Source organism: Streptomyces sp. NPDC059373, from assembly GCF_042751495.1.
GTDB lineage: Bacteria > Actinomycetota > Actinomycetes > Streptomycetales > Streptomycetaceae > Actinacidiphila.
The window spans coordinates 1-55580 of sequence record NZ_JBHYXC010000039.1; the positions used below are offsets into that span (position 1 = coordinate 1).

General features: G+C 68.8%; 54 protein-coding genes and 4 pseudogenes. 36 read left to right on the plus strand and 22 right to left on the minus strand.

All coding sequences use genetic code 11. The features are described 5' to 3' along the window. The coding region (locus tag ACFXJ5_RS33475) for a carboxymuconolactone decarboxylase family protein (RefSeq protein ID WP_384639630.1) at nucleotides 1-275 on the minus strand (275 nt) is incomplete at its 3' end. 115 nt (nucleotides 276-390) lie between these two features. Further along, nucleotides 391-1014, minus strand: a complete 624-nt coding sequence (locus tag ACFXJ5_RS33480; protein WP_384639633.1) for a GDSL-type esterase/lipase family protein — start codon at nucleotides 1012-1014, stop codon at nucleotides 391-393. Between the two features lie 368 nt (nucleotides 1015-1382). Between ACFXJ5_RS33480 and ACFXJ5_RS33485 the strand changes: the two genes are divergently transcribed. Next, nucleotides 1383-1706 (plus strand): hypothetical protein, encoded by a 324-nt coding sequence (locus tag ACFXJ5_RS33485; protein ID WP_384639636.1) that lies wholly within the window; start codon nucleotides 1383-1385, stop codon nucleotides 1704-1706. A gap of 109 nt (nucleotides 1707-1815) precedes the next feature. Here the strand turns inward: ACFXJ5_RS33485 and ACFXJ5_RS33490 are convergent, their stop codons facing one another. From ACFXJ5_RS33490 to ACFXJ5_RS33500, 3 genes are all read right to left on the minus strand, one after another. Next, nucleotides 1816-2556, minus strand: a complete 741-nt coding sequence (locus tag ACFXJ5_RS33490; RefSeq protein ID WP_384639639.1) for a spermidine synthase — start codon at nucleotides 2554-2556, stop codon at nucleotides 1816-1818. 269 nt (nucleotides 2557-2825) lie between these two features. Further along, nucleotides 2826-4277: a purine-cytosine permease family protein gene (locus ACFXJ5_RS33495; protein ID WP_384639642.1), complete on the minus strand. Its 1452-nt coding sequence runs from the start codon at nucleotides 4275-4277 to the stop codon at nucleotides 2826-2828. Between the two features lie 377 nt (nucleotides 4278-4654). Beyond that, nucleotides 4655-4825: an SDR family NAD(P)-dependent oxidoreductase gene (locus ACFXJ5_RS33500; protein WP_384639645.1), complete on the minus strand. Its 171-nt coding sequence runs from the start codon at nucleotides 4823-4825 to the stop codon at nucleotides 4655-4657. 394 nt (nucleotides 4826-5219) lie between these two features. Between ACFXJ5_RS33500 and ACFXJ5_RS33505 the strand changes: the two genes are divergently transcribed. After that, entirely contained in the window at nucleotides 5220-6545 is a 1326-nt protein-coding gene (locus ACFXJ5_RS33505) for an MFS transporter (protein WP_384639648.1), read from the plus strand. 202 nt (nucleotides 6546-6747) lie between these two features. Here ACFXJ5_RS33505 and ACFXJ5_RS33510 read toward each other — a convergent pair whose 3' ends face one another. Then, nucleotides 6748-7560: an SAM-dependent methyltransferase gene (locus ACFXJ5_RS33510; RefSeq protein ID WP_384639651.1), complete on the minus strand. Its 813-nt coding sequence runs from the start codon at nucleotides 7558-7560 to the stop codon at nucleotides 6748-6750. A gap of 211 nt (nucleotides 7561-7771) precedes the next feature. Between ACFXJ5_RS33510 and ACFXJ5_RS33515 the strand changes: the two genes are divergently transcribed. The 3 genes from ACFXJ5_RS33515 to ACFXJ5_RS33525 are packed head-to-tail and all read left to right on the plus strand — an operon-like array spanning nucleotide 7772 to nucleotide 9175. Continuing rightward, nucleotides 7772-7951 carry a CopG family transcriptional regulator gene (locus ACFXJ5_RS33515; protein WP_384639654.1) on the plus strand — a complete coding sequence of 60 codons (180 nt, stop codon included), beginning with the start codon at nucleotides 7772-7774 and terminating at the stop codon, nucleotides 7949-7951. 1 nt (nucleotide 7952) lies between these two features. Further along, nucleotides 7953-8303, plus strand: a complete 351-nt coding sequence (locus tag ACFXJ5_RS33520) for a VOC family protein (RefSeq protein WP_384639657.1) — start codon at nucleotides 7953-7955, stop codon at nucleotides 8301-8303. Between the two features lie 14 nt (nucleotides 8304-8317). Further along, complete coding sequence (locus ACFXJ5_RS33525; RefSeq protein ID WP_384639660.1) at nucleotides 8318-9175, plus strand: class I SAM-dependent methyltransferase; 858 nt, start codon at nucleotides 8318-8320, stop codon at nucleotides 9173-9175. Nucleotides 9176-9201: 26 nt separating this feature from the next. Here the strand turns inward: ACFXJ5_RS33525 and ACFXJ5_RS33530 are convergent. After that, nucleotides 9202-9361: pseudogene (locus ACFXJ5_RS33530) on the minus strand (IS5/IS1182 family transposase); the annotation flags it as partial. 100 nt (nucleotides 9362-9461) lie between these two features. On the opposite strand from ACFXJ5_RS33530, the gene ACFXJ5_RS33535 reads away from it, so the two are divergent. Beyond that, nucleotides 9462-10463 (plus strand): zinc-binding dehydrogenase, encoded by a 1002-nt coding sequence (locus ACFXJ5_RS33535; RefSeq protein WP_384639663.1) that lies wholly within the window; start codon nucleotides 9462-9464, stop codon nucleotides 10461-10463. A 230-nt stretch (nucleotides 10464-10693) separates the two neighbouring features. Here ACFXJ5_RS33535 and ACFXJ5_RS33540 read toward each other — a convergent pair whose 3' ends face one another. Then, nucleotides 10694-11104: a Fur family transcriptional regulator gene (locus ACFXJ5_RS33540; RefSeq protein WP_384639665.1), complete on the minus strand. Its 411-nt coding sequence runs from the start codon at nucleotides 11102-11104 to the stop codon at nucleotides 10694-10696. A gap of 159 nt (nucleotides 11105-11263) precedes the next feature. On the opposite strand from ACFXJ5_RS33540, the pseudogene ACFXJ5_RS33545 reads away from it, so the two are divergent. The 8 genes and pseudogenes from ACFXJ5_RS33545 to ACFXJ5_RS33580 all read left to right on the plus strand — a co-directional run. Next, a pseudogene (locus ACFXJ5_RS33545) lies at nucleotides 11264-11521 on the plus strand (transcriptional repressor); the annotation flags it as partial. A 66-nt stretch (nucleotides 11522-11587) separates the two neighbouring features. Beyond that, the gene (gene katG, locus ACFXJ5_RS33550; RefSeq protein ID WP_384639668.1) at nucleotides 11588-13819 is read left to right on the plus strand and encodes a catalase/peroxidase HPI; all 2232 of its coding nucleotides are present in this window, start codon (nucleotides 11588-11590) and stop codon (nucleotides 13817-13819) included. 234 nt (nucleotides 13820-14053) lie between these two features. Next, the gene (locus ACFXJ5_RS33555; protein ID WP_384639670.1) at nucleotides 14054-14527 is read left to right on the plus strand and encodes a hypothetical protein; all 474 of its coding nucleotides are present in this window, start codon (nucleotides 14054-14056) and stop codon (nucleotides 14525-14527) included. A gap of 103 nt (nucleotides 14528-14630) precedes the next feature. Continuing rightward, nucleotides 14631-14909 (plus strand): hypothetical protein, encoded by a 279-nt coding sequence (locus ACFXJ5_RS33560; RefSeq protein ID WP_384639673.1) that lies wholly within the window; start codon nucleotides 14631-14633, stop codon nucleotides 14907-14909. Between the two features lie 152 nt (nucleotides 14910-15061). Further along, nucleotides 15062-15337 carry a GlsB/YeaQ/YmgE family stress response membrane protein gene (locus ACFXJ5_RS33565; protein WP_384639675.1) on the plus strand — a complete coding sequence of 92 codons (276 nt, stop codon included), beginning with the start codon at nucleotides 15062-15064 and terminating at the stop codon, nucleotides 15335-15337. Between the two features lie 385 nt (nucleotides 15338-15722). After that, entirely contained in the window at nucleotides 15723-16532 is an 810-nt protein-coding gene (locus ACFXJ5_RS33570) for a trypsin-like serine peptidase (RefSeq protein WP_384639678.1), read from the plus strand. Between the two features lie 62 nt (nucleotides 16533-16594). Then, complete coding sequence (locus ACFXJ5_RS33575; protein ID WP_384639680.1) at nucleotides 16595-17095, plus strand: MarR family winged helix-turn-helix transcriptional regulator; 501 nt, start codon at nucleotides 16595-16597, stop codon at nucleotides 17093-17095. Beyond that, the gene (locus tag ACFXJ5_RS33580) at nucleotides 17086-18381 is read left to right on the plus strand and encodes an MFS transporter (protein ID WP_384639683.1); all 1296 of its coding nucleotides are present in this window, start codon (nucleotides 17086-17088) and stop codon (nucleotides 18379-18381) included. The genes ACFXJ5_RS33575 and ACFXJ5_RS33580 overlap by 10 nt, the downstream gene beginning before the upstream one ends. Nucleotides 18382-18477: 96 nt before the next feature. Here the strand turns inward: ACFXJ5_RS33580 and ACFXJ5_RS33585 are convergent, their stop codons facing one another. Together ACFXJ5_RS33585 and ACFXJ5_RS33590 are read right to left on the minus strand one after the other, a co-directional pair. Then, entirely contained in the window at nucleotides 18478-19194 is a 717-nt protein-coding gene (locus ACFXJ5_RS33585; RefSeq protein ID WP_384639686.1) for a hypothetical protein, read from the minus strand. Beyond that, nucleotides 19187-19699: a SigE family RNA polymerase sigma factor gene (locus ACFXJ5_RS33590; protein ID WP_384639689.1), complete on the minus strand. Its 513-nt coding sequence runs from the start codon at nucleotides 19697-19699 to the stop codon at nucleotides 19187-19189. Before ACFXJ5_RS33590 ends, ACFXJ5_RS33585 begins: the two co-directional genes overlap by 8 nt. A gap of 351 nt (nucleotides 19700-20050) precedes the next feature. On the opposite strand from ACFXJ5_RS33590, the gene ACFXJ5_RS33595 reads away from it, so the two are divergent. Both ACFXJ5_RS33595 and ACFXJ5_RS33600 read left to right on the plus strand, forming a co-directional pair. Further along, nucleotides 20051-20695 carry a GAP family protein gene (locus ACFXJ5_RS33595; RefSeq protein WP_384639692.1) on the plus strand — a complete coding sequence of 215 codons (645 nt, stop codon included), beginning with the start codon at nucleotides 20051-20053 and terminating at the stop codon, nucleotides 20693-20695. A gap of 94 nt (nucleotides 20696-20789) precedes the next feature. Further along, nucleotides 20790-21140, plus strand: coding sequence for a cupin domain-containing protein (locus ACFXJ5_RS33600; RefSeq protein ID WP_384639695.1), 351 nt, complete (start codon nucleotides 20790-20792; stop codon nucleotides 21138-21140). A gap of 46 nt (nucleotides 21141-21186) precedes the next feature. On the opposite strand, the gene ACFXJ5_RS33605 is transcribed toward ACFXJ5_RS33600, so the two are convergent. Further along, on the minus strand, nucleotides 21187-22707 hold the full coding sequence (locus tag ACFXJ5_RS33605) for a hypothetical protein (RefSeq protein ID WP_384639698.1): 1521 nt from the start codon (nucleotides 22705-22707) through the stop codon (nucleotides 21187-21189). Between the two features lie 292 nt (nucleotides 22708-22999). Here ACFXJ5_RS33605 and ACFXJ5_RS33610 point away from each other — a divergent pair, with 292 nt between their 5' ends. After that, nucleotides 23000-23719 (plus strand): class I SAM-dependent methyltransferase, encoded by a 720-nt coding sequence (locus tag ACFXJ5_RS33610; RefSeq protein WP_384639701.1) that lies wholly within the window; start codon nucleotides 23000-23002, stop codon nucleotides 23717-23719. Nucleotides 23720-23792: 73 nt separating this feature from the next. Here ACFXJ5_RS33610 and ACFXJ5_RS33615 read toward each other — a convergent pair whose 3' ends face one another. The 3 genes from ACFXJ5_RS33615 to ACFXJ5_RS33625 all read right to left on the minus strand — a co-directional run bounded on the left by ACFXJ5_RS33615 (nucleotide 23793) and on the right by ACFXJ5_RS33625 (nucleotide 26065). Further along, complete coding sequence (locus tag ACFXJ5_RS33615) at nucleotides 23793-24143, minus strand: hypothetical protein (protein ID WP_384639704.1); 351 nt, start codon at nucleotides 24141-24143, stop codon at nucleotides 23793-23795. Nucleotides 24144-24531: 388 nt separating this feature from the next. Then, nucleotides 24532-25461, minus strand: coding sequence for a phosphotransferase family protein (locus tag ACFXJ5_RS33620; RefSeq protein ID WP_384639706.1), 930 nt, complete (start codon nucleotides 25459-25461; stop codon nucleotides 24532-24534). A gap of 196 nt (nucleotides 25462-25657) precedes the next feature. Continuing rightward, nucleotides 25658-26065, minus strand: coding sequence for an NUDIX hydrolase (locus ACFXJ5_RS33625; RefSeq protein ID WP_384639709.1), 408 nt, complete (start codon nucleotides 26063-26065; stop codon nucleotides 25658-25660). Between the two features lie 282 nt (nucleotides 26066-26347). Here ACFXJ5_RS33625 and ACFXJ5_RS33630 point away from each other — a divergent pair, with 282 nt between their 5' ends. The 4 genes and pseudogenes from ACFXJ5_RS33630 to ACFXJ5_RS33645 all read left to right on the plus strand — a co-directional run bounded on the left by ACFXJ5_RS33630 (nucleotide 26348) and on the right by ACFXJ5_RS33645 (nucleotide 28704). Then, a complete protein-coding gene (locus ACFXJ5_RS33630) occupies nucleotides 26348-26704 on the plus strand; it encodes a hypothetical protein (protein ID WP_384639712.1) in 357 nt (118 codons plus the stop codon). A 269-nt stretch (nucleotides 26705-26973) separates the two neighbouring features. Further along, a complete protein-coding gene (locus tag ACFXJ5_RS33635; protein ID WP_384639715.1) occupies nucleotides 26974-27846 on the plus strand; it encodes an alpha/beta fold hydrolase in 873 nt (290 codons plus the stop codon). Nucleotides 27847-28264: 418 nt separating this feature from the next. Then, nucleotides 28265-28444 (plus strand): annotated as a pseudogene (locus ACFXJ5_RS33640) (NADPH:quinone reductase); the annotation flags it as partial. A gap of 59 nt (nucleotides 28445-28503) precedes the next feature. Continuing rightward, complete coding sequence (locus tag ACFXJ5_RS33645; RefSeq protein ID WP_384639718.1) at nucleotides 28504-28704, plus strand: zinc-binding dehydrogenase; 201 nt, start codon at nucleotides 28504-28506, stop codon at nucleotides 28702-28704. A 218-nt stretch (nucleotides 28705-28922) separates the two neighbouring features. Here the strand turns inward: ACFXJ5_RS33645 and ACFXJ5_RS33650 are convergent, their stop codons facing one another. Continuing rightward, nucleotides 28923-29417: a MarR family winged helix-turn-helix transcriptional regulator gene (locus tag ACFXJ5_RS33650; protein WP_384639721.1), complete on the minus strand. Its 495-nt coding sequence runs from the start codon at nucleotides 29415-29417 to the stop codon at nucleotides 28923-28925. Between the two features lie 99 nt (nucleotides 29418-29516). On the opposite strand from ACFXJ5_RS33650, the gene ACFXJ5_RS33655 reads away from it, so the two are divergent. Next, on the plus strand, nucleotides 29517-30482 hold the full coding sequence (locus ACFXJ5_RS33655) for a zinc-binding dehydrogenase (protein ID WP_384639724.1): 966 nt from the start codon (nucleotides 29517-29519) through the stop codon (nucleotides 30480-30482). A 438-nt stretch (nucleotides 30483-30920) separates the two neighbouring features. Here the strand turns inward: ACFXJ5_RS33655 and ACFXJ5_RS33660 are convergent, their stop codons facing one another. Next, nucleotides 30921-31493 (minus strand): TetR family transcriptional regulator, encoded by a 573-nt coding sequence (locus tag ACFXJ5_RS33660; RefSeq protein WP_384639727.1) that lies wholly within the window; start codon nucleotides 31491-31493, stop codon nucleotides 30921-30923. Nucleotides 31494-31614: 121 nt separating this feature from the next. Between ACFXJ5_RS33660 and ACFXJ5_RS33665 the strand changes: the two genes are divergently transcribed. Continuing rightward, nucleotides 31615-32520: an SDR family oxidoreductase gene (locus ACFXJ5_RS33665; protein ID WP_384639730.1), complete on the plus strand. Its 906-nt coding sequence runs from the start codon at nucleotides 31615-31617 to the stop codon at nucleotides 32518-32520. Between the two features lie 68 nt (nucleotides 32521-32588). Next, nucleotides 32589-32954 (plus strand): YceI family protein, encoded by a 366-nt coding sequence (locus tag ACFXJ5_RS33670; protein WP_384639733.1) that lies wholly within the window; start codon nucleotides 32589-32591, stop codon nucleotides 32952-32954. Here ACFXJ5_RS33670 and ACFXJ5_RS33675 read toward each other — a convergent pair. Both ACFXJ5_RS33675 and ACFXJ5_RS33680 read right to left on the minus strand, forming a co-directional pair. Further along, nucleotides 32893-33741: an SAM-dependent methyltransferase gene (locus tag ACFXJ5_RS33675; RefSeq protein WP_384639806.1), complete on the minus strand. Its 849-nt coding sequence runs from the start codon at nucleotides 33739-33741 to the stop codon at nucleotides 32893-32895. The genes ACFXJ5_RS33670 and ACFXJ5_RS33675 overlap by 62 nt on opposite strands. Before the next feature lie 336 nt (nucleotides 33742-34077). Next, entirely contained in the window at nucleotides 34078-34284 is a 207-nt protein-coding gene (locus tag ACFXJ5_RS33680; RefSeq protein ID WP_127357323.1) for a cold-shock protein, read from the minus strand. A gap of 673 nt (nucleotides 34285-34957) precedes the next feature. On the opposite strand from ACFXJ5_RS33680, the gene ACFXJ5_RS33685 reads away from it, so the two are divergent. The 3 genes from ACFXJ5_RS33685 (at nucleotide 34958) to ACFXJ5_RS33695 (ending at nucleotide 38946) form a co-directional block, all read left to right on the plus strand. After that, nucleotides 34958-36001, plus strand: a complete 1044-nt coding sequence (locus ACFXJ5_RS33685; protein WP_384639737.1) for a cellulase family glycosylhydrolase — start codon at nucleotides 34958-34960, stop codon at nucleotides 35999-36001. A 474-nt stretch (nucleotides 36002-36475) separates the two neighbouring features. After that, on the plus strand, nucleotides 36476-36889 hold the full coding sequence (locus tag ACFXJ5_RS33690; RefSeq protein ID WP_384639740.1) for a hypothetical protein: 414 nt from the start codon (nucleotides 36476-36478) through the stop codon (nucleotides 36887-36889). Next, nucleotides 36886-38946 (plus strand): hypothetical protein, encoded by a 2061-nt coding sequence (locus ACFXJ5_RS33695; RefSeq protein ID WP_384639742.1) that lies wholly within the window; start codon nucleotides 36886-36888, stop codon nucleotides 38944-38946. Before ACFXJ5_RS33690 ends, ACFXJ5_RS33695 begins: the two co-directional genes overlap by 4 nt. 445 nt (nucleotides 38947-39391) lie before the next feature. Here ACFXJ5_RS33695 and ACFXJ5_RS33700 read toward each other — a convergent pair. Beyond that, a pseudogene (locus ACFXJ5_RS33700) lies at nucleotides 39392-39475 on the minus strand (mycothiol transferase); the annotation flags it as partial. 309 nt (nucleotides 39476-39784) lie between these two features. Beyond that, complete coding sequence (locus ACFXJ5_RS33705) at nucleotides 39785-41503, minus strand: ricin-type beta-trefoil lectin domain protein (protein ID WP_384639808.1); 1719 nt, start codon at nucleotides 41501-41503, stop codon at nucleotides 39785-39787. A 1031-nt stretch (nucleotides 41504-42534) separates the two neighbouring features. On the opposite strand from ACFXJ5_RS33705, the gene ACFXJ5_RS33710 reads away from it, so the two are divergent. After that, nucleotides 42535-43722: a sulfotransferase family protein gene (locus ACFXJ5_RS33710; protein ID WP_384639744.1), complete on the plus strand. Its 1188-nt coding sequence runs from the start codon at nucleotides 42535-42537 to the stop codon at nucleotides 43720-43722. 590 nt (nucleotides 43723-44312) lie between these two features. On the opposite strand, the gene ACFXJ5_RS33715 is transcribed toward ACFXJ5_RS33710, so the two are convergent. Further along, on the minus strand, nucleotides 44313-44423 hold the full coding sequence (locus tag ACFXJ5_RS33715; protein WP_384639811.1) for an RICIN domain-containing protein: 111 nt from the start codon (nucleotides 44421-44423) through the stop codon (nucleotides 44313-44315). Between ACFXJ5_RS33715 and ACFXJ5_RS33720 the strand changes: the two genes are divergently transcribed. The 8 genes from ACFXJ5_RS33720 to ACFXJ5_RS33755 all read left to right on the plus strand — a co-directional run bounded on the left by ACFXJ5_RS33720 (nucleotide 44383) and on the right by ACFXJ5_RS33755 (nucleotide 53503). Beyond that, nucleotides 44383-44541 (plus strand): hypothetical protein, encoded by a 159-nt coding sequence (locus tag ACFXJ5_RS33720; protein WP_384639814.1) that lies wholly within the window; start codon nucleotides 44383-44385, stop codon nucleotides 44539-44541. The genes ACFXJ5_RS33715 and ACFXJ5_RS33720 overlap by 41 nt on opposite strands. A gap of 387 nt (nucleotides 44542-44928) precedes the next feature. Then, nucleotides 44929-45330: a hypothetical protein gene (locus ACFXJ5_RS33725; RefSeq protein WP_384639746.1), complete on the plus strand. Its 402-nt coding sequence runs from the start codon at nucleotides 44929-44931 to the stop codon at nucleotides 45328-45330. A 519-nt stretch (nucleotides 45331-45849) separates the two neighbouring features. Beyond that, nucleotides 45850-46833 (plus strand): alpha/beta fold hydrolase, encoded by a 984-nt coding sequence (locus ACFXJ5_RS33730; protein WP_384639748.1) that lies wholly within the window; start codon nucleotides 45850-45852, stop codon nucleotides 46831-46833. 490 nt (nucleotides 46834-47323) lie between these two features. Next, complete coding sequence (locus tag ACFXJ5_RS33735; protein WP_384639750.1) at nucleotides 47324-49003, plus strand: xylosidase; 1680 nt, start codon at nucleotides 47324-47326, stop codon at nucleotides 49001-49003. Nucleotides 49004-49142: 139 nt separating this feature from the next. Continuing rightward, nucleotides 49143-49886: a class I SAM-dependent methyltransferase gene (locus ACFXJ5_RS33740; protein WP_384639752.1), complete on the plus strand. Its 744-nt coding sequence runs from the start codon at nucleotides 49143-49145 to the stop codon at nucleotides 49884-49886. Between the two features lie 136 nt (nucleotides 49887-50022). Next, complete coding sequence (locus ACFXJ5_RS33745) at nucleotides 50023-50160, plus strand: hypothetical protein (RefSeq protein WP_384639755.1); 138 nt, start codon at nucleotides 50023-50025, stop codon at nucleotides 50158-50160. A gap of 4 nt (nucleotides 50161-50164) precedes the next feature. Beyond that, nucleotides 50165-52327, plus strand: coding sequence for an RNA polymerase recycling motor ATPase HelR (gene helR / locus ACFXJ5_RS33750; RefSeq protein WP_384639758.1), 2163 nt, complete (start codon nucleotides 50165-50167; stop codon nucleotides 52325-52327). A gap of 444 nt (nucleotides 52328-52771) precedes the next feature. Continuing rightward, nucleotides 52772-53503 (plus strand): DUF4184 family protein, encoded by a 732-nt coding sequence (locus tag ACFXJ5_RS33755; protein ID WP_384639761.1) that lies wholly within the window; start codon nucleotides 52772-52774, stop codon nucleotides 53501-53503. Here ACFXJ5_RS33755 and ACFXJ5_RS33760 read toward each other — a convergent pair. Then, complete coding sequence (locus ACFXJ5_RS33760; RefSeq protein WP_384639764.1) at nucleotides 53488-55254, minus strand: hypothetical protein; 1767 nt, start codon at nucleotides 55252-55254, stop codon at nucleotides 53488-53490. The genes ACFXJ5_RS33755 and ACFXJ5_RS33760 overlap by 16 nt on opposite strands. Nucleotides 55255-55580: the final 326 nt, after the last annotated feature.

The following is a 55580-nucleotide window of genomic DNA, read 5'->3' on the forward strand; positions in this document are numbered from 1 at the left end:
TCCAGGGCAGCGCGCTCGGCATCGGTGAACACCGTGGCCTCCCGCCAGGCCGCGACCAGGTTGAGGCGGGTGGAGGTCTCCCCGGCGTGCGCGGCGTCCTTGGTGTGCATGTCGGTGCAGAAGCCGCAGCCGTTGATCTGGCTGGCGCGGAGCTTCACCAGTTCCTGCGTCGCGGCCGGCAGTGTCGAGTCCGAGACCACCTTGCCCGCCGAGTTGACGTATTTCAGGACGTTGGCTGCGACCGGGTTGCCGAAGAGGTTCAAGCGAGCATCCATGGTGGACTCCTATGTCGTTGCCGGTGGTTACACCTCCCTGACGGAACAACTCGGCAAGATGTGACACGAACGGCCCGACTCAACGCGCGGGACGCCGTTCGCCTGGGCGGGGAGGCTAATTCACCGAGCTGGTGGCCGGGGAGAACAGGTTCAGGTTCACCGCATTGGCGATCGCCTGCAGGCCCGCTTCGTTCGGGTGCAGATGGTCGCCGCTGTCGTATGCGGACAGGTAACGGGTCGGGGCGGCCGGGTCGTGCGTGGCCGCGTCCTGATCGACGACTGCGTCACAGCCACTGCCCGAGCCGCGCACGAAGGAGTTGAACGCCTCACGGGCCGTCTCGCCGTCCTGGGTCCAGTAGGACGCACCCTGATAGGGCGTCAGCGTGGAGCAGAGGAATTTCAGGCCGTTCTGATGGGCGCTCGAGATGAGCTGCTGCACGCCCGCGATGAGCTGGCTTGAGCTCGGCGGCGGATTGGTCGAGCCCAGGTCGTTGATCGGATCGTCGGAGAAGATGACCCATGTGGCTCCCGGCTGACCGGTCACGTCCCGTGCGAAACGGTGTATCGCGCTTTGTCCCGCACCGTCGACCAGCAGCCGGTTGCCGCTGATTCCCTGGTTGAGTACGCCGATGGTGCGGCCGGAGTTCGCCAGTCGAACGGCGAGGTCGTTGGGCCAGCGCCGGTTGGAGTCCGTCGAGGAGGCGACGCCGTCGGTGATGGAAGCCCCGAGCGCCACCACGGCCCCTTGGGGCCGGAGCTGACGGCAAGGGCTCCTCCGCTCCGTGGCGTTGCGGAGAACCAGTCGGGTGCGTTGAGCGTGTAGCTCTGCGTGCTCCCGTCGGTGTAGGTGATGGTTCCGCTTCCGGAGGCGGGGCCGTAACTGGCAGAGAGCAGGAACCCGAGGGTGCTTCCGGGCCTTTTCACAGGTGAGCCTTGAAGTAGGCGTTGATTCATAGGATCTCTGTTCGCGCCAACGTGGAGACGACCATCCTGCGCATTGGTCGTGAACCCGGCCGGACAAGCACAGCGGCTGCCTGGAACGGTCTGCCCCGAAGAGGCCTGCGGTGGCGAGGACTGGTTTCTGACGTCGGTGGTTAGCCTCTGGTCATGACTGCGGACGCCGCGCTACAGACGCTGTTCGATAATGTGCGCCGCACGCTTACGGATGCGGGGTTCGACGTCGCAGTCGCTGACTCGGAGGAACAGACCGGTCTGCTGGTCCGTATCGAAGCCGAAGCGGTGGTGATCAGCTGGACGGCGGACGAGGCACCGGGCGCGCACACGCGCGGGCACGAGAGCCACGCCGACCTGTTCACCGAATACCACGGCATCCGCAAGGCGCTCCGTGAGGCATTGCTCGCCGTCCTCCTTCAGGCCGGACACGCGGCATTCAGCGACCGGGACAGCGAGGTACGCGTGGCACGTGCCTGACCCAGTGCGCCCGCGTCAGCCGGAGCAGAGCGCTCCGGCGTTGCCAGACGCTGGGGATGGCGGAACACGAACTCGGCCAACGGGCAGCAATCCCGCGCGCTGCGCAGCGTCACAAGTGCCGGAGGTCAGTGGTCGCTCCCTTCCTCGCCACGTAGACGGTGTTGGCCGCAGTCCCCCCCTGCAGCGGATTGTCGAAGTCGACGACGTGGGCTTCCGACTCCACGAAGACCTCCGCGAGCACGGAGTTGAACTGATCGTCCGGTGGATCGTTCGACCACAGAGCGAAGACACCGTCAGGATGGAGACGTTGGGCAAGAACGCGCAGCCCCGCAGGCTGGTAGAAGGCCGTGTGACGGGGGTCCAGCACATGGCGCGGCGAGTGGTCGACATCCAGCAGGATGGCGTGGAAACGACGGTCCGGTGTCCGGGGATCCAGACCACAGGAATCGCCGACCATCGCGAAGAAGTCGCCTCGGACCAGTCGGCAGCGAGCGTCCGACGCCATCCGAGCACCCAGCGGTACCAACCCACGCTCATGCCACTCGATGACTTCGCCGAGCGCCTCGACCACGATCAGCGAGCGCACCCGCGGGTCGTCCAGCGCCGCCTGAGCGGTGTAACCGAGGCCGAGGCCGCCCACGGCGACGTCCAGTTCGGCGTTCGGAAGTTTCGCCAGGCCGAGATGGGTGAGCGCGATCTCTCCCGCCGTGAAGAGGCTGGACATCAAGAACTCGTCACCGAGCTTCACCTCGTACACATCGTCGCCCGACGCCGGGTTCCGTCGACGCCGCAGACTGATGTCGCCCATCGATGTCGGGCGCCAGTCGATCTCCTCGAAACGCGCGCTCATCTGTTCACCCTTCTGGGTCACCGGTGCCGGCGAGCAGTGCGTCTGTGCGCTCCCCGGTCGAGGTGATGGTCCTCGTGTCGCCACCTTCGACCGGCACTTCATCCAGCCGGGCATGCTGAAGCGTATGCCGCTCCGCGAAACCGCGCTCGTGATCGTCGCCGTCGCCTGTGTGGTGGCTGCATTGGCGTCGTAGTGATCCTCGCCAGGCGTACTCCATACGTCGCCAACGTCTGGAGGGCGGCCTACCGCGCGGACCCGGGGGGACCGTGTCACGGTTGGCGGTGCTGGTGCGCGGCGGCCTCCAGCGCTTCGGCCTCCGCCTCGGCCAGGCGGGTCTCGGCCTCCACGTCCACCGACCGGGTCAGCAGCCAGTAGAGCAGCGCGGCGACGGGCAACCCGATGAACAGGGAGATGTCGGCGCCGCCGAGTGCCTTGGCAGCGGGACCGACATACAGGGTGCCGACGGCGAAGAACGGCACCATGACGGCGAAGCCGACCAGGTACGAGATGATCCCGTGCCAGCCCCACCGTCCGTAGATGCCCCGCGGGTTGAAGATCTCGGCGATCGCGTAGTGGCCGCGGCGCACCACGTAGTAGTCCATGAGGTTCACGGAGGTCCACGGGATGAACAGGTAGAGCACCAGCAGCAGGAAGTTGTTGAAGTTCTCCAGGAAGTGGGAGGTGGCGAGCAGCGCGCCGACCAGGGAGAGCGCCGCCGTCAGGCCGATTGTCACCAGGCGTACGCCGAGGGTCGGCCGCACCTTCTTGAACGAGTCGATCGCGCTGATGAGCGTGAGGGAACCGCCGTACATGTTCAGGGCCGTCACCGACAGCAGGCCCAGGGCGGCGAACAGGAGCACGATCGCACCGAATCCGCTGAAGACCTTGTCGCCCGCCGCGTTGATCGAGCCGATCGTGTCGAAGTCCTTGCCCGCCGACGCAGCGAGCAGCGCCCCGAGCATCATCAGCCAGATGCCGCCGAGCGCCGAACCGAAGTACGTCCAGTAGAAGGTCTTGCGGACGGTGACGTCCGGCGGGAGGTAGCGGGAGTAGTCCGAGACGTAGATGGCCCAGCTGATCTGGTAGCCGGCGACCACGCCGAACTGGGCGAGGAACGGCGTCGCCTTGAAGGCCCCCAGGTCGAAGGAGCCGGCGGGATAGTGCAGCGTGAGCAGCAGTCCCACGGTGAAGATCCCGAAGACGACCAGGAAGGTGTACGTCAGGATCCGCTCGGCGCGGTGGATGACGTCATAGCCCACCAGCGCGATCACGAACGCGGCGAGCGTGACCACGGCGACCCACACCTTGACGCCGCCGTGCAGCGTGGTGTGCAGGGCCTCACCGGCCAGGATCGTGTTGAAGACGTTGAAACCGGCGTACTGCACATACGCGAACAGCCACACCAGCAGGGCCCCGACGTAGCCGAACTGCGGCCGCGACTGGATCATCTGCGGGAGTCCGAGCTGTGGGCCCTGCGCGGAGTGGAACGCCATGAAGAACGTGCCGAGCAGAGTGCCGCAGGCGATCGCCAGGAGCGACCAGATGAGGTTGCCGCCCTCGGTGATACTGATGAGTCCCACCGCGAGTGTGGCGATCTGGGCGTTGGACATGAACCACAGCGGTCCCAGGTGCCACAGCTTGCCGTGCCGCTCGTCCAGCGGGACGTAGTCGATCGAACGGATCTCCAGACCCGACACCCGCGGCTCTGAGGTGGTGGTCACGGCGCCTCCTGTGGTGCGGGCTCACTGCATGAAGCCAGATTCGCCCGCAGAACAGGGCAGGTCAAGGCAGGACGGCCGACGCGCCGCGGGTGTGCCCGTATCCCGCACCGACGACGACCAGGCCACGAACAAGCCGGCACGGATCCGGCCGGCACGCGGGCGACAGGCAGGACCTCGAGGCCCACCCGGGCTGGCCGCGCTGAGGGCCGCCGGCGGGCGGGCGGACCTCGTGCTGGACGGCATCGAGCGCGCTCGACCCCCTCCGGGCGAGCTGCCGCTGCCCGAGGCGGCCCGGCAGCTGGTGGAGGATTTCCCTCAGCTTCGGAGGGATCGGCAGTCACCGCGTCACCACAGAGTCACGCCGGGCGCTACGGCGTTCACGCGCACACCGCGCGGCCCGAACTCGGCGGCGCCCAGCGGCGCGTGAGCTGCTCGTCGGCGGCCTTGGTCGCGGTGTACATCGCCGCGTAGGCAGTGCCGACGTGGGCCGTCCAGGAACCGATGGTGGTGATCGCTCCGCCGCCGCGCTCGGCGAAAGCGGGCGCCATGGCCGACAAGGACGTGAGGCGCTCGGATGTTGACCGCGAGCAATGGCGTCGACATCCGCGGCAGGCCGGACCGGGGCCTGACCGTCTGCGCCGGCCCCCCAAATCGCTTTCGCGCCAGGCCACCGAGGGCTAGTGTCCGGGCAGCGAGTGACTCACGAGGAGCTAAGTCATGCCCGGTCGTCCGAGCGCGCGTTGACGTCGTAGGCCGTGACCGGCCTGTCATCGCGTGCTGCCCTTGATGCGCGGCATAGCGAGCCTTCCCCTGCCTGAACCGTCGGTGCGCCCGTCGTGCACCCGGTGGCGGGCCACGTCTTCGGCAACCCCAGGGGTCCCTGTGCCGTCCTCTTCCTCCGCTGGATCCGATGTATCCGACGTATCCGATTCCGATCGACGCGTGCCGCCAGGCCTGTGGCGGGACGGCGACTTCCGTAAGCTCTGGGTGGGCCAGACGGCCTCCCAACTCGGCGAGCATGCGAGCCTGGTGGTCCTGCCGCTGACCGCCGTTCTGACGCTCAACGCCGACGCCGGCCAGCTGGGCGCTCTCCGTGCGGTGGGACAGGCTCCGATCCTGCTGCTGTCGCTCTTCGTCGGCGCCTGGGTGGACAGGTGGCGGACCCAAACCGTGATGGTGCTGGCGGACCTCGGCCGGGCCCTGACGCTGGGCGGAGCCGTCGTGGCAGGCCTCCTCGGCGGGCTCGGCCTGCCGGCGCTGCTCGTGGTCGCCTTCGCGGGCGGGGCCCTGTCCGTGTTCTTCGACGTGGCCTACCAGGCGTCTCTCGTACGGCTGGTGAAACGCGATCAGCTGGTGCGGGGCAACAGCGCTCTCGAGGGCAGCCGGTCCGCGGCCCAGATCGGCGGGCCCGCCCTCGGCGGCGCGCTGGTGTCCCTGATGTCGGCGCTGATCGCCGCCGCATCCAGTGCGCTGTTCTTCACCCTGTCGGTCCTGTCGATCCGGCGGATCCGCCGCCGCGAATCGATCCCGGAGCACTCGGACCGGCCCCGCCGGGTCTGGCGGCAGATCCATGAGGGCCTCCGCTTTGTCGTCAGCGATATCGCGCTGCGGACCGTGTGCCTCGCCTCGGCCGCCTTCCAGTTCTCCTTCGCGGCCATGATGACCGTCTATCTGCTCTTCCTGCCGCGGGAACTGCACCTGTCGGGCGCCGCCGTCGGGCTGGCGCTCGCGGCGACGGGGCCAGGCGCGCTCGTGGGTTCGCTGCTCGCCGCCCGCCTGCCGAGCCGGTTCGGTTACGGCGCCGTGCTCGTGTCCGCGGCCGCACTCGGCGACGGCGTGATGCTCTGTGTCCCCGCGCTGCACGGCCCCTCCGCGGTGACGATCCCCGCGCTCCTGGCGGTCAACTTCGTGTTCGGAACCTTCGGCCAGCTGGTCAACGTCACGGTCATGGCCGTCCGGCAGGCCGTCACCCCGGACGGGATGCAAGGCCGCGCAGCCGCGACGATCACGTTTGTCGGCATGGGTCTGACCCCGCTCGGCTCGCTGCTCGGCGGTGCTCTCGCGGAAGAGTGGGGGTTGCGCACCAGCCTCCTGGTGACGGCCGCAGGCATGATGCTGTCCCCCGCACTGATGGCACTGTCCCCGCTCGCCCGCCTGGGAAGGACGCTTCCGCCCCCGCCGCAGGACGCACCGCCAACGGCCGCCCGCCCTGAAGCCCACGAGACCGACCCCAGTGGCACCGGTGCGCCTCAGCGATCCCGTCAATGACTTCGGGGCGACCGCTCCACCAGCCGCCCCGCATCTGGGACTCCCAGCAGATCGAAGCCCACCTCGCCGGCCTGCAGGAGGTCCCGCAGCTGCTCGACCGCACTGAGAGACCCCGGGCCGCAACGCGGTCCCGGGGTCTCGTGCTCCGCAGGTCAGACGTGAAACGCGCGGCTGCGTTCCACCTCGATGTCCTGCGGCAACGTCAGGGCTTCTCCGCCACGGCGCCGAGCTGCGGTACGACGGTGGGCTCTTTCCCGGGTCCGGGCCGCCACTGCGAGCATGAGACGAGCCCCGGCTCGAGGAACCTGAGCCCGTCGAAGTACCGGGTGATCTCCTCACTGCTGCGCGCGGTGACCGGCGGTTTGGCGTTCTTGTTCCAGAATTCCATCGCCTCGAGCTGGAGATCGCCACCGAGCTCGGGCTGCGTGGTGGGGTGGGTCAGGACGAGGAAGCTCCCGGAGGGAAGCGCCTCCACCAGTCGGCGCGCGATGGCCTGGGCCTCGGCACCGTCGAGGACGAAGTTGAGGATGCCGAGCAGCATCAGCCCGACCGGCTTGGTGAAGTCGAGCGTCTGGCCGGCGATGCGCAGGATGGTGTCCGGATCGTGGACGTCGGCGTCGATGTAGTCGGTGGCGCCTTCGGGTGCGCTGGTCAGCAGCGCGCGTGCGTGGGTGAGCACCAGGGGGTCGTTGTCGACGTACACGATCCGCGCCTCAGGCGCGATCCCCTGGGCGATCTCGTGGGTGTTTTCGACCGCCGGCAGGCCGGTGCCGATGTCGAGGAACTGGCGGATCCCGCGCTCCTGTGCCAGGAAGCGCACCGCGCGACTCACGAACTCGCGGTCGGCGCGGGCGATGTCGCGGATCACCGGGATCATGCCGGCGACATGATCGCCTACCTGCCGGTCGACTTCGTAGAAGTCCTTGCCACCCTGCCAGTAGTTCCAGACGCGGGCATTGTGCGCCGTCCCCGTATCGACTCGCTGCGGTGCGTCGGCGTCTTGCTTCTCGCTCACGTGTTCCTCTCCTGCGCGCCCAGCGCATCGGATGGTGCTGGGCGCTTACGGCCGCCGTACGGCATGTCGGTCAGTAGTCATTCTGCCGCCGCTGCCCTCACCAGATCCCGGGAATCGTTCGAGACGCCGCGCCCAGGCTCTGGAGGACCTGCTCGCCGCTCCAGAACGTCTCGTTCGGCACACTAGATTGCTAGGATGCTAGCATCACCTTGTGAGTGACAAAGAGGTCAAGCAGTTCAACGTGTACTTGCCCGTCGGGCTGATCAAGCAGGTCAAGTACCACGCCATCGAGTCGGGCCTGTCCCTCTCGGCGGTGGTAGCTGACGCCCTGCGCGCCTACCTCGACGACACCCACGGGCAGCGACAGCAAACGTCTGAGAGGGAGACCTGACATGACGACCGAAGGTATTGAGGCCGTGTTCCTGGAGACCCACAACTGGGGCAAGGCAGCGAGGTTCTTCCAGGCGCTGGGCTTCGAATTGGAGTTCGCCACCGACCACAGCTCCGGCCAGCTCCGCAATGGCGACGGTCCCTACGTGTTCATCGCCGAGGTCCCCGAGAGCCAGGAGCCCAGGACACAGATCGTTCTGAAGGTGACCGATGCGGATGCGTTCCGTCCCGATCCCGCCGTCGAGGTGGTCACCGCGTTCGAGGACACCCATTACGGGACGACGGAGATGACCGTCCGTGACCCCGACGGACGTCTGTGGAGCCTCCAAGCTCCGGCCAAGAACCGACCGTAAGGAAAGAGAGCATCGTGGCAGACCAGCAGAACGAGGTACCGGAGAGCACCGCGGTGCGGGTCGCCCTCTGGCGGGCGATGCACGTGCAGGTCGACCCGCCGCCCCTCGTACTCGAGGACGAGATCGGCCTGCAACTGGCGGCCCCTGACGATGGATGGCGGCGCCGCCCGGACATGGACCCGAGCGCCACAAGCCCGTTCCGGGCAGCCATCGTGGCCCGTGCTCGTTTCATCGAGGACCTGGTCGCCGAGCAGGCCGGCCACGGCGTCGCCCAGTACGTCGTCCTGGGGGCCGGACTGGACACCTTTGCCCAGCGCAGGGCGGAGATCGCCTCCCGTCTGCGGGTGTTCGAGGTCGACCAGCCGGGCCCCCAAGCGTGGAAGCGTCAACGCCTGATCGAGCTCGGCTACGGGATCCCCGACTGGCTGCGACTGGTCCCGGTCGACTTCGAGGCGAGCGGGGACTGGTGGAAGCAGTTGTCCGCCGCCGGCTTCGATCCCGGCCGACCTGCGGCCGTCGTCTCCACCGGCGTCACCATGTACCTCACCAAAGACGCCACGGCCGCCACCCTGCGCCAGCTCGCCGGGCTCGCCCCCGGCTCGACGCTCGCCATGACGTTCATGCTGCCGACGGAACTTCTCGACGACGCCGATCGCCCCGCGCTCGAGGCGACCAAGCCGAAGGCGCGAGCAGACGGAACGCCGTTCATCAGCTTCTACACCCCGCAGGAGATGCTGGCGCTGGCCCGCGACGCCGGCTTCAAAGACGTCCAACACGTGTCGGGAACCGTGCTCGCCGAACGCTACTTCGCCGATCGAACCGACGGCCTTCGCCCGTCAAGCGGAGAGGATCTGCTGGTGGCCACTACCTGACGCTCTGCGGCCACGCCATCCGTCCCGCCCGGTGGGCGTCCGCCGGCGGACCCGCGCCGCAGCCGGTGCCCGGCCTGGTCGCGTTTTTTCCGGGATGGTGTGCGGGATCCGGCGGCGCCGCAGGTAGGCGCGAATGCGGCGGGAGGAGTAGGCGCGGTCGGCAAGGACATGGTCGGGGGTGAATCTCAACAGACGGAAACCCGGGGCGAGTCGGGAATGAAGCCGCAGCGGCTGCATGTTGACCACCGCCGACCGACTCTCCTACCCCCGGGAAGAAGGCAGACCCATGACATCCTCGCCGACCACTATGCGCGCCGTCAGGCTCTCTGCCCCCGGCCCCGTGGACAACCTGCGGCTGACCACGCTCCCGCTCCCGCCCGAGAGGGACGGCTGGGTGCGCATCCGCGTCGAGGCGTTCGGCCTCAACCGCTCGGAGCTGAAGCTTCGGCTGGGTCTGAGCGTGGGCGTCAGCTTTCCCCGGGTGCCGGGTATCGAGGCCGCCGGCACCGTCGACGCGGCCCCGGCCGGCAGCGGGCTGGCTCCCGGGCAGAAGGTCGTCGCCATGATGGGGGACATGGGGCGCACCTACGACGGCGGCTATGCCGAATACACGTCGGTGCCGCTGTCCCAGGTCATCCCCGTCGACACCGACCTGCCCTGGGAGGTGCTGGGCGCCCTGCCGGAGATGGTGCAGACCGCCTACGGCTCGCTCACCATCGGCCTGGACCTGAAGCCCGGTCAGTCCGTGCTGATCCGCGGCGGCACCTCCTCGGTGGGCCTGGCCGCCGCCGCTCTGGCCACATGGCGCGGCGCCACGGTGCTGTCCACCACCCGGCGGGCCGGCCGCCTCGCTTCGCTGAAGGAGCACGGTGTCGACCACCCTCTGCTCGACACCGGCGAGGTCGCGCCCGCCGTGCGCGAGCTGTACCCGGACGGCGCCGACGCCGCCCTTGATCTCGTCGGCACGCCGACCCTGCCCGACACTTTGCGCGCGGTGCGCGTGCACGGCACGGCCTGCTTCGGCGGCAGCCTCTCCAACCAGTGGACGGTGCGGGACTTCTCCCCGAACGAGTACCTGCCGAAGGGTGTGCGCCTGGCGGGTTACTTCGGCGACGCCGCCGACCTGCCCCGGGAAGCCTTCCAGGAGATCCTCGACGCGGTCGCGGCCGGCCAGCTGGCCTTCCCCGTGGACCGCGTCTACGACGGCCTGGAGCAGGTGCCGCAGGCCCACGACGACATGGAGCACGACCGCGCCACCGGCAAACTCGTCATCCGCGTCCGGCATTAGGGCCTGTTCGAAGTGTTGATCAAGGTCGTGGAACGATCTCGGCGTGGCTCGTGGAGATCAAGTTGTCGACGTCAACCCCCCGTTGTCGGCGATGCCCGGGCGGCTGGGCGGCACCCGGACACGCCGCCGACGAACGACTCCGTAAGATCGCAATCCGGGCAAACCCGGCCTGATCGGCGCTGTTCCGCCTGGTCTCCGCGCAGGTAGGGGCCCACGCACTCAAAGACTGCCTAGGCGCAGGACGGACACAGCCCGCGGTAGGTGACCTCGACATCGGACACCGTGAAGCCGAACCGTTCCTCCGCCGGGAGGTCGGCCAGCAGGTTGCCGGCGGGGTGGACGTCGCGGATGGTGCCGCAGTTGGAACACACCAGGTGCTGGTGCGGGTGGTGGGCGTTGGGGTCGTAGCGCTTGGCGCGGCCGTCGGTGGCGACCTCTATGACCTCACCGAGGGAGACCAGTTCACCCAGGGTGTTGTAGACGGTCGCACGGGAGATCTCGGGCAGCCGCTGTGCGGCGCGGGCGTGCACCTCGTCGGCGGTGAGATGCACGTGGTCGCCGTCGAGGACCTCCGCAACGACACGCCGCTGGGAGGTCATCCGCCAGCCACGCCCTCGCAGTCGCTCCAGCAGGTCACTCATATCGGTTCACCTATTCAGGTTCGGTGGGACATTCGAAGATTACCAGTGGACGTCCGGGTTCTGATTGCATATGAGTTTGGCGCACTTCTTGACTTGGACTCTGTCCATCGTAGGATCGGTTCCGGCGATAGCCAAGAGACAGGAAGACTCCAGTACGGCATGAGACAGAGACGTTACGGGACCACCACCGGGGAGCTACGCGGTGCCGGCCGGCGAGTGCCGGCCGCCCGTGTCGCGCTGCTCGAGACCGCCCGGGACGGTGACCACCTCGGCGTCGAGGTGATCGCCTCCGGGGTGCGCGACCGCGTGGGCCGTGTCTCCCTTCACGTCGCCTGTGAGGCCTTCCACCCGCTCACCGCGGCGCGACTCGTACGCCGTATCGAGCCGGCCGGCAGCCCGGCCCGGTTCGAGAGACGCGCCGCATCGTGTTCCACCGCCCGCAGTTCCTGAGCACCGTGATCCGCCCAGTCCGGAAGGATTCCCATGTCCGAGAACCATGATGCAATCGTCACAGACGCGAAAACGGAGGGCGGAGGCGGCTGCCCGGTCGCGCACGGGCGCGCCTCGCACCCGACTCAGGGCGGCGGAAACCGCCAGTGGTGGCCGGAACGGCTCAACCTGAAGATCCTCGCCAAGAACCCCGCCGTGGCCAACCCCCTCGGCGAGGAGTTCGACTACGCCGCGGCGTTCAAGGCCCTCGACCTCCCGGCCGTGAAGCAGGACATCGCCGAGGTCCTGACGGACTCCAAGGACTGGTGGCCGGCCGACTTCGGCCACTACGGCCCGTTCATGATCCGGATGGCGTGGCACAGCGCGGGCACCTACCGGATCAGCGACGGCCGCGGCGGCGGCGGGGCCGGCCAGCAGCGCTTCGCCCCGCTCAACAGCTGGCCGGACAACGGGAACCTCGACAAGGCCCGCCGCCTGCTGTGGCCGGTCAAGAAGAAGTACGGCCAGAGCCTGTCGTGGGCCGACCTGATGATCCTCGCCGGCAACGTCGCCCTGGAGTCGATGGGCTTCGAGACCTTCGGCTTCGGCGGCGGTCGTGCGGACGTCTGGGAGCCCGACGAGGACGTCTACTGGGGTCCTGAGAAGGTCTGGCTCGACGACCAGCGCTACACCGGCGACCGGGAGCTGGAGAACCCCCTCGGCGCCGTCCAGATGGGCCTCATCTACGTCAACCCGGAGGGCCCGAACGGCAACCCGGACCCGCTCGCCGCGGCCCGCGACATCCGTGAGACGTTCCGCCGGATGGCGATGAACGACGAGGAGACGGTCGCCCTGATCGCGGGCGGTCACACCTTCGGCAAGACCCACGGCGCGGGCCCGGCGGAGAGCGTAGGCGACGACCCCGAGGCCGCCCCGATCGAGGCGCAGGGCCTCGGCTGGAAGAGCACCTACGGCACCGGCAAGGGCGGCGACGCGATCACCAGTGGCCTTGAGGTCACCTGGACCCAGACGCCGACCCAGTGGAGCAACTACTTCTTCCAGAACCTGTTCGGTTACGAGTGGGAGCTGACCACCAGCCCCGCCGGCGCCAACCAGTGGGTGGCCAAGGACGGTGCCGGTGCGGGCACCATCCCCGACGCCCACGACGCGTCGAAGAGCAAGGCCCCGACGATGCTGACGACCGACCTCTCGCTCCGGTTCGACCCGGCGTACGAGCAGATCTCGCGGCGCTTCTACGAGAACCCCGACCAGTTCGCTGACGCCTTCGCCCGCGCGTGGTTCAAGCTGACCCACCGCGACCTGGGCCCGGTCGTGCGCTACCTCGGCCCGGAGGTCCCGTCCGAGACGCTGCTGTGGCAGGACCCGCTGCCCGAGGCGACGTACGAGGCCATCGACGCCGAGGACATCGCCTCCCTCAAGTCGCAGATCCTCGCCTCGGACCTGTCGGTGTCCCAGCTCGTGTCCACCGCGTGGGCGGCGGCCTCGTCCTTCCGGGGCAGCGACAAGCGCGGCGGCGCCAACGGCGCGCGCATCCGTCTCGAGCCGCAGAGCGGCTGGGAGGTCAATGAGCCCGATCAGCTGGCTCAGGTGCTGCGCGTCCTGGAGGGCATCCAGACGTCCTTCAACGCCGCACAGACCGGTGGCAAGCAGGTCTCGCTCGCCGACCTGATCGTGCTCGCGGGCAGTGCGGCCGTCGAGAAGGCCGCCAAGGACGCCGGCTTCGACGTCGAGGTCCCCTTCACGCCGGGCCGCGTGGACGCGTCGCAGGAGCAGACCGACGTGGAGTCGTTCGCCGCGCTCGAGCCGACCGCCGACGGGTTCCGCAACTACCTCGGCAAGGGCAACCGCCTGCCGGCCGAGTACCTGCTGATCGACAAGGCGAACCTGCTGAACCTGAGCGCCCCCGAGCTGACGGTCCTCGTCGGCGGCCTCCGCGTCCTGGGCGCGAACTACGGGGACTCGAAGCTCGGCGTCCTCACCACGACCCCGGGGTCCCTGACCAACGACTTCTTCGTCAACCTGCTCGACCTGGGCACGACGTGGAAGGCGACGTCCGAGGACGCGAACACGTTTGAGGGTCGCGACGACGCCACGGGCGAGGTCAAGTGGACCGGCACCCGTGCCGACCTCGTCTTCGGCTCGAACTCCGAGCTGCGCGCGCTCGCGGAGGTCTACGCGAGCGATGACGCGAAGGCGAAGTTCGTGAACGACTTCGTCGCGGCGTGGGTCAAGGTCTCGAACCTCGACCGGTTCGACCTCGTCTGAGAACAGGGCTCGTTCGTGTCATGACGTCCAGGTCGGCCCGCGTCGGCCGACCTGGACGTCTTCCGCGTGATTCAGCGGGAACCCGGGCGTCAGGCCGGGGTTGCTCACCAACATGGGGTCCACTTCTCGGTATCCGCTAACTCCAGCCCGTTCCTGACCCGGTACCCCGTCCAGCAGTCCGTGGTCTCCGTAGCATGTCCATGCTCGCGGGTGTGATCTTGGAGGGGTATCACGGTGGCAGGTGACGTCTGGGGACCGGTCTTGTCGCTCACCGGCGTTCTGCTCGGGGGCGGGCTGACGGCGTTTGCCCAGCGTGCCACTCAGCAGTCCGCCGAGCGCACCGAGCAGCGCAGGCAGGCGATGGCCGCAGCGGAGACCCGCCGGGCGGAACAGCTGCAGGTACTCAAGGACTTCGTCGCGAAAGCGCAGGAGGCCGAGCGGGCCGCCTACAGCCGTCCTGAGCCGTGGGGTGATGATGAGGACGGCTGGATGACGGGCACCGGGCCTGTCATGACCGCGCTATGGACGGCATCGGGCAATGTGATGCTGCTGTGCGACGAGACGCTGCACGAGCCCGTCCGCGTCTACGGGCGTGCACTCAACCAGGCAGTATGGCGAGAGATCGGCGATACCGAGGTGAACGAGCACCTTGAGGCCCATAAGGCCGCGTTCATGACCGCAGCGCGCAAAAGTCTGGCCTCCGGCTGAAGGGGCGGAGCGGTTCCTCCGGGATCGGGGAGAGAGCACTGCGACGGTCAAGCAGCGCCCGGCGGGGCTGGCCCTGCACTGGGACGGCACCTCGTGGGCCCAGGTGCCCCTGCCCGCGGGCACCTTCTCGCTGCAGGCCGTCACCTTGCGGCCGGAGGGCGGACTCGCCGTCGTGGGCGGCAACGACGACGCGGCCGTCGGGCTGAGCTGGACGCCCACCGCGGGCCGGCGGTCCCTCGGCCTGCCCGAGAACGACCCGCAACTCCCCCTGGGCGTCAGCTCCGTGGTGTCCTCCGGCAGCCACCTGACCATCGGCGGCTGGCACTACGTGTCCAGCGACTACGACGACTCCTTCAGCGGCGGCGCCATCCTGACCAGGTAGGACGGCGGACGACGGTGGCGTCCCGCAGCAATGATGTCGGCGACCTGACCGGGGCAGAGACTCCCGGCCTGTCGAAGCGTTTGAGGGCCGCAAAACCGCGTACACGCACTGTGACGGGAACGCATGTTCTACACGTGGCAGGAGGAACCCCCGTGGGCATCATCGCTTGGATCCTCATCGGACTTCTCGCGGGCATGATCGCCAAGGCCCTGATGCCGGGCAGGGACCCCGGAGGCATCATCATCACCATGCTCATCGGGATAGCCGGCGGCCTGCTCGGCGGCTGGCTGGGGAAGGTGATCTTCGGTGTCGACTCCATCGACGGGTTCTTCGACCTGTCGACCTGGACAGCGGCCATTGTGGGGTCGCTGATTCTTCTGGCGGTGTTCCGCACGGTCACCGGACGGGGTACCAGCCGGCACGCCTGATCCGGGCCGTCGACGCCACCCACCACATGGGAACACAGGGCCCTGCCGAGTGCCACCGCACCGGGCAGGGCCTGATCCTGCCCCCCTCGCCGGGCGCAACCAACCAGCTGTTGGTAAGCCTTGTCGATACGGGTGGTTCTGGTGGCGGCGGGACGGGCGGCCGGTAAGGTTGTGGCATCGGATCGGCTTGCTGACGCACCCCCGACAGGCGTGGGGAGCCGGAGGATCTTGACCCGTGTTCGATCCGGGACCGGCGGTTCAGCGGAACTGAACCGTCGAGGTGATCCACAAAGCACAGGCTTCCCCGGCTGTGCCACCCGCACCGGCCGCTGTGCCGACGGATGCCTCGTGTCACCGGGCGACCGTCCGAAGAGGGGTTCAACACATGTCCAGGTTCTCGAGTGCGAGGGTGACCGTGTTCTTCGCGGTGGCGCTTGTGTCGGTGGGGGTGTTGTCCGCCGGCCCCGCAGTGGCCGACCCACCCGCTCCGCCCGGGACGCCCACCGCGACGGCATTCGCCGGGGCATCCACGGTGGGTCCGTTGTTCGGCGACGGGCTGGCCCAGAACCACGGGTGCACCGCCAGCGTGGTGGCGAGCCCTCGCCACGACCTCATCCTGACGGCGGCACACTGCGTCTCCGGAACGGCGGCCGGCCGGCAGTTCGCCCCGGGCTACAACGGCGGTCAGACCCCTTACGGCGTCTGGACCGTGACCCACGCCTACGTCGACCCGAAGTGGAGCGACGACCAGGACCCGCAGTACGACTACGCGATTCTCGAGCTCGCCGACCAGTGGCTCGGGGGTCGCGAGGTCGGCGTCGAGGACGTGGCCGGCGCGAACATCCTCGGCCAGGCGCCGCGCTCCGACCAGACAATCACCGACATCGCCTATAACGCCGGCATCGACGACCAGCCCGTCCGCTGCACCACTGCGGTCTACTACACCGACGGTTTCCCGTCGTTCAACTGTCATGGTTACGTGGGCGGGAGCAGCGGCAGTCCCTGGCTGTCCACCGTCCCCGGCAGCGACCAGACCTACGTGGAGGGCATCATCGCCGGGCTGCACCAGGGCGGCTGCTACGAGTACACCTCCTACTCGCCGGCGTTCACGCCGGACGCGTACGAACTCATAGTGAGGGCGACGTTCGGCGTGCACCCAGACATCGTCCCCACCGCCGGCAGCGACGGCTGCTGAAGGGCGAGTCCCCCTGCCCGCAATCGTAACAGTGCTTATATAAGCCCTGTTACGATGTGGGCATGACCGAGGACCACACGCTCGATCCCACCCAGCAGAGCCTCTGGCGGCCTCTGCGGCTGCTCCAGGCATCGATGGACGCGGACATCGCCCGGATCTACTCCGAGGAACAGATCCACGGGCTCAAGACGAGCTTCGTGATGGAACTGCTCCGGCTCCACACCTACGGGCCGATGACCATCACCGAACTGGCCGAGTCGGTCGGCCGGACCCACTCCGCACTCAGCCAGAAAGTGGCCGCGATGCGTACGGCCGGCTGGGTCCAGACCCTCGCGGGCGACGACGCGCGCAGCAAGAAAGTGACGCTCACGGACGACGCCCGCCGCATCGTCGGTCGCCTGGCGGCGGAGTGGCGGGCCACCGAGGCCACCATCGCCGACATCGAGGCTGAGATCCCCTATCCCCTTAGCCGGGTGGTCACCGACATCGAGCAGGTCCTCGAGCGCAAGAGCTTCCACGACCGGATCACGGAGAAGCTGGCGGAGGACCCCGCATGGGACTGAAGCACGGGATGCTCGACGTGACCCCGCTGCGGACGTCATTACCGTTCCGGCGGCTGTGGATCGGCCAGGCCCTCTCCGGACTCGGCGGCCAGATGACGCTCGTCGCTGTGATGTTCCAGGTCTGGCAAATGACGAACAGCACCACCTGGACCGGCGCCGTCGGCCTGGCGCAAGCCGTTCCGCTCATCGTGCTCGGGCTCTTCGCCGGCTCGGTCGTCGACCGCGTGGACCGGCGGAAGTTCTACCTGATCACGACCAGTGGCCAAGCCGTCTGTTCGTTCCTGCTCGCCCTGCAGGGCTTCCTCGGCAACCTCCCGACTGCGGGGGTGCTGCTCCTGGTCGCGGTTCAATCCTGCTTCGTCGCCGGCGGCGGCCCGGCGTCACGCACCTTCATCCCGCACCTTCTGCCCAAGGACCAGCTCGCGGCAGGGCTGGCGCTGGGGCGAATCGCCTTCCAGGGCGCCATGCTGACAGGACCGGCACTGGGCGGGCTGATCCTGGGCAGGCTGGGCGTCGGCGGCTGCTACCTGATCGACGCGCTCACCTTCGCCGCCGCGTTCTACGGTGCGTTCGGCTTGCCACGGATGCCCCCGGGAGACGAGCCCGCCCGGCCCGGCCTGCGCGGCGTGCTGGACGGTCTGGCCTTCCTGGTACGCACTCCCGTCATTCGCGGAGCGCTCCTCACGGACCTGGCCACCACCGTGCTGTCGATGCCGATCAGCCTGTTCCCCTTGATCAATGCCGAACGGTTCGGCAACAACCCACGCACTCTCGGGCTGTTCCTGACAGCCATAGCAGTCGGCGGAGTCGCGGCATCCCTCTTCTCCGGGACCTTCACCCGCCTGCCCCGCCCCGGCCTGGTCATGCTCGGCGGATCGGCCAAATGGGGCGCGGCACTCGCGCTGTTCGGCCTGTCGCCCAACCCCTGGGCGGGGCTGGCCTTCCTGGTCCTGGCCGGCGCTGCCGACACCGTGTCCGTGGTCTCCCGGAGCACCATCGTGCAAATGCACACCCCGAACGAGCTGCTCGGCCGTGTCAGCGCCGCTGAACAAATCGTCGGGCAAGCCGGCCCGGACATCGGCAACATGCGCGGCGGTCTCGTTGCGGACGCCACGTCAGGCATGACAGCCCTGGTCAGTGGCGGCTTGCTGTGCATCGGCGCCGTCGCACTGGTCGGCACGACCACACCGGGCCTGCGCTGGTTCTCAGCGACACCCCCTCGCCAGGCCGCACCAACCAGCCAACAGGACTCGGCCCCTGGAGCACCGGTGGGCGGGGTGGACTGAGGCCCTTCCCTCCCCGCCCCGGAGGTGACCACGCCCGGTTCGGACACCCGTCGAGCCGCCGCTCCACCCGAATCAGGCACCCCGGGGAGTACGGATCTAGCCGGGCTTGACTCCCGACACGTCCATGATTCCCTGCACCTCGATGACCGAGACCACCTTGTCGTACTGGTCCAACGTGACCGTCAGGGGCGTCCCGTCCTTCGCCCTCCCGGCGTAGGACGCGGACGAGTCATCCTTGCGCTGCGCCGTGAGCCCGCAGTCGGCAAGGGCCTTCTCGGTCTGCGACATACTCTTCGTCGCTCCCTGCAAGGTCTCGTAGCCGACAACACGGTGGCGGGCCTTGGCCCCGCCCTTCCCGGAGTACGTCACCGTGCCCGAGGAGAAGTCGTTGCCGCGGGTGGGGACGGGGTTGACCCAAGGCCCGCACACGGTTCCTATGCCCACCCCCGGCAGCGCCTTGGTGGTGTCCGCCGACGGGGCGTGGTCGTCCTCCTTCCAGTGCACCTGTTTGTACAGCGGCAGCGCCGACGGTTTGGCCGCCGTGATGTAGTTCCCGTCCGCCCCGTGCGACCAGTACGGGTCGGGCCGCGGCGGCGCCGTCACCTTCGATACCTGGGCCTTCTCCGTCCCGCCCGGCAGCGCCATCCATGTCCCGGCACCGATCGCCGTGGCCGCCACCACGGCCACCGCTGCCACCCCCACGCGCTTGCGCATCTTCCGCTGCTCCCCCCGTGCTCGTACGGTCTCCGCCGCCGGCAGCCTCACCGGCACCGCGTCCAGCATTTCCTCGACCTCGAACCTGGCCTCAGGCATGGCTGATCGCCCCCTCACCCAACCGCTCGCCCAGAATCTTCCGCGCCCGGCTCAGCCGGGTCCGTACCGCGCCATTTGATGCCCCGGTCTCCCGGGCCACCTCTTCCACCGGCAGGTCCAGTAGGTGATGCAGTACCACCGCGTGCCGCTGATCGGCGCTCAACTCCCGCAACGCCGCCACCAGCGCCACATGATCGGCCGACATTCCGGGGACATCCGGAGCCGGACCATGTCTGAACTGCGCCCTCATCCGATTGCGCGCCCGCCGCCAGCTACTCACTGCCAGCCGCATCGCCACCGTCCGTACCCACGGCATCGGATCCCCCTCCCGGGTCAGCCGCTCCCACCTCTCCCACGCTCTCGCATACGCCTCCTGCACCGCGTCCTCCGCCTCGCCCAAGTCCCCGGTCACCGCGTACACCGTGGCGACCAGCCGCTTGGCCGTTGCGGCATAGAAAGCGTCGAACTCCGTTTCCGGCCCCGCTTCCGCCTCTGCCGACGACACGCAACCCCCCGTCCTCTCTGCTCTTTCGTGGCCGCCGTCCCAGTCCCCGGTGACCCTGCAATAAGCACGCCCGGCAGCCCCCGGAGGTTACCGACGATCTCGGAAGATCTTGCGTGAGAGCCCCGGCCCCAAGACCGCCGGCAGGCGAGCAGGCAGGGGCTGTCCTTGAGTTCCCCGGGGCCAGGGGCCCGTTCGCCGAGGCGGAGACTCCGGGCGATGCCCACAGCAGCGCACGCGCAGGTCATCCACCAGGTGGACTGCCAACCGCCGGTGAGAGCGGCCAGGCAGCGATGTTCCGCCCGACAGCGCGCCCTGAGTGCGGGGCCATCGACACCGTGCTGTACTCGGACGATGGTCCTGGACCTCCTGCTCATCGGCGGGGCCATTACGTTGGGGCCCCTGCACAACACGGCGTTCATCCTGCTGCTGTCCGCGCCCAAGGGCGTACGGAAGGGTCTCGCGTTCGTTGTGGCGTGGCTCGCGTGCCTGGTGCTGGTGATCGCCGCCGTGGTTCTCCTGACGGGCGGCAAGCCGGTCGCGAGGCACAGTGACCCCTCCACCGCGGCTCTGGCTCTCAAGCTGGTCCTGGGCCTCGGCATGGTTCTCTACGGTGAGCGCAAGCGGCGGCGCGGCAGCCGTCCCCGCCCGACACCCAAGTGGTTGGCGCAGGTGGACCAGGCATCCGGATGGACCGCGGCGGGGCTGGCCGTCCTCCTGCAACCCTGGGCCATGGTCGCCGCCGGCGGCGCAACGGTGGTGAAGGCGCACCTGTCGTCCGTGGAGTCGTACCTGGCATTGATGGGCTACTGCCTGCTGGCCACGTCCAGTCTTCTGGCGATGGAGCTCTACGCGACGTTCAGGCCCGGCACCGCACAGGCCGAGCTCGGGAGACTACGGTCCTGGATCAGCGGTCACCAGGACCAGGCGATCGTGGCACTGTCGCTGGCGCTGGGCCTGTGGCTGGTCAGCAAGAGCATCTACCAGCTCGTCTCGTGACGCCGCCCAGACCGTACGAAGTGTCAGGCTGGGCCGGGAATCCGGCACAACCTGGCACATCCTCCGGACAAGCGGGCGGCACTAGGGTCGGGCCATGACCGACAGCTTCGCCCTGCACATTCCCGACGCGGACCTGGAGTTGGACCCGCTGTCCCCCGGGCAGATCGTCTCCGGCAGTCCCGAGGTGTCGGGGAAGGTGCTCTGGGAGTCCGAGGACGGCCGGCAGATCCGCGGCATCTGGCAGATCACCCCCGGCGTGGTCACGGACACCGAGGCGGACGAGCTGTTCGTCGTGGTCAGCGGCCGCGCCACCATCGAGGTCGAGGGCGGCCCGACCCTCCACGTACGCCCCGGGGACCTCGCCGTGCTGCGCGAGGGCGACCGCACCACCTGGACGGTGCACGAGACCCTGCGCAAGGCGTACGCGATCAATCTCGCGCGCTGACCCCCGCGGCAGGCTTCGCGGCCGTGTCGGGGGTCAGCGGCGGGGATCAGGAGACGTCCAGGCGCGCCACGGACAGCGTGGCCGTGGTCGGCGACGAGCCGCTCAGCGCGATGCGGTAGTCCGGGGTGGCGGGGGCGTAGGCCCAGGTCAGATCGCCGTCGGGGAGTACGGCGATGTCTCCGGCGATGCGGGCCTTGACGACCTTGTCCGGTGTCAGGAACTTCCCCTTGTAGTCGATCAGCCGCAGGTGCGTGCCCGTGAAGGTGCCGGTGCAGGTGCCGGCGGCGCATGTGGGGTTCTTGATGCTCTCCCACGACACCAGCAGCTTGGTCTTCCCGTACGGGGCGATGCGTACGTTGACGTGCTCGGTGCCGGCCGCGCTGGTGAGGTAGACCGGCTTGCCGGAGAGCGTCGTACGGTTCTTCAGGAAGGCGACCGCGACCTGGTGGGTCTTCCACTTGGGCGTGACGGTCCAGCCACGGCCGCTCGCGTCGTCGGGGTTCTTCTTGGCGGAGGCCGCGCCGCGCGAGGCGAAGGCGGTCGCGTAACGGCCGGTGGACGACTTGACGATGGCGCCGGTGCGTCCGGCGTACGTACCGCCGCAGTAGCCCGCCCAGCACTGCTCGCGCTGGAGGACGGGCGCGTTGTCGGGGGCGCCGATGCCGGTGGAGACGAAGAGGCCCGAGCGCCAGTCGTCGTGGCAGAGCGAGGTGAAGGCGCCGGTCTTCTCGGGGTAGAGAGCGATGCCCTCGTTGTGGCTGCACCCCCAGTCCCAGCCGCCGCTGAGCTTCTTGCCGGTCGCGCCGATGTACGCGAGCTTGTCGCCGTAGTGGCCGTCGGCGGGGCCGCCCGCGCCGTGAACGACGAAGTACGCCCCGAACTTGCTGCCGTTCCACTTCAGCTGGCCGTCCAGGAGCGGCGCGGTGTCGTGCATGGCGGTCCCGGTGAGCTTCCTGGTGAAGGCGCGGGTGCCGTTCTTGTAGCGGATCAGGGCAGCGGCCGTGTCGCCCCACTTGTTGCTGTCGGGGACGCGGGTGAGCAGCGCGAAGCCGTCGTTGAGCGAGACCAGGCCGCCGACCTCCTTGGCGCCCTTGACGACGGTGTCCGCGCCCGCGCGCTTGCCGGCGGCGGTGAGGGTCGTGACATGGATGCCGTCGGCGGCGGGCGAGGCGACGCGCACGGTGCCGTTCGGGGCAACGGCGGTGTCCACCCGGGTCCATTCCCTGACGTTGTTGTAGCCCGGCGACAGGTACGCCAGCTTCTTGGACAGCGTGACCGAGGTCAGCGTGATCCGGTCGGCGAGCGTACGGGCGGCGGGGGCGGTCGTGCCGGCAGGCGCGGTGGTGCCGGCGGGCGCGGTCGTCTCGGCGGCCCCGGTCGTCTCGGCGGCCCCGGTCGTCTCGGCGGCCCCGGTCGCCGTCGCGGTTGTCGCGTCGTCGCTCACCATGGCCGACGCCGTGCCGTACACCGCCAGTCCCGCGAGGGCGGCGCCTGCCACTGTCAGGGTCAGCCGCCGTCTGGGGCCTCGGTCACCGTGCTTGGCGGTCTTTGCCGTACGTCGTCCCATGAGCGGTGAATTCCTCCTGTGCGAACGGCACGCGTCGACGTGCCTGTCCCCGGGAGTCGCCACGGGTGCGGAAAAGGTTGCCGCGGAATGGGGCCGGGGCGGAACTGATCCACTGGTGACGATGCCGCTGCGGCCCACGTTCCGCTCCACGTCCGGCAGCGCGCTGACCTTGTCCACTGCGAGCGGCTGCCAAGAGGGCGCTGGGGGTCGTCGGCCGACGTGGGTACGGTAAATGCCTTGCACCACCAGGGAGTTCTGTGACATCCCTACGCGGGTGGACGGATACTTCCCGATGGACAGCTTCGGCCCCGAGGGTGCCGCGGGCTACGACGAAACCCTGCGCGGAGACGAGGAGCACACCGTCTCGTTCCTGGCCGACCAGGCCCGCGGCGGAGCAGCACTGGAGCTGGCCATCGGGACCGGCCGGATCGCGCTGCCACTGGCCGCCCGGGGGGTGCGGGTGGACGGCATCGACTTGTCGTCCGAGATGGTGGCCCAGCTGCGTGCCAAGCCCGGTGGTCCGGACCTGCGGGTGGTCCTCGGCGACATGGCCGAGGTACCGATCGATGGCGAGTACCGGCTGATTTACCTGGTCTTCAACACCCTCTTCAACCTGCTGACGCAGGATGAGCAGGTCCGCTGCTTCGAGAACGCGGCCCGGCGCCTGACCGACAACGGTGTCTTCGTAGTCGAGGGCTTCACCCCGGGCTATCTGCACCGCCTTCGTGACAACCAGTACGTCGACGCCGAGAGGATCGAAGTGGCCCGCGTGAAGCTCGACGTCGGCCGACACGACCCGGTCGCCCAACTGCTGGACGAGAGCCACATCCACCTGTCCGCGCTGGGCGTCCGGCTCTTCCCTGTGGTCTGCCGCTACGTCTGGCCGAGTGAGCTCGACCTGATGGCGAGGCTGGCAGGGCTGCAGCTGCGCGAGCGTTGGGGCGGCTGGCAGCGGGAACCGTTCGCAGCGGCGAGCCGCAACTGCGTCTCCGTGTACGAACAAGTCCCCTGACCTCGCGGATGCACTTCGCCGTCTGGCACTGGGGGTGCCGGCGGTACCCCCAGTGCAGCGGTAGCCGGGGAGGTCACGGCCAGAGCGAGTAGGTGACCGTTCGATGGAGCCCGTCCGGGCTGCCGTGGGTGTAGACCAGACTCATCCGGGTGAAGCGCTTCGCTGGATGCCCCTTCCACGGGCGCGGGTGGTCGAGCCGGACGATCACAGGGTAGGAGTGGAATCTCCCCGCCGCACAGTACGGCTTGCAGTCGTTCACCTCGTTGAAGCCTCTGGCCACTGCGGACGTTTGTGCCCACCGTGACCAGTGCAGCGAGACGAGGTTGCTGTTGCCGTCACCGCAGGCGATCAGGAAGTGACCGGGACGTACCCGGGGCTGCGAGAAGCAGTCGACGACCGTGACGTCTGCAGACCGCCGTGTCACGCCCTGGGCGGACGGTCGTGGATCCGCCTGGGCGGAAGCCGTCCCCAGTGCTGCTGCGAGTGTTGCGGCAGCACAGAGCGTGACCGCCGTTCTCCCGAGTGTGTGTATGGGCATCTGCGCTCCCGACCGCCTGTCGGCAGGCCACTGGGCCCGTGCCTTACCCCTTGACCAGCCCTTTCTGTCGGCGTGGCGGGGGCGGGCGCCGGACGACTGCGGCTTCGTTCCGTCGGCATCGTCATCTGTGTTTTCTGTACCGACGCTACGACTATGGTCGGGGATGCACCATTCGACCGGGGTGTCACCGTGCGTCCGCCAGGTTCCGCGACGTGCACAACCCCGCCGTACCCGCCCTCGGGCCTCTCTACGGCGAACGCGGACCTCGGCGAGTTCAGCGGTCGTCCGTGGGCAGGAAGGCGAGCGCCTCTCGGAGGTTGTGCTCGGCGATTCCCCTCATGGAGTCGCGGTCGGGGAAGTCGCCGTCGAGGAGCCGCAGTGGTCCGGCGACGAGGGACAGGCGCATCGCCAGCGTGTAGAACGCCAGACGCTGCTCGTCGAGGTCACCGTGGTCCAGCCACCGGTAGTGCTCGCCGAAGCGCAGTCGCAGGAACACGTGCTCCCACTCGACATCGAAGAACATCACGCCCTCGATGTCGATGAGGACCGGCTGCCCATGCCTGTCCACCAGCACGTGGTCCGGCCCGAGCTCACCGTGGATGAGCCCGTACTCCGAGCGTGGGCGCACCGCCGCAGCCAGGGTGCGAAGTACGGTCTCCAGCTGATCCTGGGAACGTGTGATCCGCGTGTCGCGAGAGGCGGCTTCTGTGAGGTCGTCGAGCGCGCGGTCCAGGACGACCTGCTCACACGAACTGCCCTCGGAAGTACCGTCCTTGTCGATCAGGGCGACTTTGCCGAAGCGTGGACCCTGGTGCCGCTGCATCGCACCGAGGGTCTCGGCGAGTCGCGCCATGGTCGTTTCCATGCTGCGCGGGTCCTGGCGGAGCAGTGCTTCCAAATTGTCGCCGGGCACGTCTTCGACCACGGCGACATCTGCCGGGTAGTGGGTCCTGCTCCGGTCGGCCAGCCGGATCCTGGGCGTGCGGATTCCAAGGGTGTCCAGATGCCGGTGTGCGGCCTCGAAGAGCTCGATGCCGGAGGCGGGCGAGAACGGGTCCGCGTGGTTGTCGGCGTCGGCGGCCTGCGTGGTGGGCCAGTAGTTCTCGGCGTCGTCCCATACGTAGACGATCGCGGTGGAGTCATCGTCCAGGGTGAGGCGGTAGACGCCCTTCTTGCTTCCACCGCGCAGTCGCGACAAGCCCACGAGGCGATGTTCGGTGCCCAGAGCCGCCCGTGCGACGCCTTCCAGATGATCCCGTGTGACAACCCTGCGTACCGCGCCCACGACCTTCCTCCCCCATCTGTCCACTGCCCGTTGCTCGTTGCTCGTTGCTCCAGGCATGGGAGACAGTCGAGCGCCCTCATCTGCTACCGCCGCATCACCGACTGACAGGCCTGTGCTACAGCATCGGAAGGATCTCTTCGAAGAAGGGGCGGTCGCCCGCGAACGTAGGCTGCAGCCGCCCGAATTCCCCGGCGGTGACCCAGCGGGCCTCGCTGACCTCTCCGGGATCGAGCGTGAGCTGACCGCCCTCGACCGCAGCGGTCCACCAGTGAAGCACGAAGCTGCCGTCCTCGGTGGTGCTCTCCCAGACCTTCCCCAGTGGAGTGACGCGTAGCCCGACCTCTTCCCGCACCTCACGGACCAGCGTGTCCTGCTGACGCTCGCCAGGCTCGATCGTGCCACTCAGCGGCGCCCAGTAGCCGGGAAGTCGCGCTTGCGGACCCCGCCGAATCACCAAGACCCGACCGCCGTCCTGCCGCAGGACAGCCACCACGGCCTCTCGCCTGACCACGTTCTCCTCCATGACACGGACCCTACCCAGGCCCGACATGGACGGTGCCTCGGTTACTGCAACGGCCCCTGTCAAAGAGGGAGTCCAACGTCGGTCTGTGAAGGCGGACTTGGACTCCCCCGCCACCGCACTCGTGTGAAGACCGACGACCTGCCGACTGATTCGCCGCAGCTCGCCTCTGGCGGCCGAAGGTAGGTTTCGCACCGCTGCTCAGCGACGCCGGAGCCGGTGACGCGCCTTTCTGCCGTCCGGGGCACGGGTGACGGTGCGCGCCCCGGTCGGCATACTGCGCGGATGGTCTTCTTTGCGCTCTTCGGCTCGCTGGTCGCCCTCCTCGTGGTGGACTGGGCCATCACGCGCTCCAGCCGGCGTCGGGACGAGTGGGCCTTCTGGGAGAACTGGAACCTCGTCGTCTACGGCCCGCTCTTCGTCCTCATCTGCCTGGCTCTGACGGTCGACGCATGGTTCCATCCGGACTGGTCGCCGAGCGCCCGCCTCCCCCTCCTCCTCGGACTCCCCGTGGTCGCCGCCTACTTCGCCGTCCGCTGGTACCGCTACTTCGGGGGACGCGTCCGCGCACTCATCGGGGGGAACCGAGTCACCCGCCCGCCGGACGGCGGCGACAAGGGGCCGCCGGAAGCACGCCGTTGACGGGTTGACCAGCGGGCCGGCTCGATCGCGGCCCGTCCACCGGCGCCGAGGTAGGGGGGCGCCCCGGCAGGCGCAGCAGCCCGCGTCGGTGGCCGGACCGTGGTTCCATCCGGGACGCTGAGCGGCGGTCAGTGATCGCTGGAGAAGATCTCCTGGACCTTGCGGGGCGGTGTAGTAGGCGAGGGCGATCCGCCATGACGCGCGGGGGCGTGCGCCGGGGAGCCCGCCCCCGGGCGGGTCCGTGCGTTTCTGTGACGTAGGTTCCCCCCATGACGAACCTCCACCTTGCCGATGGCCGGACACTGGAATACCTGGTGGCCGGTCCCGCAGACGGGACACCCCTGGTTCTGCACAACGGCACGCCGTCCGCGGCGGTGTTCTTCGAGCCGATGGTCGCGGCTGCCGCGCGCCACGGCCTGCGGGTCGTGGTCCACAGCCGACCCGGATACGCAGCTTCGTCGCCGCAGCCCGGCCGTACGGTCGCCGCGGTGGCCGCCGACGTCGCCGCCATCCTGGACGAGCTGGGCGTCGACCGGTTCCTGACCGTCGGCTGGTCCGGCGGCGGCCCGCACGCCCTGGCCTGCGCAGCGCTGCTGCCCGGCCGGTGCCTCGCCGCCGCCACTGTGGCCGGCGTCGCCCCGCACGGTGTCGAGGGCCTCGACTGGCTGGGCGGCATGGGCGCGGAGAACATCGAGGAGTTCGGGGCGGCTGCGGCCGGAGAGGGGCCGCTCACCGCCTTCCTGAGCGCGCAGGTCCCCGGCCTGGCCGAGGTGCAAGCCGGTGAGATTGCGGCCGCGTTGGGCGATCTGGTCTCCGACGTGGACCGCAATGCGCTCACCGACGAGTTCGCCGATTACATGGCGGCGACGTTCCGGGCGGCCGTGTCCGGCGGCATCGCCGGCTGGCGCGACGACGACCTGGCCTTCGTCGGCGACTGGGGCTTCGATCTCGGCGCCGTCGAGGCTCCGGTCTCGGTCTGGCAAGGCGCCGAGGACCGGATGGTGCCCTACGCCCACGGCCGCTGGCTGGCGAGCCGGTTGACCGGTGCCACCGTCCACCTCGAGCCGACCGAGGGTCACCTGTCGCTGGTGCTAAACGCGTTCGACGACATCGTGACCGAGCTGACCGGGCACCTGGCCTGACGCGTTCCCGGCGCCGGCGTGCGGGGTCGCGTCAGCCACCGGGCTGGGTCCGGGGCCGGCGGTGCAGGACCGCGGCCAAGTCGACGGCCGGCACGCCAGATCTGGGGCGGCCGGATCGCCGGTCACGAACAATCCCTCGATCTTGCGCTGGTGGATCGGGAACGAACGCAGCGACGCCAGCGACACGCAGCCGATACCGAAATCGTCGAGGGCCACCCGGACGCCGCTCGCGGTCACCCGGCGCAGCTGTTCGCGAGCCGACGGTTCGTGGATGTGTGCTGGAGTCAGAACCCACCTAAGGGCGCCACGTCGCTGATCGCTCTGCGCGACAGCGTGCACCTCGCGAGCGGGGAACGAGTCCTGGTCCGGGGCCGCTGCCGGCGGCGTTGGCACAGCCGCCGTACAGTTGGCCCACGCCATGGGCGCCAAGGCGACCGCGCTGGCCCGCGACCGCCACGCCCCGCTGCTCACCGATCTCGGTGCCGACGAGGTCCTGGACCACGGCTCCACCACCTCGGACCAAGTCGGACCGTTCGACCTCATCGTCGACACCGTCGGCTCGGAACTGAACTGCTACCGAAGCCGGTTGGCCAAGGGCGGCCGAATGGTCACCGTTGGACTGTCCGCGTCGGCCCTGGCCTCGATCGCAGCGTCGAGGTGTACGGCTCCCGCCGCATCCGCACGGTCAGCGCCAATCCCGACACCGCCGTGCTGCGCGACGTGGCCGACCGCGTCACGTCGGGTGCGCTGCGCCCGGTGGCCAACAGCGTGTACCCGCTCGCAGACATCGCCACCGCGCACCAGGCGTTCGATCGCGGCAGCGTCGTGGGCAAGCATCTGGTGGCGGTGTGTGCGTAGTTCCGTCGTCCTCGTGGGCATCCGGTCTGACGGGTAATCGGGGCGGCTCGTCCGCGTGCCGATGGCTCTCGCCTGACGGCGTTGTCGTCGGTCGATGTTCGGGTCCGGCGAGGTCCGGGACGAAAGGGCCGTGGGTTCAAGTCCCGCTATCGCGACCGCGTTGCAGCAGGCCGGCCGTGATTCGCCGTCGTGGGGCACGGTCTGGTGGGTGGGGTCCGTCAGTGAGTGGTGCGCAGGTCGATACCGCGACCATGGGCGTCTACGGTCACGATCCGGGTCGCCATCTGCGACAGCCGCTTCCGGTCGGTTTCGGGCAGCGGCGCGACGGATCTCTCGATCTGCTCGGCGAACCGTGCGGCGACCTGTTCGACGAGCTGCCGGCCGACGTCGGTGATCGATACCTGAAACGAGCGGCGGTCGACGGCGCTGACGGTGCGGGTCACCAGACCGCGGCGCTGCGCACGGTCGACCAGACCTGTGATCGAGGACTTGTCGAGGCCGAGGTGCCGACCGAGCTGGTTCATCGTCGGCTCCCGGTCCCGAAGCACCCCGAGCAGCCGCGTCTGGATGATCGACAAGTCGTGGTGCCCCGCGATCTCGGCCAGGGTGTTCTGCACCAGAAACGACAGCTGGGCGAGGGCATCGACCAGCCCGAGATCCTCGTCTGCGGGTGACGGTGCGTGCGGGGTCGGCGTGTCGTGGGGTGACGTCATATCCGGATTCTACTTGCAAAGGTACGTGGCACCCACTAATTTAATTTGTGCCACGTACCAAAGTCTTTGTGCCACGTACCAAATCTGAGGAGAGTTCCCATGGACATCCATGCCGCGGTGGTCAGCTCGTTCGACAACCCGCCCCGCTACGAGCCGTTCGACCTGCCCGCCCCGTCCGACGAGGACCAGGCGCTCGTCGACGTCCTCGCGGTGGGCCTGCACCCCCGGGTGCGTTCCGGCGCGTCGGGCAGCCACTACACCAGCAACGGGAAGCTGCCGATGGTTCCCGGCATCGACGGGGTCGGCCGGCGCCAGGACGGCCGGATGGTGTACTTCGTCGCCGATGACGAACTCGTCGGTCCGATGGCCACCCGGACCGTCATCGACAGCCGCCGCAGCGTCGTACTGCCCGACGGCGCGGACGTGGTGAAGATCGCCGCGGCGATGAACCCGGCCATGTCGTCCTGGGTGGCGCTCCGCCGCCGCGTCCCGATCGAGGCCGGGCAGTCGGTGCTGATCCTCGGCGCGACCGGCAACGCCGGCCAGATGGCCATACAGGTCGCCAAGCGCCTCGGCGCCGGCCGGGTCGTCTGCGCCGGCCGTGACCAGGCCCGCCTGGCGACGCTGCCGGGAATAGGCGCGGATGCGACCGTCGCGCTCACCGACGACGCCGACGCCACCGCAGCGGCGCTGGCCCAGGCGGCCAGCGAGGTCGACCTGGTCATCGACTACCTGTGGGGCAAGCCCGCCAGTGAGGCGATCATGGCGCTGCTGCAGGCCCGCGCCGACCGCAGCCGTGCCCTGAACTGGATCCAGATCGGCGCCATGGCCGGCCCGACCATCGAACTGCCATCAGTGGCACTGCGCTCGGCGAACTTCCGGCTGCAGGGCAACGGCCAGGGCGCGGTGTCGACCAGGACGTACCTGGAGGAACTGCCGTCCCTCATCAACGAGATCGAGGCCGGAGGTCTCACGGTCACCGCCCAGGCCGTACCACTCGCCGACATCGAAACCGCGTGGACCGCACCCGAGGTCCCGGGCGTGCGCACGGTCCTGGTGCCCTGACCCCGGCAGCGCCCTGTGCATACCCGGCCTCCGGGCGCGACAAGTAGCCCGGGCCACTGTTACCGAAGGAGAACACACACCATGGACACGGACGTCAAATGAAGTGTGCCCGTACTCCAACGCCATGCGGGGAACATCGAGGTGACCCTCACGGCCACAGCCTCGCCGGCACCTTCGGACGGCTGACGCCCCCCGAAGGTGCCGGCGGACAGCGAGGGGAACCCCACGCTGCCGGCGCTCACCTCATCGCACGGCCGCAGGCTGGCCAGACAGGCGGACGCCATCAGCTCGGCGGCCGGCTCGTCGACGCGGAACCTAAGGGCCCACAGCGCGTACGACGTGCCGGACCGGTGCCGAGGCCCGAACGCGGTAGTGATCACTGCCACGAGGCCAGGACGTCGTCGGGCAGTTCACCTGGTTGATCCATCGCTACGCTGATCACGTCGCGCCGGCGGTCATCGCCACGAGTTCGCCCAGCACCTCGCGCTCGATGTCGAGGAACGACCGCTCCTCACCCTCGGCGATCCACTTGCCGAAGGCCACGCCGAACACGGTCACCCCGGATTCCGCGGCGAGCGTGGCCGTCGCCTCGGGAACCCCTCGCGACCGGAGAGCGGCAGCGACCGCCGTGGCCAGCCCCGCCAACTTCAACAACTCCCGTTCCTGCAGCGCAGGATTCTCGGAGATGATCGTGTGCCGCCGTCTGGAGTGGTCGCGGCGCTCGGCCGGGAAGAACGTCGCCGCGGCCGACAGGGCGGACTCGACCATCTCGAGCGGCGACGCGTGCGGCACAGCCGCAGCCACCCCGTCCAGGAACGCCTGCTCCAGCAGCTCCTGCCCGCCGAACAGCACCTCACGCTTGTCGGCGAAGTGGCGGAAGAACGTGCGCTCCGTGAGACCGACAGCCTGAGCGATGTCGGCCGCGGTCGTCCTGTCGAAGCCGCGACTGATGTAGAGGTCCATCGCCGCCGCCTGCAGCCGCTCCCGCGCCCCGGGCTCCCATCTCACCATGGCCGCCACTCTAGTGATGACAGCGGCCGACATGGCAGCTACAGTGACAGCAGTCACTGACGTCAGTGACTGACATTGCTCGCTTCGTACACCAGGCTTGCCATCGAAGGAGATCATTCACATGCGCGTTTTCGTCACCGGAGCATCCGGGTGGATCGGCTCGGCCGCGGTCGACGAGCTGCTCGCCGCCGGCCACGAGGTGGTCGGGCTCGCCCGCTCCGACACCTCGGCCGCATCCCTCGACGCGAAGGGTGCTCAGGTCCGCCGCGGCGACCTCGACGACCTCGACGACCTCGACAGCATCCGGGAGGGCGCGGCGACCGCTGACGCCGTCCTCCACCTCGCCAACAAGCACGACTTCAACAACCCCGCCGTCTCCAATCAGGCCGAACGGGCCGCCGTGCAGGCGATCGGCGACGTCCTGACCGGATCAGGCCGTCCGTTCCTGCTGGCGTCCGGCGTCGCCGGTCCGGCGCAGGGCCGGGTGGCGACCGAGGAGGACAGGTCACCGTTCCACGGCCTGGAGTCCCCCCGAGGCGGCAGCGAGAACCTCGCGCTGGAGTTCGTCGATCGCGGCGTGAACACGGTGAGCCTGCGGTTCGCCCCGACTGTGCACGGCGACGGCGACCACGGGTTCATCGCGACCCTGGTCGCGATCGCCCGTGAGAAGGGCGTCGCGGGCTACGTCGGCGACGGCACGAACCGCTGGCCGGCGGTCCACCGGTCGGATGCCGCGCAGATCACCCGCCTGGGACTGGAGAAGGCCCCGGCGGGAACGCTCCTGCACGCGGTGAGCGAGGAGGGAGTCCCCACTCGCGAGATCGCAGAGGCCATCGGACGAGGACTCGACGTTCCCGTGACCTCGATCGCACCGCAGGACGCAGAGAAGCACTTCGGCTGGATCGGCCGCTTCTTCGCCATGGACATCCCCGCCTCGAGCGCCCGCACACAGGAACTCCTCGGCTGGGCCCCAAGCGGGCCTGGCCTCATCCAGGACCTGGACGCCGGGTCCTACTTCCGCGCCTGACGCACCTGACGCACCTGACGCACCTGACGGTCGACGCGCCAGGGGGTGTCGGTCTCGACAGGGACGACATGCTGCGGCGAGGGCGCAGAATCGACAGGGTTTGCTTGAGCCGCGTGCTCGGACGAAGGGCCAGCACGGTTCTGAGGGGACTACGGTGCAGTAACGCGCCGCAGGCCACCCGGGGCAGGTTGACCTTCACCCTCGACGCCACCTCACTGCGCGCCGGCCGCCCCCTGCTCGACCGCCGGCTGCGCGGTCCCCGCGGACTGGACGTTGAGCGGCACCCCAGGGTCCGGTTCACCGCCGAAGAGCTCAAGCACCAGGAGGACGGGGACCGGCCGCGCGGCTGCCTGGACTGCATGCCGGCGGCGGTCAGGACTTGCGCCCGACCCCGCCTGCACAGGACACCTCGGCGGCCCCACCACGGGGGGTGAGTTCCGGCCGCCACCGAGACACCGGTACGACGCCGGGCTCCAGCAGCTCAAGGCCGTCGAAGTAACCGGCGATCAGCTCCGGGCTCCGCGGGGTGTACGGGACCGCGCCGCTGCCCTTGTTGTAGCCGCCGATGGACTTGACGTACACCGGGTCGGTGTCGCTGCCGTCGTAGAGCGCCAGATAGCTGCCGGAGGGCAGCGCGGCCATGAGCTGCCGCACGATCATCCGCGCCTCGTCGTAGTCGCCGACCAGGCCCAGGATCCCCATCAGCATGAGTGCAGTGGGCCGGGTGAAGTCCAGCGTTTTGGCAGCTTCCCGCAGGATCGTGCCGGGGTCGCGTACGTCCGCCTCGAGGTAGTCGGTGGCTCCTTCGGGCGTGCTGGTGAGCAGCGCGCGGGCATGCACCAGCACCAGGGGGTCGTTGTCCACGTAGACGATGCGGGAATCGGGGGCCACCCGCTGCGCGACCTCGTGGGTGTTGTCGACAGTCGGGAGTCCGGTCCCGATGTCCAGGAACTGGCGGATCCCCGCCTCACCGGCCAGGTGGTCGACGGCGCGTACGAGCATGTACCGGGACTGGCGGGCGATGTCGACCATGCCCGGGAAGATCGCCCGGACCCCGTCACCCGCCTCACGGTCAACGGTGTAATTGTCCTTTCCGCCCAGCATGTAGTTCCATACCCGGGCGGAGTGGGGAACGCTGGTGTCGATCCGGCGCCTTCGGCCATGGACCGCGTCCTCGGCCGTCAACTCCGATGCTTCGGAGGTGACCTGAGGATCCGTCATGTCTTCGCCCATGGAGAGAACTCCCGCCTCACGTCTTCTACTGAGGGGAGATTACGCCTTTCGTGCGACTCGAAGGGCGCAACCGGACCAGGACGTCGTCAACGCCGCTGCATGCCCCGGGCCGGAACGTCCGTTGGGGGATCCGCAGGCCGGCGCGACATCGGTGCACGGTGAGGTAAGACAGTCCATTGGCGTTCGCGGTGAAACTCCGGGCGGGAGCCGGGAGGCCTGATCGCAGCTGTGCGTTTCACCGGACAGCCGGGGCAGTGCCGTTCAACGCGCTGGGCCCGAGTCCGCGTTGCGGCGGTCCCGGGCCCGGAGGAAAGCGGCTGGAAGTCAGCGGGCGCGCGTGATGTTCTCCGCCTGCGGGCCCTTCTGGCCCTGGGTGACGTCGAAGGTGACGGGTTCACCTTCGGTCAGTTCGCGGTAGCCGTTGCCTGCGATATTGGAGTAGTGCGCGAAGACGTCGGGGCCGCCGCCGTCCTGAGCGATGAACCCGAAGCCCTTTTCGGAGTTGAACCACTTCACCGTGCCACTGGCCATGCCTGTTTACCCCTTGATCCGCAACGACGAGCCGCTGTGTCGCCACGGCTCAGGGCACCCACAAGCGGACACCCGCAGCCGTACTTACCCCGGCACGCAGCCAGATATCCCCCGCCCTCCTCCCGTTTGGTCACCAATGAGGATGCGGCCCGGGACCTCGTGCGCTCCGATATCCGGCGCGCGGGCACGAGTCAGGGAGCACCCATGCCAGTTCTCGAGGTCGCGGTGTGACCTGGGGTGGTCCAAACCTCCGACTGGGCCCGCGAGTTCACCCAGTACGGTCCGCGTCACCTAAGCATGGCTGATGGCCACGCCGTTGAAACCATTGCGCAACACGCTTGACAGATTGATGTGACCGCGACCAAACTCGCAGCCCGTCGGCCATGTTTGCGCAAACATCGCGAGTGAAGCCGGCCCAGCAAGTCCAGGAAAAGGCCCAACGAGCCCACAGGACCGAACAGTTGTGACGACCCCCGCCGCCTCCCCGGCCCCGGGACGACGCTTCCCTCGCGGCCCGGCTTCGCGCACCGCCGGGATGGCAACGTCCTACCTGGACTGCACGCCCCTTCACACCACCACACCGTCGATCCCCTCGTCGCCGCCGACCTCGATCCCGTCGAATAACCCATCCGTAGCTCTGACCGCACCCGCACCCCACGAAGAAGGTGCTGCCATGCCCACCCGCACCCGCACTCGCGCTCTCCGGCAGACCAGCGGACGCACGCTGGTCGCCTCCGCCGTAGCCACCGCCGCCCTGCTGTGCGCCGGCCTCCAGCCGACCGCCGCAGCCGCCACGCCGGTCGCACCCGATACCAGCCAGTTCAAAGGCGTGAACTGGGCCGACCCCCGCGACAACTTCGCGAACGACCCGCTGGTGCTGTCCGGCCTGTCCCTCTCCGACAGCCACGCCACCACCTACAAAAAGGCGAGCCGCATCATCGCCGCCTTCCACGCCAACCTGGGCGCCAATACCGTCCGGCTCCCGATCAACCCCTACACCGTCAACGGCTCGTACTGGCATTCCTACCGGGCCGTCATCGACGCAGCCACCCGACTGCACTTCAAGGTGATCGTCTCCTACTGGGAAGGCGCCGACACCGCCAGAGACGGCCTGATCGACGACAACGCCGCTTTCTGGCGCATGTGGACCACCGTCACCCGCGCCTACACCGCGAACGAACGGGTCTACTTCGAGCCGATGAACGAACCGCACGGCTACACCCCCGCCCAGTGGGCCGACATCGCCGCCCAGTGGATCGACACCTTCCCCGCCGTACCACGCGACCGCATATTCGTCAGCGGCAGCGGCTACAACGACAGCGTCGTCTCCGTCTGCGCCGACCCCCGGCTGAAGGGCACCTACCTTTCCCTGCACCACTACGGCTTCTGGGGCAACCGCACCTACGACGAGTGGACCACCGACCTCAAGAGCCGCCTGGGCGACTGCGCCTGGCGCACGGTGGCCGACGAGTTCGGCGCCTCCATGACCACCGGGCTGGACTACAACGGACCGAACGCCGGCAACAACGAGATCTCGTTCATCCAGGCCGACACCGACGCCTTCCGCGCACTGCACATGGGCTCGGTCTACTGGCCCGGCCTGCGTACCGGCGACACCTACAGCATGGAGACCCTCACCGGCAGCCCCTCCACGCCCTGGCTGAAGACCACCAACCCCTCCGGTGCCGACCGGCTGGCCTGGGCCTGGGGCCGTTGACGACCGGGGTCAAGTCTGGCCAGCTCTCGCCCTCAGACGTGAGGAAGGGGTTGCCCTGCCAGGCTGGCCTGCGCTGATGGTCACCGGCGCTGAGGAGATGCAGAACCGGCCGCGAAACCCACCGCGAAACCCACCGCGAAACCTCCGACGAAGCCGTTGGTAGGAGCTCCGGTGAACCGGACAGGAACAGGCGGATTGCGACGCGCTGATGGCGGCTAGTCAGGGCTCTCGCGCCAGAGCCGGAGGCGTCTGAACAGCGCTCGAGCTTTCGTTCAGCTTGGGACACTGCTCCTGGGAAGCTCACTCTTCCTGGCGTTCCTGCGCATCCCGTCGCAGATCGGCGTTGGCCCATCTGTCCGCCTGGGAGCGGGCTGCTCGTATCTCGTGATCAACAAGCTGAGCTTTCGACTACGCAGGGACACATCGTGAGGCTATGCTTTACGACTCGATGAGTTCTGTGACGGGGGAACAGTCGTGCTTGAGATTGATGCTCTACTTGGCCAGGCCATGCCTGCAGTCAGCGCCGCGGTGGGTGCCTACGGGGTCGGGGTTCTGACCAAAGCTGAGAGCGAGGCTGCCGACACGACGGTGCGTCTCGGGCAGCGGGTGCTCGCCCGGATCTTACGCCGGAGCGCCCAGCCTGCAGCGATTGAGGCAGCGGTCACCGACCTTGCCCAAGCAGTCGAGGACCCGGACGCGCTCGCTGCACTGCGCCTGCAGATCAAGAAGGTGCTTGCAGGCTACCCGGAGCTTGCTGCCGAGCTCTCTGCTCTGCTGCCGACAGGGCCGACTGTCCACGCGTCGGGCGCCCGTAGCGTCGCGATCGACGGAGACAACTCAGGGATTGTCGCAACTGGCGACACCTCGACGAACTTCCTGCGCCGTTGAACGCCGGGCCCAGCCCCGAGGAGGGCGCTCCCCAGAACGCCGAGCAGCCCGTTGGCGATCGCTCGGTGGTGGTCCGTGGCGACAACCAGGGCATCGTGAGTACGGGTGACTACGCGTTCAACGTGGTGTACACCGAGGGAGGTTTCGTCCAGACTCCCAGCGTGATGGAGTTGCCGCTCCATGAGCCGCCCGAGCTGCCCGTTTCCTCGCGGATGGAGCTGTTCGGCCGAGAGGCGCTCGTGGAGCAGGTCGCCCAGCAACTGGTTGCTGGGCGCAGTGTGCAGCTGCATGGGCGGCCGGGCGTGGGCAGGAAGGCAGTCGCCTGGGCGGTTCACAGGCGCTTGGCGGACAGCGGGGGGCGCGGCCACGTCCTGCTGCCCAGAGCCGGGGAATCGGACACTCTCGCCGGGACCTATGAGCGCTTGGCCGGGGTCTTCTTCGGCAGGAACTTTCTGCGCGGGGTCGATGAGTCGATGCTCCGGGCGGCCGTCGCGGGAGTCACCACGCACATCACCTTGGTTGACTGCACGCTGAATACGGAGAGCCTCTCCCGGGTAATGGATACGTTCTCCGGCTGCACGTTCCTGATCACTTCAGAGTTCCGGACACTGCCTGATCCCGAGTCTGTCCACCATGTCCAGCCTCTTACGCGTGCTGCGGCGGCGGATCTACTCAGTGCCGAACTCGGCTTGCGGTTGGGGCCGATCGGCCTTCAGAACCTCCAGTTCGACCACGCCTATCGCCTGGCCGAAGGCAGGCCGCAGCGGCTGCGGCTGTTTGCGGAGTTCATCAAGAACTCCGATCAGTGGCGGGCTCGCAGCACCGAGGAGCCCTTCGACCAGCCCGCCCCAACCGACCCCGACCTGGTAGACCCCCGAAAGCAAGCAGAAGTGCTGGCTGCCGCCATCAGCGAGCAGGCCCGCCGCGTGCTGGTCGCGCTCAGGACCACCGGTGCTCCTCTGGCTCCCGCCTGGTTTGCCGCTGTCACCGGAGACCCGCAAGCAGCCGAGGCGGGCCACGAGCTGTATGACAGGCGTCTGGTGACTCGTGACGACGCTGGATACCAGATCACGGATGACGCCGCAGCCGCGATCGACACCCTCGGCTTGGGCCGCACTGACGCCAAGACCGCAGCTGAGGGAGTCTTGGCGCTGATCGCCACACCGCATGCGCCGACCGCGGACCCGCACATGCTGCTGTCGATCGCGCGCGGGCTGGAAGGGGCCCGGGAATGGGCCACCGCTTCACGCTTCGACAAGATGGCCGCGCCGGTCGCGCTCGCCGCCGGCCACGGACAGGTCGCGCTGCAGCTGTACGTCCTCGGCAAGAAGGCCGCCGGCCTCGCCGGCATGGCCGGGGACATCGAGTACTACACGCGCACCGAACATCAGATGCGCCAGCTCCTGCAAGGCGACGTCATCGCCGCCGCAACGGCGATAGCAGCCCTCAGCGAAGGAGCCATCCATGCCGCACCCGCGGCGGCCCACGGCCTGAGCCACATCGGGAAGGGCATCCGGGCCACCCGCTGGGGAAACCGCCTCCTGCACGGCAAAGCCCTGATCGCGACGGTGACCGCCGCGACCGTCGTCGTCGGCGGGACCGCCGTGGCCGTCATCGTGGCAACCACCGGACCCAGCGCCTCCGCGTACTCGCACTTCCCCGCGGGCTGCGACCACCTGCTCGACATCGAACTCAAGACCGGGGAGATCCAGTCCGATTGGATCGATGAAGACACCGCGGGTCATGGCAGTTCGCCGATCCGGGATCTCCTGAGCCAGGTGCACGATCTGGATCAGTCCAGCCTCACCGCCGCCACAGATCCGCAGATCAAGGATGCCTTCCGCGCGCACCAGTCCGATGCTCGGGCATTCGCGACAGCCTACGACGCTGGCGCGGTGTACGAACACGACTATGACACCGCTTCCGGCGCTGCTGCCCTCAAGGCGGAGGGGGACATGACCAATGACCAGAGCCGTCTCGTGTCGTTGTGCAACGTAGCCATCTCCCCGGACGGCCACGCCTCCACACTCCCCAACCCGCTCGCAAGTAATTCCTAAGAAGTCATATCTCAACCGATCTTGGAACGTGCAGATCGAACGAGAGTCCCGGCCGGGTCCTCTTCCGGTCGTACGCGTATGAAGACAGGGCCTCTTGGTAGCTCGGGGGTGCGACCCCAATCCGAGCGGTTCCAGGAGTCCCTGTGGCTCACTGGCGCGGTAGAGGGAACAGCTGCATCCGGAACAGGGCGTCGAAGTCGCTCTCCGCCCGCCAGCGCCGCAGGGCGAAGTCCTGACAGTCAATGCTCTCCTTCGGCTGCTCCATGGCGGCATCGTTGCTTCCGAGAGGGGATCACCGAAATCAGATATCAGTGGGAGTCAACCTTCCTGCTCGGCAAGGCGGCGACAGCAGATCAGTCGGGCGGCTACACCAACTCTCCCGGCCCCAACGCCTGGAGCCCTGGGTACCGACGGGCTCCAGGCGGCAGGCGGGGATACCCGCGCCTCACACGCCGATCGCGCCATCGATGCGCTCACGGAGCAGATCGGCGTGTCCGTTGTGCCGGGCGTACTCCTCGACCATCCAGGTACGCCCGGCTCGGCAGAGAGGTCATCGAGGCTTCAAGAGCTACTCCAACGCGCTGCCGGAAGTCCTGTCCGTCTTTGTCGTCGCCGGCAGCGACGACTTTCTGGGCGTGTGGCGGGCGGTGCAGGACGTGGACCGGACCAGCTGCACACCTTCCTCGTGGACCGGTTCGGCAAGCGGCGCGAGATCGTCAACTTCCGCAGATCAGTGATCTACCAACGCGTCAGCACACCGGTCGTCAGCCCGCTGCCGGACCGCCCAACGCCATAGCCATGGGGTGGCCGGCCCGGCCGGGCTCGCAGACATGGGCCCTCAGGAGGGGTACGTCCAGAGTTGGTTCGAGCCGCCGCTGCAGTCGTAGATGATGACCGGGGTGCCGTCAGCCGTGCCGCCTCCCGCGGCGTCGAGGCAGCGCCCTGACTGCGGGTTGCGCAGCGTGCCGTCGCCGGGTGCCGTCCACTGCTGTGCGGCAGAGTTGTTGCAGGTCCACAGCTGCACACGGGTACTGTTCGCGGTGCCACCGCCGGTGACGTTCAGGCACTTCCCGAGCGACTGGAAGGTGTTCCCGATGTGGCTCCAGAACTGGTTGGACTGGCCGTTGCAGGTGTACATGGTGATGCCCGCGCCGTCGGCGGTGTTGCCCCCGCTGATGTCGACGCACTTCGACCCGGTGCCCGTGATCGGTCCGCCGGTCGCCGGGGTCATCCGGATCAGACGGGAGCCGTGAGCGGGCACAGCGCTCGCGGTCCAGCTGTTGTAGGCGGTGCCCAGTTCCGTACGCGAGGCCAGGTCACGTACGGACTGGGTCCCGCTCAGCCCGAGCGACGCGAGGTTGACGGTGATGTTGCTCGCGCTGGAGCCGAGGTTGTAGACGGCGGCCACGGTACTGCCGTCGGGCATCTGTTTCTTCCAGACCTGCAGGGTGCCGCCGGTGACCTGGGTCGGTGTGCGGCCGGCCTGGTCGACTCCGATGACCTCGGGGTTGCTGAGGATGGAGACGGCCTTGCTGTCGATGAAGTAGACGTCACCGCCGACGTACAGCGGGGCGGAGGCCATGGACCAGAAGGTCATGACGGTCTGTCGCTCGGTGTCGTTCAGCCCGTCCTGGATGCCCGATCCGGTGTTGTTGTTGACGGGCATGGAGTCCAGGTCGGGCCAGTAGTTGGAGCCGACGGAGCCCAGCCAGTTAGGCAGGTCGTTCCACCGGGCGCTGACCGAGCTGTTCCAGGACGAGACGGTGTCGCAGTAGCACTCGACGTCGGTGTCGACCCGGACGCCGTTGGCGTACGGCTTCAACGCGCCGGCGATGGAGACCGGGACCGGCCAGGCACTGGCGGTCAGGTACATCTGGCGGCCCGACTGGTCGATGGCCTGCGACCAGGCGGCGATGTCGGCAACGTTGTCCTGGGTGGTGCCGTCGATCTTGATGAAGTCGATGCCCCAGGAGGCGAACTTGTTGGCGATGGAGTTGATGTAGCTCTGGCCGCAGGGCTTGGAGTAGTCGATCTTCCAGTTGGAGCCCCACCCGTTGGTTGCCGTGAGCGGCTGGACGGCGACGTCCTGGGTGTGGCAACTGGTCCCGGCGATGGGGGCGTTCTTGTCGTACGCCTCCTTCTCCAGGCCGATGCCCAGGTAGATCCCGGACTTGAGCCCCTTGCCGTGAATGTAGGACGCCAGGCTCGCCATACCACTGGGGAAGCGCGCCGGGTCCGGGTCGGGGATGCCGTTGGCATCGGTGTGGAAGTTCCAGCTCAAGGTGGCGTCCCAGCCTGCGTCGACGTTGATGTAGCTGTACCCGGCCGACTTGAGGTTGGTGGCCACCGAGTCCGTGGCGTTCTTGATGTTGTTCTCGTTCAGCCAACTCGTTCCGTATCCGGAGCGGGTGGAGGACTCCACGCTCCAGCTGCTCCAGCCCATGAAGGGTTTGACGGTGAAGTCGCTCTTGGCGAGGGCGGGCTGGCCGGGCAGGGCGACCAGAGCGATCGATGCGATCAGCGTCGCGGGCAGAAGTCTGGCGAGGACGGCTCTCATGTGCACGGGGGACCTCCGTGTGGGGGGATGGGCTCGCTGCTCCGCGGCGCCCGCTGCACTGCGGTGGGTCTCAGGCGATGGTGATTCGGGTGATTCGGTCGGCCCACGCGTCGGCGGGCGGCAGGGTCCGGGGAACCCACCACGCGTACGGCCTGGCTCATCAGCCCACCGGCCGGCAGCGACGCGTCGAGTTCCTCGGCCGACTCCGCTGCCCGGCGGTGACCGGCAGTAGAGACGGCTTGATGAGGATGAGTCTCGCGCCGAGTTCGTCGCGGGACCCGGGCCAGTACATGGCGGGAGTCCTCTTCGTACGTCTCCTGGCCGCAGGTCGTAACGGCGCCGAGTGTCATTGCCGCCGGTCAAGGCGGGCGCCGGGTCGGGTGCGAGCTCCATGGGTCCTCGTCCCACCTGACCCGCAGGCGGTGACCTGGGGGGTTGGCTTGATGACCATCGGCGCTCCCGGGGGCAAAGCCGGTGGTGACGGACGAGTGCATTCTGCGGACACATACCGGGAACACGACAAGCGCTTATCAGCCACTCGGCGGCCTACGGCTTGAACACAGCAGTCACCGCCGTAACACCGCCACCGCGAACCGGCCTGAACACGACACGTCGTTGTGCGAGTTGCTCGTGACGGAGAGCGGTCCTTCGTCCCCCCAGTCGTCCGTCGCTACTCCTGAGCCGTACACGCCACCCTGGGACACGCTCGCGTGCGCCGACGACGCCAGACCGCTCCTGCCAGCGTGATCGCCGCCACGGCCCCGCCGTCCTGGACACCCTGACTCCCACCGGTGCCACGCTGCTGCAGGCCGGCGGACCAGACATGCGCCCGACCTGACGCCGTCGAAGACCACCACCCCCGGCCAGCAGTTGCGCAGCGGTTACTCCACCGGGAGCAATCCTTCACGCGTCCGGCTGGTCCCGCGGGTCGTCGGCAATACGGGCAGACTTTGTCAACTCGTGGGCACGGCAGGCCAGTTGGATGAGATAACTTCCCCCATCCATCCGGCCTTCCGAAAGGAACTCGCCCCGTGTCCTCCGCCCCCCTCGCCCTGACCCTGGCCAATCTGCTGCTCCGGCCGGGCTTCGGCTCGCGTCGTATCCCTGACCGGACCTTCGACCGGCTTGTCGCCAAGACCGGGCAGGCGGAGGGGGATCAGCGGTTCGTCGATGACTTCCGGTTCCTGCTGCGCCACTGGGCCGCGGACGAGAACCTCACTCCGGTCGGCTGGCTGTCCGCGCAGGGTCACGTCCGCAGGCATCTCACCAACCGGGCCCGGATCCGGCGGCTGATCGCCGAGCACCCCGCGATCGAGCAAGAGCCCGTCGAGAAGCCGGTGTTCGTGGTGGGCCTGCCGCGAACAGCCACCACGCTCACCCACGGCGTGCTGTCCTTATCGGAGGAGCACCGATGTCCCCTGTTGTGGGAACTGCTCACACCCGACCTGGACGTGGCGCCCGAGCAGCGGCAGAAGGCCATCACCTCCGCGCGTTGGATGGTCGGCGGAATCAACCTGTTCGCCCCGCGCTTCCGCGACATCCACCCTCTCCGCGCCGAGGGCCCCGACGAGTGCACCTTCGCCCTTCCGCACACCGTTATGCCGCTGTCCCAGGCCCGCATCCCGCAGTACCGGACCTGGCACGATGAACGGGACTTCGTCCCCGACTACCGCCACCTCAAGCAGGTCTTCCAAGTGCTCCAGTACGGCCGTCCCCGCCGCCGCTGGGTTCTGAAGTCCCCCCTGCACACCGAGAACCTCGATGCGCTGCTCAGCGTCTTCCCCGACGCCACGATCGTGTGGACCCACCGTGACCCGGTCGCCGTCGTGCCGTCGTTCTGCAGCCTGGTCGAGCACGGCATGGCCATCACCGTCCGCCCCCTCGACCTGCACGGCATCGGCGCCACCTGGCTCGAACTGCTCAGCCGCTCCATGGCGCGGGGCCTCGCTGCCCGTGCCGCGATCCCCCGGGAGGCGCTGGTGGACGTCCCGTACTCCTGGCTCGGTTCCGATCCGGCCACCGGCGCCCCGAAGCTCTACGAGTCCATCGGCACCCGGTGGACCGACGCCGACGCCGCCCGGCTCCCCCAGGTCACAGCCCGCCCACAGGGCACCCGCCCGCACAGCTACGACCTGTCCCGCTACGGCCTGACCCGCGCCGACGTCGAGTCGGCCTTTGCCGACTACAACGCCCTGCGGGCCGAGGTCGACCCCGCCTGACCGCACGGGCCTGGCCCCGCCGGAGTGGGGATGGAGGGGCGCACAGTGGACGGGCAGGTGAGTAAGCCGGACTCACCTGGTAGCGGACAAAGCCCCTGACCTCCTATCGGCTTATCCTGCCGCACTTCCCATCTGCGGATGCCGATGGCTGTCCCTACGCGCGCCTTCTGGTCGGGCCACGCGGCCTTTGGCCTGGTCACGATCCCTGGGTAGCTCTTTGCGGCGACGGAGGACCGGCCCGGGTGGCCTTGGGCCACGGCCCCGGGCCGGCAGCGGCCCCAGGGGAAGACCTCAGGGCCCGGCCACCACGCGTCGTACCACGCGCAACGGCTCCCGGCTGCGGTGCCCGCTGCCGGCCCGGTGGCGGACAACCGCGCCCCCCGGCAGGCTGGTTGCGCCAGGCGGTGTAGCGGCGGATCACGCCGCCCTGCTCGCGATGGCTGGCGTGGTCGCCGCTGTCGATCGTTTCGAGCATGGCGAAACAAGGGCCCCCGTCCCGGCCGAAGCCGGGACCAGGGCGGGGGCGCACGTGGGGGCTGCTCAACGACGGCGATCGACTGGCCACGCCATGGAGACGAACGTGAGGTCGACTACCTCAGCGGCCATTGCTGGTCGGTGTTGGTCGTGCAGGTCCACTGAATAGCTTGGAGGCCGTCCGCCGTGCTCGAATTCGGAATTGCCAGGCAGAAGCCGCTGTTCACATTCCGAAATCCGTACCTGCTCTCAGTGGCCTGGGCCACCGGGGCACGCAATCGCTGGATCGCAGGCTTCGTCCGCACCGCAAGCGAGCTCACCGGCGCCCGCGCCCGAATCGCCTGACAACTGGGCGCTGATTGTGGCTTCACAGTGACCTTCATCCTGCGAATTTCGTCGCCCCGGGACACTTTCCGGGGTGGAACGTCATACCGGCACGACAAGGGCGCCCCTGTCCCAGCCGAAGCCAGGACAGGACAGGGCAGGGCAGGGCAGGGCAGGGCGAAGTCTCTTGATCTTGGATTGTTGCTGGTCAGCCGATCTTGAGGAGGGCAGGCACATCCACAGGCGGATACATCGCAGATGTCCCTGCGGGAGCGGCCGGGACGATTTCACCCGGATGGCGGTTACGGATCGCGTCTACGGACGCGCTCCCGCGCCCTTCGTGTTTCGATCGGCTGGAGTTTCCCTCGTCGGAAAGGCTGGGATCCCATGTCAAAGTCGACTGATCGCATGGCTGCGCTCTCGGACAAGGCGCACGAAGCGCAGGAGAAGGTGCAGCACGCGATCGCGGAGGACCGGAAGCAGCTGTCGGCCTCGGTCACCAAGGCCAAGCAGGACTCGATACAGAGGGCGGGCAAGCTCCAGCACGATGTCTCGGCGAAGAAGGCCGAGGCCTCCGCCTCGCTGGCGGATGTGGGCAACAAATGGCAGGAGCACGTCCAGTCAGTCAAATCCCGCGTCGAGGAACGGAAGGCGGAGCGCGACACGCAGCGCGCCGAGCGCGCGGCGCAGGACGCGGAGTCCTACGCGCTGGACACGATCGACTTCGCCGCTGCCGCGATCGAGGAGGCGGAGTACGCCACACTCGACGCCGTGCTGGCGCGTGCAGATGCCGAGACCAAGCCAAGGTAGTCCCGAACATCGAAACGCCCCCTCCGAGAACCCTCGGAAGGGGCGTTTCCCCTTTTCAGGGGCTGTGGCGGGGGACGGGGTCGAAGAACAGCAGCGCGAGCCTCAAGTCCGACCTGGCGATGGCCCGCGAGGAGATCAAAACCCTCCGCGGCGAGCGGGACCGCCTCCACGATCACCGGCATCCTCTGGAGTGCCCTCTCGCCAACGGCGGCGTTCAGCTACTCGTCATCGCAGCCCATCGCCCAGCAACGGGACGTGCCTGACGTTCCTGCCGACCTCGCACCGGCTCCACCTGCACGAATCCTGAGCAGATCTGGATAACGATCCCTGTGTGGCTCTTTGCGGCGACGGAGGACCGGCCCGGGTGGCCTTGGGCCACGCCCCGGGCCGGCAGCGGCCCCAGGGGGAAGACCTCGGGGCCCGGCCACCACGCGTCGTACCACGCGCAACGGCTCCTGGCCTGCGGTTCCCGGTGCCGGCCCGGTGGCGGACAACCGCGCCCCCCGGCAGGCTCGTGCCATGCGACACCGTCTACTCGTCGGGGTGCTGGCGCCGACCGCGGCGGCCCTGCTGCTGCTGTCTGCTTGTGACACCGTCCCGGCCGGCCGCACCGCAACGGCGAGAGCGGCCGCCTCCGCGGTTTCGACGGCGACACCGGCTGCGACGACCAATGACGAGGCGCGGCAGGTGGACATCGGCGGCGGCCGGAAGATCTATCTGCACTGCCGGGGAAGCGGCAGCCCGACCGTCGTCCTCGTGTCGGGGCTCCACGACTCGTCCGACACCTGGAGCATCACCGACACCCGCCCACCGGTGCCGAAGGCGCCCGCGGTCTTCCCGGGCGTGGCGCAGTTCACCCGTGTCTGCACCTACGACCGGCCCGGAACGGTCCGGTACACCCAGCCCCCCGCCCTCACCAAGCGCAGCACCCCGGTGACCGGTACACGCTCGCTCCCGGACATGGCGCAGGACCTCGACAAGGTGCTGACGTCGGGGCAGGTGCCGGGCCCCTACCTGCTGGTGGGCCACTCCTTCGGCGGAATGGTCACACGGTTGTACGCACAGCAGCACCCGGAACGGACCAGCGGCCTCGTCTTCGTCGACTCGTTCGGTACGAACATCAAGCCGCTCTTCGGCACGGACTGGGCCGCGTACGTGCGACTGCTCAACCGTCCCGGCACGCCCTTCGACGACGACCCGGCATTCGAGAAGGTCGACATCGACGGGGCCGTCGCCGCGGTCGACCGCGCCGGTCCGCTGCCGAAGGTACCCCTCGGCGTCATCAGCAAGACGGAACCCTTCGCCGCCCCCGCGGGAACCCCGAAGCCGCTTCTGACGCGACTGGAACGGGCCTGGCCCCGGGTGCAGCAGGCGCTGGTGGAACTGGCACCGCAGACCCCTCACCTGCTCGCCACGGGCAGCGACCACTACGTACAGGTCCACGACCCCGACCTCACCATCAGCGCGATCAGGCTCATCGTGGGCCGGGCGGCGCACGGATGATCGTGCGCATCCAGGGCGCCATGGCCCAATTCGACTACTACCGCCAGGCCACGGACGTGCCCGCACGTGGAGCGGTCACTGATCCCGTTCGCTGAACGGTTCCTCACCCCGCAACCCACCGTGCCCCTCACTCCGGGCACTCCCCCTCGCCTGCGCCGGTCCGCACCGCCACCACCTGCCCAACAGGCCCGCCACACCTGCGAACACGCCTTCAGCGCCGCCTGCGCGTGTACGGCACCGCACCGCTCATAACTAAAAACCGGGGAAACGAGCCGTTTCCCACACCCGCGCCACCCGCCTTGACCCACGGTCACCCGCGCCCGTTGAATCCCTGTCGACGGCCGCGACCGCCTGTTCCAAGGGCCTGGCGCAGGGTGCGCCGCTCACGAACTCGACGCGCCTGGCCGTCCCTCATCCCCCACCGCATCCGCTACCGGACGGCCCTGCCGAATCCGAGCGGCCAGACCTCCCCCACACGGAGAACCACACCATGCCGCTGTCCCACCGCAAACAGATCTGGTCGCGCCGCAAGGTCCTCACCACGGCCCTCGGCGGTACCGCGGCCGCCGCGGCCGGCGCCTTCGGGATCGCCAGGGCCGCCACCGCCAGCACGTCGGCCAGCGCCGCCGGCGACGTCGTCGGGAAGATCAGCGTCGGTTACCAAGGCTGGTTCGCCTGTAGCGGCGACAGCGCGCCGATCAACTGCTGGTGGCATTGGAGCCCCAACGCCCAGCAGTCGCCGTCCCCGTCGAACACCGGTATCAAGTCCTGGCCGGACGTGCGGGAATACACCACGACGTACAAGACGGCCTACGCCAACCTCGGCAACGGCCAGTCGCCGTCGCTGTTCTCCTCCTACGACCAGCAGACGGTCGACACCCACTTCTCGTGGATGCAGGAGAACAACATCGACACCGCGGCGCTGCAGCGCTTCAACCCCGTCGGCGGCGAGGGCCCGACCCGCGACGCGATGGCCACCAAGGTACGCAGCGCGGCGGAGTCGCACGGCCGCAAGTTCTACATCATGTACGACGTGTCCGGCTGGACGAACATGCAGTCCGAGATCAAGACGGACTGGACCAACAAGATGAAGGCGCACACCGCGTCGTCCGCGTATGCCGTCCAGAACGGTAAGCCGGTCGTGTGCATATGGGGCTTCGGCTTCAACGACAGCAACCACAACTTCTCGGCCGACGCCTGCCTGGACGTGGTCAACTGGTTCAAGTCCCAGGGCTGTTACGTCATCGGCGGCGTGCCGACCTGGTGGCGTACCGGCACCAGCGACTCGCGCGCCGGGTTCAGCGACGTCTACCACGCCTTCAACATGCTGTCCCCGTGGCTGGTCGGGCGGATCGGCAGCATCAGCGACGCGGACAACTTCTACACCAACGCGACCGTGCCCGACGCCGCGGACTGCGCGGCGCACGGCATCGACTACCAGCCCTGCGTGCTCCCCGGCGACCTGCAGGCCCGGCAGCGGGTACACGGCGACTTCATGTGGCGGCAGTTCTACAACATGGTCCGCGCCGGCGTACAGGGCATCTACATCTCGATGTTCGACGAGTACAACGAGGGCAACCAGATCGCCAAGACCGCCGAGTCGCAGTCCTGGGTCCCCACCAACTCCAGCATGCTCACCCTCGACGAGGACGGCACCGCCTGCTCCTCCGACTACTACCTGCGCCTCACCGGCGACGGCGGAAAGATGCTCAAGGGCCAGATCGCGCTCACCGCCACCCGCCCCACCTCGCCGGTCGTCAGCTCCGCGGCCGCGCTCAGGACCATCACGCTGCGCGCCCGCGCCAACAACGACTACGTGACCGCCGAGAACGCCGGCGCCGACCCGCTCATCGCCAACCGCACCTCCGCCGGCCCCTGGGAGCAGTTCGACGTGGTCGACGCCGGCAGCGGGAACATCGCGCTGCGCGCCAAGATCAACGGCAAGTACGTCACCGCCGAGAACGCGGGCGCCGACCCGCTGATCGCCAACCGCGCCTCGATCGGCGCGTGGGAGACCTTCAAGCTGGTCACCAACTCCAGCGGCACCGTCAGCCTCCTCGCCCGGATCAACGGCAAGTACGTGACCGCCGAGAACGGCGGCGACAAGGCCCTCATCGCGAACCGCACCAGCATCGGCACGTGGGAGCAGTTCGACCAGGCCACCGTGTGAGTCCGGCCCGGGTCCGGTCCGACTCCCCCCCGGACCGGCCCCGGGCCGGCTGTTCAGCCGACAGCCGACGACGGGACCACGCCATCGGTCAGGCGAAAACCCGTTCGCGGTTGCCGGCAATCGGCGCAATGCTGTCGCGATGCGCGCAGAGACCGCTTACCACGACGAGCTCGGCGACTACTTCGCGAAGAACGCCGACACCAGCCCCTACAACGCCCACACCGACCGGCCCGCGACGCTCGCACTGGCAGGGGACGTTGCGGGGCTGAGGATTCTCGATGTCGGCTGCGGGGCCGGGCACTACGCGGGCGAACTCCTGGCGCGTGGTGCCGAGGTGGTGGGAATCGACGGCAGCGCAACCCTCCTGAGTCATGCGCGGGAGCGATTGGGCGACCGAGCCGAGCTGATCCTGCACGATGCAGAGAAGCCGCTGGACTTCATCGACGACGCGTCGTTCGACGGGTCCGTGTGCGCATTGATGCTCCACCACGTCGCCAACCGGGCGCATCTCCTCGGCGAGCTGCGGCGAGTCCTGCGTCGGGGCGGGTGGCTGCTGGTCTCGACGACCCACCCGACGGCTGACCGGCGGCGCTTCGGCGGCTCGTACTACGCCAACGACTGGGTTGACCTCCCCCTCGCCGGCGGCACGTTGGCAATCCGCTACCAACGCATGCCGCTGGAGACTTCCTGGGCGAGCTGCTCGCCGCCGGGTTTCTGCTGGAAAGTCTCGTCGAACCACGCCCAACGCCTGGTCTCCGAGAAGTTGACGAAACGTCCTACACCAAGCTCCACCAAGCTCCGTGCTTCCTCACCGTCAGGCTCCTGCGGCCCTGACAGCTCGTGCCGATGCGCGGAGGGCTTGTCCGTCCAGAGCGGACGATGAAGGCAAAGAGGAGTACCCACTCCTTGCCACTCTCAACTTATAGCGCACTGGGGGGCTTGCGGCAAGGCCCCGGCCGTGGGGCAGAATCGCGGGCCGAGGTCAGAACCTGCAGAAATGGGAGATTCACGAAGTGCGTGTGGTGCTGTCGGTTTACGGGTCGTGCGGTGACGTCGAGTCGGTGGAGGGACGCGCACTGCGGGTGCGGGCACTCGGCACCGAGATGCGGATGTGCGCGCCGCCGGCCGTCGCGGCAGCGGCCTCGGACCGGAGCTGATGACATGAACCCTCTGACCTCCAGCGCGTTCGACCTTCCCGACCGCCTCTCCCCCAAGGCCGACCCGGCGCTGATCGACGGCGACGAGCAGCACTTCGCGGCCATCTCGGAGAGCCTCGATCAGGCGATCGCCGAACTGTCCGACCGCCTCGTGGCCGAGCGCAAGGCGCCCGGCGGCATCGGCCGGGAGGCGATGGACCGGGACACGGAGATCCACCGCCTGACCGGTCGCCTGCGCACCTTGCGTCGCTTCGGTCTGGACCTGTGCCTGGGACACATCGTCCGTGCGGACAGCCCCGAGCCCGTGTACATCGGACGCCTTGGCCTCACCGACAGCGCGGGGCGTCGGCTGCTGCTCGACTGGCGCTCCCCCGCGGCCGAGCCGTTCTTCGCGGCGACCCACGCCAACCCGATGGGTCTGGCGAGCCGCCGCAGGTACCGCTGGGCCCGCGGCCGGATCAGCGACTACTGGGACGAAGTGTTCACCGCCGACGGGCTCGAGGGGCACGCCGCGCTCGACGACCAGTCCGCGTTCATCGCCGGCCTGGGCAGCAACCGGTCGGCTCGGATGCGCGACGTGCTCGCCACCATCCAGGCCGACCAGGACGCCGTCATCCGGGCGGGATCCCGCGGCGCTCTCGTCGTCGAAGGCGGTCCGGGTACGGGCAAGACCGTCGTCGCCCTGCACCGCGCCGCCCACCTCCTCTACTCCGACCCTCGCCTCGGTCACCGTCGGGGCGGTGTGCTGTTCGTCGGTCCGCACCAGCCCTACCTGGCCTACGTCGCCGATGTCCTGCCCAGCCTCGGCGAGGAGGGCGTGCAGACCTGCACTCTGCGCGACCTCGTCACCGAGGGAGCCGGAGCAGCGATCGAGACCGACCCGAGCGTGGCCCTTCTGAAGTCGTCCGCGGACCTGGTGAAGGCGATCGAACCGGCCGTCGGCATCTACGAGGAGCCGCCCACCGAGGGGATGACGGTCTCGAGCCACTGGTCCGACATCTGGCTGAGCGCTCACGATTGGGCGACGGCGTTCGATGCGGTGGAACCAGGTACTCCGCACAACGAGGCGCGCGACCAGATCCGGGAGGAGCTGCTCACGATCCTGATGGACAAGGACGACAGTGACGCCCCGCCCGACCTGCTCCGCAGGTCGCTGCTGCAGGGCCGAGAGCTGATCAGGACCCTCAACCGCGCGTGGCCGATGCTCGAAGCGAGTGACCTCGTCGGAGATCTGTGGTCGGTGCCCGCCTACCTGCGCAAGTGCGCTCCCTGGCTCGGCCCCGATGACGTTCGCAAACTGCAGCGCAAGGACGCCCAGGCCTGGACGGTGTCCGACCTGCCGCTCCTGGACGCGGCTCGGCAGCGGCTCGGCGACCCGGAGGCGTCAGTACGCAAGCGCCGGCACGACGCCTCTGTCGCCGCCGAACGTGCGCGCAGGGCCGACGTCATCGACGGCCTGCTGGAGGCCGACGACGACGGCGAAGGTGCAGTGACGATGCTGCGCGGACAGGACCTGCAGGACACCCTGATCGACGAGAGCGCACTGCCCGGCACCGAACCGGAACCTCTCGCCGGCCCGTTCGCGCACATCATCGTGGACGAGGCTCAGGAACTGACCGACGCCGAGTGGCAGATGCTGCTGCTCCGCTGCCCGTCCCGGAGCTTCACCATTGTCGGTGACCGCGCCCAGGCCAGGCACGGGTTCACGGAGTCGTGGCAGGAACGGCTCGAACGGGTCGGGCTCGACCGGATCAACGTGGCCTCCCTGAGTATCAACTACCGCACGCCGGAAGAGGTCATGGCGGAAGCCGAGCTGGTCATCCGCGCTGTGCTCCCGGGCGCCAATGTGCCGACCTCCATCCGCAGCAGCGGCATTCCCGTCGTGCACGGATCTGTTGGCGATCTGGACTCGATCCTCGACACCTGGCTCGCTGCACATGCCGAGGGAATCGCCTGCGTCATCGGCACTGGTGACACCGGCGGTGGCACGTTCCGGGCGACATCGCGCGTCCGGTCGCTGACGCCGGAACTGTCGAAGGGGCTCGAGTTCGATCTGGTCGTCCTCATCGACCCGGAGACGTTCGGCAAGGGCATCGAAGGAGCCGTCGACCGCTATGTCGCGATGACCCGCGCGACCCAGCAACTCGTCATCCTCACGAGCTCCTGACGTCGGCCACACTCTCGCCTCACCGGCCGGCCCCGGTGCGGGTGACCGGCGCCGAACGGCCTCGCCGCGGACAGGGCGTACGGCAACGGCCCCTCTTCTTCGTTCCCGCTCCGGCGGCGGGCCCGGCTACGTGGTTTCACGGATACCCCCGCAGCCAGGGGTTGTGCCAGGGTCGTGCGTACTCCCGGCATTCACCGGGTGTGTCTCCGCCGGGCAGACCGGAGTCGAGGGGCAACCGGGCTGTGAGGCTGGTGATCCGCGACCGCCTGAGGAAAGGCGGTCCGCCCGGGGCGCGGTACGCGCCGTTGCTTGCCAGAGTCACCGCTACCGCGTGGCGACCCCGACGCCGCTGCTGCAAGCGGCCGAGGCCTGCAGCCCGGCGGGTCCAACTGTGGGGTGTGCAGGGGCGGGAGGCGTCGGATCCGAAGAAGCAGGTGACGAGCTGTGCCACTGACTTTCCCGTCTCATGCCGCCGCCGTGATGCCGTTGAAGATGCGGCGGCCGCACTGGTTCGACGGCGTCGCGCTGGTGGTCGGATCCACCGCGCCGGATCTTCCTTATGCGGTGGGCGCGCCGTTGTTGACGTACGGGCACACGTGGGCGGGACTCGCCTTGTGGGGAGTCCCCTTGAGCGTCGTCGCCACTCTGCTCATCCGACGGTCGGCCCCTGTCGTCGCCGCGCATCTGCCGGGCTGGTGGGGAGAGTACGGAGTCCTGGGACAGATCCGCCACCGTTGGCACGTCACGGTGGTCTCGGCGTGGATCGGCGCGGTCACCCACCGGCTCTGGGACGACGTCACCCACGACCGGCTGGCCGGGACGTCACTGGGCTTCGCCGTGCTCGGCAGACCCATGGTGCCCGGCATACCCTGGTGGGTCGCGTTGCACACGGCCTCCACACTGATCGGAATCGTCGGCTGGGTCTGGGCGACCGTCCACATCGGGCGCCGCGGACTGCTGAGGCGCTGGCATGGCTCGCCTCCCCAGGTCGTACGGCGGCCCGTGCTGTTCTGGACGTCGGCGGCGGTGACGACAACGCTCGGCGCTGTCGCCTCGATGCTGCTCCCCGACGGTCGTATCCCGATTGTCTTCTTCGAGCGGCTGCTGTGCGTGTCTGCGGGTGCGTTTGTGGTGACCGCCGCCATCATCCGGCGCACCGCTCAGGAAGCCGCGTGAGCGGTGAGGGGGATGGTGGCGGTGGTGATGGTCATGGGCGTGCCGGTGACCGCGATCAGGTAGAAGCTGGGGTGCTTGCCGCCGGGCGGCGCTCGGAAGCCGCCCGGCGGCCTCACGACGTACGTGGAGGAGGCGTGCGGGGCGAGGGATGCCGGGCCGGAGGTGATGGACCACCAGTTGGAGGCGCCCTGACCGGTACGGCTGGCGAAGTGCGGGGTGAGAGTGGTGCCGGTGGTGTTGACGGCCCGTACGACCATGCTGGTGATGCCGCGGTGGGGGCTGTTGGTGAAGTGAGGGGCGAGGCTCAGGCGCAGTGGGGGTGGGCTGGCGGCGGCGATGCCGACGCACAGGACGGCGGGGGCGAGTAGCCCTGCGGCCAGGGCGGCTTTGGCGTGGTGGCTGGTCAGGCGTGGGATGCGGGGCTGCCAGGCGGTGGCCAGGGCAGAGCCGGGGACGGTGGCGGCGGCCGCAAGCCACAGCGGGGTCATCATCAGGAAGTAGCCGTCCTGCGAACGGGTGGCGAGGTAGAAGGACAGCCAGGGCAGGACGGTGAGGGCCGGGCCGAGTCGCCGGACGAAGAGCAGGGTGGCCGCGAGCAGGCCCAGGAGCAGCAGCAGGCTGCCGTAGGAGTAGAAGTCCAGGCGGCTGCTGCCGTCGGTGAAGTAGTACGAGATGCCCATGATGCCCTGGCCATGCAGGATCGCATTCTGGGTGATGGGGAGCAGCAGCCCGCGCAGCCAGTCGTGAAAGTCCTGTACGGCGAAGTACGCGTTGACGGCGGCCCAGGTCAGGGCAGCGGTGCCGGTGTAGCGGGCGACCACGGCCAAGGCCGGCCGGCGGCCGAGTTCGCCGCGCCGGACGGCGTACAGGCCGATGAGTAGGAACGGGGCGAGGAACCAGGCGAGTTGCTGGGCGGCGCAGGCGGCGCCGAGGCACGCCGCTCGCAGCACCCCGTTGCGGCCGAGCCGGCCGCCTGCACCGGTGGCGGGCCAGCGGACCACCGCGGGGATGAGGAGGGCGAGGGCGACGATGGCCGGATACCCGGAGCGGGCGTAGCCGGGCAGGATGCCGAAGCCGAGGCACACGGCGGTGGCCGCCGGCCGCCAGGGCAATGGCAGCAGCAGCCACAGCGCGACGGCGCCCGCGAGCAGCGCGCCGGTGGTCACCATGGTGGCGGCCGCCGTCGAGTGGACGACGGCGTGCACGGGGGCGGCGAGCAGGGCGGTCAGGGGTGGGTAGCCGTAGGTGTAGTCCGCGCCGCCGCCCATCGTCTTGGTGATTCCGACCTTCGCGGTGCCGAAGAGCCATGGCCAGGGCTCTCCGTAGATCGGGTGGCCGTGCAGTATCTCGCTCGCGGCCTTGGCGGTCAGCACGCCCTCGTCGGTACCGGCGTGGCTGAGCCAGTAACCGCAGACCACCAGGACGACGGCCAGCACCAGTACGCCCAGATCCACCCGGGCCAGCGCCCGCCGGCCTCGTACGGCGAGGGCGAGGACGCCGCAGACCAGGATCCCCGCGTAGCAGACGGAGATGATCGCGGCGACCGGCGGGTGGGACGTCATCGCCGTCGTCCAGGCGGAGCGGGTGCCGATGAACAGGCTGACCGTGGCGATCAGCGTCATCCCCCGGTGCAGCTGCTGCGGCGCGGCGTCGGAGACACCGGGTGTCCGGGGCACCGCCGGTTCCACCGGGGCCGGCACGTCGTGCCGCCGCAGCCTGATAGCGCCGCCGGTGCGAGGGCCGTCAGCCATGGCGATTGTCTCCTCTTTCCGTCCCCGTCCCCGTCGCTCGGCAACCGCAGCCGGCCGGGTTTCCTCATTTCAGCTACTACATCCTGTAGATGAGAGTTCGGCCTGCGAGGTTCCATCGAGGGAAGGTCACGCGCTCATGAGAAACGACACCGAAGCCGGCCGCATCCCGCACCGATGCGAATGATTCGCTCCGATCGACCCGTCCCGAGCGCAATCCGTGGCCCCTGAGCAGCGACAACGTGTAACGGCCCCGCTACCTCCCGCGACCTTGATCGGTGGACGCGGGATCCCCGCCCCCCGCGAGCGCCGTCGTGACGCGACCCGAG

Bases quoted from the DNA above. Each gene is read 5' to 3' on its own strand.
- ACFXJ5_RS33485 (WP_384639636.1), top strand. From the start codon at position 1,383: ATGACTGCGGACGCCGCGCTACAGACGCTGTTCGATAATGTGCGCCGC.
- ACFXJ5_RS33490 (WP_384639639.1), bottom strand. From the start codon at position 2,556: ATGAGCGCGCGTTTCGAGGAGATCGACTGGCGCCCGACATCGATGGGC.
- ACFXJ5_RS33500 (WP_384639645.1), bottom strand. From the start codon at position 4,825: ATGGCGCCCGCTTTCGCCGAGCGCGGCGGCGGAGCGATCACCACCATC.
- ACFXJ5_RS33520 (WP_384639657.1), top strand. From the start codon at position 7,953: ATGACGACCGAAGGTATTGAGGCCGTGTTCCTGGAGACCCACAACTGG.
- ACFXJ5_RS33535 (WP_384639663.1), top strand. From the start codon at position 9,462: ATGACATCCTCGCCGACCACTATGCGCGCCGTCAGGCTCTCTGCCCCC.
- ACFXJ5_RS33540 (WP_384639665.1), bottom strand. From the start codon at position 11,104: ATGAGTGACCTGCTGGAGCGACTGCGAGGGCGTGGCTGGCGGATGACC.
- katG (WP_384639668.1), top strand. From the start codon at position 11,588: ATGTCCGAGAACCATGATGCAATCGTCACAGACGCGAAAACGGAGGGC.
- ACFXJ5_RS33570 (WP_384639678.1), top strand. From the start codon at position 15,723: ATGTCCAGGTTCTCGAGTGCGAGGGTGACCGTGTTCTTCGCGGTGGCG.
- ACFXJ5_RS33575 (WP_384639680.1), top strand. From the start codon at position 16,595: ATGACCGAGGACCACACGCTCGATCCCACCCAGCAGAGCCTCTGGCGG.
- ACFXJ5_RS33580 (WP_384639683.1), top strand. From the start codon at position 17,086: ATGGGACTGAAGCACGGGATGCTCGACGTGACCCCGCTGCGGACGTCA.
- ACFXJ5_RS33585 (WP_384639686.1), bottom strand. From the start codon at position 19,194: ATGCCTGAGGCCAGGTTCGAGGTCGAGGAAATGCTGGACGCGGTGCCG.
- ACFXJ5_RS33595 (WP_384639692.1), top strand. From the start codon at position 20,051: ATGGTCCTGGACCTCCTGCTCATCGGCGGGGCCATTACGTTGGGGCCC.
- ACFXJ5_RS33600 (WP_384639695.1), top strand. From the start codon at position 20,790: ATGACCGACAGCTTCGCCCTGCACATTCCCGACGCGGACCTGGAGTTG.
- ACFXJ5_RS33605 (WP_384639698.1), bottom strand. From the start codon at position 22,707: ATGGGACGACGTACGGCAAAGACCGCCAAGCACGGTGACCGAGGCCCC.
- ACFXJ5_RS33610 (WP_384639701.1), top strand. From the start codon at position 23,000: ATGGACAGCTTCGGCCCCGAGGGTGCCGCGGGCTACGACGAAACCCTG.
- ACFXJ5_RS33625 (WP_384639709.1), bottom strand. From the start codon at position 26,065: ATGGAGGAGAACGTGGTCAGGCGAGAGGCCGTGGTGGCTGTCCTGCGG.
- ACFXJ5_RS33630 (WP_384639712.1), top strand. From the start codon at position 26,348: ATGGTCTTCTTTGCGCTCTTCGGCTCGCTGGTCGCCCTCCTCGTGGTG.
- ACFXJ5_RS33635 (WP_384639715.1), top strand. From the start codon at position 26,974: ATGACGAACCTCCACCTTGCCGATGGCCGGACACTGGAATACCTGGTG.
- ACFXJ5_RS33650 (WP_384639721.1), bottom strand. From the start codon at position 29,417: ATGACGTCACCCCACGACACGCCGACCCCGCACGCACCGTCACCCGCA.
- ACFXJ5_RS33655 (WP_384639724.1), top strand. From the start codon at position 29,517: ATGGACATCCATGCCGCGGTGGTCAGCTCGTTCGACAACCCGCCCCGC.
- ACFXJ5_RS33660 (WP_384639727.1), bottom strand. From the start codon at position 31,493: ATGGTGAGATGGGAGCCCGGGGCGCGGGAGCGGCTGCAGGCGGCGGCG.
- ACFXJ5_RS33665 (WP_384639730.1), top strand. From the start codon at position 31,615: ATGCGCGTTTTCGTCACCGGAGCATCCGGGTGGATCGGCTCGGCCGCG.
- ACFXJ5_RS33670 (WP_384639733.1), top strand. From the start codon at position 32,589: ATGCTGCGGCGAGGGCGCAGAATCGACAGGGTTTGCTTGAGCCGCGTG.
- ACFXJ5_RS33675 (WP_384639806.1), bottom strand. From the start codon at position 33,741: ATGACGGATCCTCAGGTCACCTCCGAAGCATCGGAGTTGACGGCCGAG.
- ACFXJ5_RS33680 (WP_127357323.1), bottom strand. From the start codon at position 34,284: ATGGCCAGTGGCACGGTGAAGTGGTTCAACTCCGAAAAGGGCTTCGGG.
- ACFXJ5_RS33685 (WP_384639737.1), top strand. From the start codon at position 34,958: ATGCCCACCCGCACCCGCACTCGCGCTCTCCGGCAGACCAGCGGACGC.
- ACFXJ5_RS33705 (WP_384639808.1), bottom strand. From the start codon at position 41,503: ATGAGAGCCGTCCTCGCCAGACTTCTGCCCGCGACGCTGATCGCATCG.
- ACFXJ5_RS33725 (WP_384639746.1), top strand. From the start codon at position 44,929: ATGGCTGCGCTCTCGGACAAGGCGCACGAAGCGCAGGAGAAGGTGCAG.
- ACFXJ5_RS33730 (WP_384639748.1), top strand. From the start codon at position 45,850: ATGCGACACCGTCTACTCGTCGGGGTGCTGGCGCCGACCGCGGCGGCC.
- ACFXJ5_RS33735 (WP_384639750.1), top strand. From the start codon at position 47,324: ATGCCGCTGTCCCACCGCAAACAGATCTGGTCGCGCCGCAAGGTCCTC.
- ACFXJ5_RS33740 (WP_384639752.1), top strand. From the start codon at position 49,143: ATGCGCGCAGAGACCGCTTACCACGACGAGCTCGGCGACTACTTCGCG.
- helR (WP_384639758.1), top strand. From the start codon at position 50,165: ATGAACCCTCTGACCTCCAGCGCGTTCGACCTTCCCGACCGCCTCTCC.
- ACFXJ5_RS33760 (WP_384639764.1), bottom strand. From the start codon at position 55,254: ATGGCTGACGGCCCTCGCACCGGCGGCGCTATCAGGCTGCGGCGGCAC.